Source organism: Candidatus Burkholderia verschuerenii (assembly GCF_001189365.1).
Lineage (GTDB): Bacteria > Pseudomonadota > Gammaproteobacteria > Burkholderiales > Burkholderiaceae > Caballeronia > Caballeronia verschuerenii.
Map to the genome: position 1 here is coordinate 1 of NZ_LFJJ01000005.1, position 56,879 is coordinate 56,879.

Here is a 56,879-nt window from a genome sequence, read left to right on the forward strand (position 1 = left end):
GGCGAAGTTCCAAACTCCCAGGAAACCATTCAGATCAATATTGCTTCTGGGAGTTCTGGGAAACACGATCTTCCGGCGGCCCCTTGCCACCCTTGACTTCGACTAATTCTGAAGGGCCGACTAAGAAGTGAAGAGTGCGGCACGCGTCCACGCATACCCATGCTCATCCGTGCGCCGGCATGAATCAGCGTGGCGACCAAAATAATTTATAGTTTTTGTATTTTGCAAAGACGAGGAATGGCCGGATCCGGGCACGGCGAGAACGCCGGTGAGCGCCGCCCGGCGCGGCTTTGCGGGATTCGTCGATGCGCGCCGAGCCGTTCGAGTCGGGATAACCCGCATTTGACAGTGATCGTTGGCCTCAATAGATTTGAAACGTTCTAACGCGAAGCGGCGTCCAGGCACACGCCTATCAGCCGACGCACGCGTCTGCGTGAATGGCGTTCACGTTAAATCAGATATGTATGAACGCGTCATTCGAGCTTCGATTTTGCTGTCAGAAATGAAACGTTTTAACGACATTGGCACGTCTGACCGCGCCTGACGCATCGCGCGCGTTCAGACCGAAAAAACGCCCAGATACAGGAGACACGCAATGGAAGGCTTGACCCGGCAGATCGGCCGATTCGCGGCCGAATTCGAACTGTCCGCCGTGCCGGATGCATCGCTGGAAGGCGCGCAGACGGGCATCGCGGATTGCATCGGCGTAATGCTCGCGGGCTCGAAGGAACCCGCGCCGAACATCATCCAGCGCACCTGTATCGACGTGGACGCCGAACGCGGCGCGCCGGTCGTGCCGTCGCGCCGCTGGCTCGCGCCGGCCGACGCCGCGCTGGTGAACGGCGTCTCGGCGCACGTGCTCGATTACGACGACGTCGCGCTGGCGGGCCATCCGAGCACCGTGCTCACGCCGGCGATTCTCGCGCAAGGCTGGGCGTCGGGCAGCAGCGGCCGCGACATGCTGGCGGCGTATATCGCCGGATACGAAACCTGGGCGTTGCTCGACGATCTCGAACCGGGCCACTTCCACGATCTCGGTTTTCATCCGACGGCCGTGCTCGGCACCATCGCGACGGCGGTCGCGTGCGCGTACCTTCAGCGGCTCACCGTCGAGCAGGCGACGCACGCGGTCGCGTTGAGCGCATCGCTGGCGGCGGGGCTGGTCGGCAACTTCGGCAGCATGACGAAATCGCTGCACGCGGGCCGCGCGGCGCAATCGGGCGTGCTGGCCGCGACGTTGGCGAAGGCCGGCTACACGGCCTCCGTCGACGCGATGGAGCATCGCACCGGCTTCATGCGCACGCATTCGCCGTCGCGCGAGCCGGATCTCGCCGAGCGCGATCATCGGCTGGGCCGCGAATGGCGCATGCCGGGTTACGGCGTCAACGTGAAGCGCTATCCGATCTGCTATGCGACGCATCGCGCGATCGACGCGGTGCTCGCCCTGCGCGCGGCCGAATCCGTCGCCGCCGATGCCGTCGCCGAAGTGCGCGTGCTGACCGGCGAAACGCAGCGTCTGATGCTGCGCAATCGCGCGCCGCAAACCGGCCTCGAAGCGAAGTTCAGCATGGAATTTCCGATGGCGAGCGCGCTGCTGGCCGGACGCGTCGGCCTGCGCGAACTCACCGACGAATTCGTCACGCGCGCCGACGTGCAGGAACTGATGTCGCGCGTGAACGTGACGACGACCAAGGAACTCGCGAAGGACTGGGATCAACCGTTCGCGCCCGTCGATGAAGTGACCTTCGTGATGAAGGACGGCCGCGAGCTGAAGGCCGATCCGGTCACGCGTCCGAAGGGCAGCTGGCAGCGGCGTCTCACGCAGGACGAGTTGCGCGAGAAGTTCGTCGATTGCGCGCAGGACGTGCTCGGCGACGGCACGGGCGCCTTGTTCGATCAACTGTCGAACCTGAAGACGCTCGGCTCGGTGCGCGAACTCGACCTGTTCAGCACCGCGCTCGCCTGAGCGGACGCTGACTCGATCAACAAGCGGAGGAACGATGGATCTGGGACTCGCGGGAAAGAAGGCCGTCGTGACCGGCGGCAGCAAGGGCATCGGTCTGGAAACGGCGCGCCGGCTGGCGGGCGAAGGCGCGGACGTGCTGATCTGCGCGCGCCGTCACGACGCGTTGCAGGAAGCGGTGGAAGACATCAAGGGCACGACGGGCCGCATGGTCGAGGCGATGTCGCTCGACGTGACCAATGTCGAGCAGATCGCGAGCCTGCCGGACGTGATCCGCACCAAGCTCGGCTGGATCGATCTGCTGGTGAACAACGCGGGCACCGGCACCTATAAGCCGTTTCTCGAGGTCACCGACGAAGAGCTGCAATACGGCACCGCGATCAACTTCTTCGCGCAGTTCCGCATCTGCCAGCGCATCGTGCCGATGATGCTCGAGCGCGGCGGCGCCACATCGTCAACGTGTCGGGCGAGACCGGCATCATGGTGCTGAATCAGCCGTTTCTGTCGTCGTGCACGGGGCCGTCGAAGTCGGCAGAAATCCGGCTGTCGAAGATTCTCGCCAACGAATTCGCGCCGCAGAATATCCGCGTGAATTGCGTCGTGCCGGGCTTCGTGCAGACGCCGGAACGCTTCGGCAAATGGGAGCGCGAACTCGCCAAGCGTCCGCTCGACGACAACTAAGCCGAGGACGCGCGCACCCAATGGGCGAAGAATCAGGCGATGCGCAATACCCGCTGGGGCACGCCCGAGGAACTGGCGAGCCTGATCGTGTTCGCGCTCTCCGATGTCTCCGCGTTCATGAACGGCGCGGTGCTGGTCGCGGACGGAGCGATGGACAAGTTATGACCGACGGGCTTGACGACGCGCTGCACGCTTTTAGGCTCGATGGCCGGGTCGCGGCGATCACGGGCGGCGCGCGCGGCATCGGCCGGGCGGTGGGCGAGTTGTTCACCGCCGTCGGCGCGCGCGTGATCGTGCTCGATCGCGATATCGAAGCGGCGCAGGCGACCGCGCTCGCGCTCGGATCGCAGGCGCGCGCGCATCGGCTCGATGTCCGCGACGAAGCGCAGGTCGATGCCGTGTTCGACGAGATCGCGCGCGCGGAAGGCCAGATCGACGTGCTGGTGAACAACGCGGGCATCGCGATCCGGCGGCCCACGCTCGAACTGAGCGCGCAAGAATGGGAGCAGGTGGTGTCGGTCAATCTCACCGGCACGTTTTTGTGCGCGCGTGCCGCCGGGCGTCATATGGTGGCGCGCGGGCGCGGCGCGATCGTCAATATGGCGTCGATCTTCGGCGTGTCGGGCGGCGGCGTGTATCCGAACATTTCGTACCAGGCGTCGAAGGGCGCGGTGGTCAACTTCACGCGGGTGCTAGCCGTCGAATGGGCGCGGGCGTGCGTGCGCGTCAACGCGCTGGCGCCGACCTGGGTCGATACCGATCTGATCGCGCCGTTGAAGAACAACGCGATGTTCATGGCGAAGAGCCGCGAGATGACGCCGCTCGGACGCTTCGCGAGCACCGCCGATGTCGCCCACGCGTGCCTGTATCTGGCGTCCGATGCCGCCGCGATGGTGACGGGTCACATCCTGCCGGTGGACGGCGGCTTTCTCGCGCAGTAGCCGAAGTAGCCGCTATTGCGTTCACGCGCCACGCAGATCAGTCGCGCGGACCGCGGCAGGAGCGGCGCAGCACGATCTCGGTCGGAATCGTGATGCGGCGCGTCTGCGTCGACTTGACCGCCGATCCCGGCATGCGGCTGAGCATCACCTGTGCGGCGTTGCGGCCCATGCCTTCGAGGTCCCAGCGCACCGTCGTGATGGGCGGCGACGCGAGTTCGGCCAGATCGGTATCGCCGACCGCGATGATCGAGACGTCCTGCGGCACCTGCACGCCCTTGAGCGTGAGTGCGCGCAGCGCGCCCGCGAGCATCATGTTGCCGCCGAGGATAATCGCGGTGGGCGGCGTTTCCATCGACATCAGCGATTGCACTTCCTGATAGCCGTAGGTGGCGTCGAGACTGTCGAGCCGCAGCAGCGACGGGTCGATCGGCAAGCCGGCCGCTTCGTGCGCCTCGACGAAGCCCTTGAAACGTTCGCGTCCGGGCCGGATGCTCGACGCGCCGGTAATCAGCGCGATGCGCCGATGCCCCAGCGACAACAGATATTCGGCCGCCTGATGAATGCCGTTGCACTGATTCGACACGACATGGTCGCACTTCTCCGGAAACTCGCGCTCGATCAGCACGGTCGGCACATGCGTGCTCTCGATCAGCTTGATCATGCGTTCGTCGTATTCGTCGGACGGCGCGAACAGCAGGCCGTCGACGCGGCGTTGCAGCAGCAGCTTGAGCAGTTCGATTTCATGCTCGACCTTGCCGTTGCTGTTGGCGAGGATGAACGCGTAACCGTAACGCCGCAGCACTTCCTCCGCGCCCTTGACGATGGATGCAAACAGCGGATTGCGCGAGTCCGGCAGCAGGCAGCCGATCGCCTTCGTCGATGCGGTGCGCATGCTTTGCGCGACCACGTTCGGCTGCCAGCCGGTCGCCGCGATGGCCGCCTCGACGCGCGCGCGGATCAGCGGCTTCACGCTCGGATGCTTGTTCGCGACGCGCGACACCGTGCCGAGCGAGACGCGCGCGGCGGCCGCGACATCGCGCATCGTGACGGCCGTCTTGGCGGGCGGGATGGTCTTGCGGGATGCGGACTTCATCGGACCATCCGGCGAGGCGTGAACGAGACAGTGGGAACGGCGGAAATTTGTATTCCTTTCAGTTGATTCTGAGTGCTCTGTAAAAACCGGTAGTCGGGGTGGCAAGCCCCATGGATCAGTACTCTACGGCATTTCACAATATGCGGTAACTATCCCCACGCACTAGGAATAACACGTAAAAAATGAAACGTTTCATTGAGGCTCACAGGGCGCTCTCATAGACTGGGTTCTCCGTCGCGCAGGTCGGCTTCAAGTCCGATCAACGAGCTTCGCGCGAACGGTCCGACTCGAAAAAAATCAAGGAGACAAGCCGGATGTTCCGCACGCGCGTTTTTGACCAACCCAAGCCGTCCCTGAAACCTCTGAAGTTCGCGCTGGCCGCGAGCATCCTGTCGATGAGCGTCGCCGCGCACGCGGCTGCATGCGACGTGAAGATCGGCGTCGTCGCCGTGTTGTCGGGCCCCGCCGCGAGCTGGGGCATCGCGCTGCGCGAAGGCGTGGCGTTCGCCGCGCAGGAAGTGAACGCGACCGGTGGCCTGCAGATCGGCCAGGAGAAGTGCACCGTCAGCTTCACCGCGCTCGACAGCAAGTACACGGGCGAAGCATCCGCGTCGGCGGGCAATCAGCTGGCGAGTCAGGGCATCAAGATCATCATCGGGCCGGTGGGATCGCCGGAAGTCACGGGCATCAAGCCGATCGTCGCGCGCAACGGCATCCTCGTGATGGCGAACAGCTACGCGAAGGACGTGATCGGGCCGCGCTGGCCGCTGGTGTTTCACTTCGGGCCGGGACCGAGCGGCTGGGCCGATCCGATCATCAAGGCGGCGAAGGCGCGCTTCAACATGAAGAAGGTCGTCGTGATGGCGCCGAACGATCAGGGCGGCACCGACGTCGCTTCCGTCGATGCCGCGATGTACAAGAAGAACGGCATCGACACGGCCGAGGAGTACTACCAGCGCGGCACCACCAACTTCGCGCCGATCGTGCTGCGCGTGCTGGCCGGCAAGCCCGACGCGGTGGAACTCGCGTCGTCGCCGCCGGGCGATACGGGCACCGTCATCAAGCAGTTGCGCGATGCGGGCTTCAACGGTCCGATCGGGCATCTGGGCGGTCCGGGCACGGAGGAAATCGTGCGCGTGGCGGGCGGCCTCGACGTCGTGAAGAACATGTACTGGTATGAGCCAGTGGTGCGCGATCCCGAACTCGCCAAAGTGGACGAGCAGTACAAGGGCTACTTCAACAAGGATGCGCCGCAGAACACGCTGTTCTATCAATGGCTCACGGCTTCGCGGATGGTGCTCAAGGCGATCTCGAAAGCCGGCACGGCCACCCGACCAAGGTTGCCGAAGCGCTGCGCGGCCTGCCCGTCGACGATCCGAACATGGGCAAGGGTCAATGGATCGGCAAGGAGTTCTTCGGCGTGAATCAGGAACTGTCGTTCCCGTTCGGTATTGGGATGATCGTGGACAGCAAGTATCTGCCGGTGCAGAAGGTGCCCGCCGCGACCGGTAAATAACCGGCCAACGATGATGCCAGTACCGTCCCGCACGCGCGCGCAGCAGAGGAGGAGACCGCAATGACAGCGTTTATCGCGACCGCCATGATCGGCCTGAGCCTGGGCTCGCAATACGCGCTGCTCGCGCTCGGCTTCACGCTGATCTTCGGCATTCTCGGCGTGATGAATTTCGCGCACGGCGCGTTCTATGCGCTCGGCGGCTACGTGGCATATGCCGCGGTCAGCCATCTCGGCATGCCGTATCCGGTCGCCGTGGTGATCGCGGCGCTGGTGACGGGCGCGATCGGCTACGTCTTCGAGCTGCTGCTGATCCAGCGCGTGATCGACGATCACCTGTCCACGCTGATGCTCACGCTCGGCCTGTCGATGCTCATCACGACGGGTCTGGTCGGCGGCTTCGGCGCGGAATCGCCGGAGTTCAAGTTTCCGGTCGAAGGCGTGCTGGAGATGGGACCGGTGCGCGTGCCGCTGTCGAATCTGATCACGGTGGCGGTGAGCGCGTGCATCATCGGCGGGGTGTATCTGCTGATGTTCAAGACCGGCTTCGGCCGCGCGTTGCGGGCGCTGGCGAGCGATCGCGAAACGGCGTCGACGCTCGGCCTGCGCGCGAATCTGATGTTCCCGCTCGCGTTCAGTATCGCGACGGCGCTGGCGGGCGTGACCGGCGCGCTCGTCACGCCGATTCTGTCGCTGTCGCCGCACGTCGGCGAGCCGGTGCTGGCGACCTCGTTCATCGTCGTCATTCTGGGCGGGCTCGGCAGCTTGTGGGGCGAGGTGGCGGCCGCCGTCATCGTGGGTCTCGTCGAAGCGTATTCGAGCGTCTATCTGGGCGGATCGCGCGGCGCGCTGGCGCTGTTCGTGCTCGTCCTGATCCTGCTGATCGTCAAGCCGTCGGGTTTGTTCGGCCGCGAAGTGAGAGGAGCGTAAGTCATGGAAATGTCGCAATCCTGGGCGGTCAGGCGCACGCGGGCGGACGTATCGGGCTATGTGGCGGTCGCACTGGTCGCGTTGGCCGTGCTGATCCCGTTCCTCTCCACCGATCAAAAGGTCTATTCGATCACCAATCAGATTCTGATCGCGGTGCCGGCCGCGCTGAGCGTCTATCTGATGCTGCGGATCAATCTGATCAGCTTCGCGGTGCCGGCGTTCATGTGCATCGGCGGATACGCGTCGGCGTGGTGCGCGTTGAACGCGACGACCAATCTCGTCGTGCTCACCGGCGTCAGCTTCTTCCTGCCGATGCTGATCGCGTTGCCGCTCGGCGTGCTGGTGCTGGTGCTGGTGCTGCGCGGCGTGTACTTCGTGCTGGTGACTTACGTGCTGTCGGAGATCGTGCAGTTGCTGCTGTTCGAATTCTCCGAACTGACCGGCGGCGCGAACGGCCTGACCGGCGTCCCCGCGCCGAGCTTCGGCAGCATCGACTTCATGGATAACCGCTCGGTGCTGCTGATCGCGACCGGTCTCGCGCTGATCGCCGTGCTGATCGTGTGGGCGACACTGCGCGCCTTCCGCGATCCGTTCGACGGCATCCGCGAGAACGAACTGCTGGCGCGCAGTCTCGGGCTGGTCGTGTGGCATTACAAGGCGCTGGCGTTCTGTCTCGCGGCGGGACTCGCGGGGCTGGCCGGATTCTCGCTCGTCAACATGCTGCTGATGGCGCATCCGTCATCGTTCGCGGCCAACAACGGCGTGACTTACATCGCCTACGCGATCATCGGCGGGCAGGGCGGCATGCTCGGCGCGATCGTCGGCGCGGGGCTGCTCGTGTGGGCGACGGCGTTCTTCAGCATCGGCGGCGAATATTCGAACGGGCTGTTCGGCCTGCTGGTGATGATCATCGTGCTGGTCGCGCCGTCGGGCGTGGCGGGCGTGCTCGGCAAGATCGGCGAACGCCTGCTCGCGGCCGTGCGCAGCCGCGGGCACGGCAACCTGTCCGGCGCATCGCCGAGGGAGGCACGGGAATGAGCACGACGGCATCCACCACGGCATCGTCCACGTCGTTCGCGCCTTCGACGGTAACGGAATCGGCCGGCGCGGGACACGGCGCTGCGCTGCGCGTGAACGGCGTCACCAAGCGCTACGGCGGCCTGAAGGTATTCGAGAACCTGAGTTTCGAGCTGGGCGTGGGCGAAGTGCTCGGCGTGATCGGGCCGAATGGCGCGGGCAAGACCACGCTGATCAACGTGCTGTGTGGCTCGACCGGCTGCACGGGCGGCCACATCACGCTACGCGGACGCGAGATCGGCGGTTTGCCGCTGCACGAAGTAAGCTGTCACGGACTGGTGCGCACGTTCCAGCAAACCAACACGTTCCGTTCGAAGTCGGTGCGCGAAAACTTGGGCTACGCGTTGCGCTTCAGCCGCAGCGATGCCGCGCAGCACGCGCATGTCAGCGAGATGTTCGAGCGCTTCGAGCTCGCGCCGCGTCTCGATGAAATGAGCGACAAGCTGCCCTACAGCCTGCAGAAGATGCTCGGGCTGCTGCTCGCGTTCATCGCCAAACCATCGGTATTGCTGATGGACGAACCTGCCGCCGGGCTGGAGCGGCGCGAGCGCGAGTATATCGACTTTTTCATCCACAAGGCGCGCGAGGCGCTGGGTTGCAGCGTGCTGATCGTCGAGCACGACATCGACCTGATCCGGCGGCTGTGCGAGCGCGTGATCGTGCTCGACGGCGGGCGGCTGCTCGCGGCCGGCGAAACGGCGGAAGTGCTCAGCCGCAAGGACGTGCTCGCGGCGTATGTCGGAGAGATCGAGGAGACGGCGGATGCTGACGGTTCGCAACATTGAAGTGAGCTACGGCGGCGTGACGGCGCTGCGGCGCGTCTCGATCGATATCGGGCGCGGCGAGACCGTGCTGCTGGTCGGCGCGAACGGCGCGGGCAAGTCCAGCCTGATCAAGGCGATCATCGGCGCGGTGGCGCCGTTCGCGGGCAGCATCGAACTGGAAGGCCGCGATCTGAGGCGTTTGCGCGCCGATCAGCGCGCGCGGTTGGGCATCGGCTATTCGCCCGAAGGACGGCGCGTGTTCGCGACCATGTCGGTGCGCGACAACGTGCTGTCGGGCGCGTGCGGCAAGCCTGCCCGCGAGCAGCGCGACGCGTACGGCTGGCTATGCGAAATCTTCCCGCTGCTGCGCGAGCGCGAGGCGCAGCCGGCGGGCCAGTTGAGCGGCGGGCAGCAACAGATCGTCGCCTTCGCGCGGGCGATGTGCGCCGCACCGCAAATCCTGCTGCTCGACGAACCGTTCTTCGGCCTCGCGCCGATCTGGATCGCGCGCATCAGCGATGCGATCCGCGAAATCCAGCGGCGCGGCACGACCATCCTGATGAGCGAGCAGATGGCGCGGCCCGCGCTCAAGCTCGCCACGCGCGGCTATGTGATGCGCGGCGGCGAAGTGCGTCACGAAGGCGATGTGCAGACGATCAGCGCGCTGGCGCTGAGCGACGAGTATCTCTGAGCGCGTTGTATCGATCCGCTTGGCCGAAGCAAAAATGAAACGATTCATCGAACCACCGCAACCGAAACTGAGCCGAAGATGGGGAGACATATGCAAGACGAGATGCCGCTTGCCGGCACGGTGATCTACGAACTCGGAACCAGCGTGGCCGCGCCGTACGCGGGGCAGATTCTGGCCGATCTCGGCGCGCGCGTCATCAAGGTGGAGAACCCGGACGGCGGCGATCACGCGCGTCATTGGGGGTCGCCGTTCTGGAACGACGAATCGGTGACGTATCTGGCGCTCAATCGCGGCAAGGAAAGCATCACCGTCGATTTTTCGGATGCGGGCCAGTGCGAGCGCCTGCGTCAATCGATCCTCGATGAAGCCGACGGCGTGATCCAGAACCTGCGCCCCGGTTTGCTGGCGAAGTTCGGTCTCGATCCGGAGCGCTTGCTGGCGCAAAAGCCGTCGCTGATCTGGTGCGACATCGGCGCGTTCGGCCATGTCGGGCCGTTGCAGGGCAAGCCGGGCTACGACCTGCTCGCGCAGGCATCGACGGGCATCATGAGCATTACCGGCGAGTCGGAGCGGCCGCCCGTGCGCGTCGGCGTATCGCTGGTGGATCAGGGCTCGGGCATGTGGGCGGTGATCGGCATGCTCTCGCGGATGCTTTCGCGCGAGCTCGATGGCCGGGGCGGCCGCGTCGCGACCTCGCTGTACGAAACCGGCCTCGCGTGGATGACCGTGCCCGTGGCGACCTACAGCGCGTCGGGCAAGGTGCCGCGCTCGCACGGCTCGGGACTCGCGCAGATCGTGCCGTATCAGGCGTTCCGCGCCGCCGATTCGTGGCTGATGATCGCCGCCGGCAACGACGGCCTGTTCGCGCGGCTGGCCCGCGCGCTCGATCGGCCGGAACTGGCGACGGACCCGCGCTACGCGACCAACGCGCAACGCGTGCACAACCGCGACACGCTGCTGCCGATTCTCGAAGAAGCGATCGCGCGGCACGCCGCCGACGAACTCTCGCAGCGCCTCGACACTGCGGGCGTGCCGAATGCGCCGCTGCTCGAAGTGGATCGCGTCGCCGCGCATCCGCAGACGGTCGCGCTCGGCATGCTCGAACCCTGCGACGGCGACACGCTGCCGCTGATGGGCGTGGCGATCACGCTGGACGGCCGGCGGCCGCGCGCGGGATCGCGCCGGCGCTCGGCGCGCACAACGAGGCGTCCGACGCGCTGGCGGGCGAAACCCTTCATAACTCAGGAGAGCATTGTGGAAACTGAGCTTCAGACGACCTTCGAGACCTTGCGCATCGATCAGCCGCAGGAGCGGGTGCTGCGCGTCACGCTGCATCGGCCGGAATACTCCAACGCCATCAACACGCAGATGGGCCGCGATCTGGTCGCGTTCTTCGAACAGTTCGCCTTGTCGTCGCACGGGCAGCGCGTGATCCTGCTGACGGGCGCGGGCGAGAAGGCGTTCTGCGCGGGCGGCGATCTCAAGGAGCGCAAGGGCATGAGCGATGCCCAATGGCTCGCGCAACACGCGATTTTCGAGCGCATGGTGCGCGCGATGATCGATTGCCCGGTGCCGCTAATCGGCGCGATCAACGGCGCGGCGTACGGCGGCGGCTGCGAACTGGCGGCGACCTGCGACTTCCTGTACGCGGCCGATCACGTGCGCTTCGCGCTCACCGAAGTGACGCTCGGCATCATGCCCGGCGGCGGCGGCACGCAGACCTTGCCGCGCGCGCTCGGCGAACGGCGCGCGAAGGAACTGATTCTGAGCGGACTGCCGTTTTCCGCGCAGCAGGCGCAGAACTGGGGCTTCGTCAACGAAGTCGTGCCCCGGCGCTGAACTGGCGGATCGCGTGATGCAGATCGCGCTGCGCATCGCGGCCAACGCGCCGATCTCCGTGCGTCAGGCCAAGCAGGCGATCCATCGCGGCTTGCAGATGTCGCTGGCGGACGGCCTCGCCTTCGAAATCGAAGCCTACAACCGCATGGTGCCGACGAAAGACCGCCTCGAAGGCGTGCTGGCCTTCAACGAGAAGCGCAAGCCGGATTTCAAGGGCGTTTGAGCAAGGAGCCGAGCGATGAACATGAGAGAGCGAAGCGACAAAGCGACAGTGCGCGAAGTCGGATTGCGCGACGGCCTGCAGATGGTCGGCACGATCCTCACGGCGCAACAGAAGATCGAATGGTGCACGCGCGAGGTCGCGGCGGGCGTGTGGGAAATCGAGGTGACGTCGTTCGTGCCGCCGAAACTGGTGCCGCAATTCGGCGATTCGGTCGAGGTGGCGCGCGCGGCGCTCGGCATCGCCGGGTTGCATGCATCGGCGCTGGTGCCGAACCTGAAAGGCGCGCAGCGCGCCGCCGAAGCGGGTCTGCGCAAGATCGACTTCGTGCTGTCCGCGAGCGACGCGCACAACCAGAAGAACGTGCGGCGCTCGACGGCGGAATCGGTCGAGGACTTCGGCCGCATCATCGAATGGCGCAAGGAGGCGGCGCCCGATCTGGTGGTGGGCGCGGGCATCGCGACGGCGTTCGGCTGCGCGATCAGCAGCGAGGTGCGGGCGGATCGCGTGCTCGGCATTCTCGACGAACTGCTCGCGCACGGCGCGGACGAGATCACCATCGCCGATACGGTCGGCTACGCGAATCCGGCGCAAGTGCGCGCGCTGATGCGCGAGGTGATCGCGCGCGTCGGCGGCCGTCCGCTGACCTGCCATTTTCACGATACGCGCGGCCTCGGCCTCGCCAATGTCGATGCCGCCGCGCAGACCGGCGTGCGGATTTTCGATGCATCGCTCGGCGGGCTCGGCGGCTGTCCGTTCGCGTCGAACGCGACCGGCAACATCAATACGGAAGACTGCGTGTATCTGCTCAAATCGATGGGCCTCGACACCGGCATCGACGTGCGCGCGCTGCTCGAACTGCGCCGCGAGATCGAAACCTGGCTGCCAGGCGAGCCGTTCGTCGGCGCGATCAGCCGGGCCGGCTTGCCGAAGACCTACGACACGCGCGCAGTGCTCGCCTGAACCCCGATTCAACGGACCTTCATCATGAACCAACTAGCCGAAGCAGCAAACCTGACGGACGTTTCCATTTCGACCGAGCGCGAGGATTACGCCGACCTGCGCGACGCGGTGCGCCGAATCTGCGCCGATTATCCCGGCGAATACTGGCGTCGGCTCGACGGCTATCCGAGCGAATTCGTGCAGGCGCTCACCGATGCCGGTTTTCTCGGCGCGCTGATCCCCGAGGAATACGGCGGCGCGGGCCTGCCGTTGCGCGCGGCGGTGGTGATTCTCGAGGAGATCAACGCGAGCGGCTGCGTCGCGAGTCCGGCGCACGCGCAGATGTACATCATGGGCACGCTGCTGCGTCACGGCAGCGAGGAGCAGAAGTAGCGCTATCTGCAAGATCGCGTCGGGCGAATTGCGTCTGCAGGCGTTCGGCGTGACCGAGCCGACCACTGGGTCCGACACCACGCAACTGAAGACGCGCGCCGAGCGTCGCGTCGACAAGTACATCGTCAACGGCCAAAAGCTGTGGACGTCGCGCGCGCTGTATTCGGACCTGATGCTGCTGCTGGTGCGCACGACGCCCGTCGAGCAGTGCAAGAAGAAGACTGACGGACTGTCGACGCTGCTGGTCGATCTGCGCGAGGCGAAGGGTAAGGGCATCGAGATCCGGCCCGTGCAGGCGCTGATCAATCACAACACGACGGAAGTGTTCATCGACAACCTCGAAGTATCGGTCGAGAATTTGATCGGCGAGGAAGGCCGAGGCTTTCGCTACATTCTCGACGGCATGAACGCGGAGCGCATTCTGGTCGCGCAGGAATGTATCGGCGATGGCCGCTGGCTGCTCAGGAAAGGCGTCGACTACGCGAACGAGCGCAAGGTTTTCGGCCGGATGATCGGCCAGAATCAGGGCATCTAGTTTCCGCTCGCGCGCGCGTACATGGAACTCGAAGCCGCCGATCTGATGTCGCGCAAGGCTGCCGCGATGTTCGCCGCCGGTCTGCCGTGCGGCGCGGAAGCCAACATGGCGAAGCTGCTTGCATCGGAGGCGACCTGGCACGCGGCCGATTCGACCTTGCAGACGCACGGCGGCTTCGGCTATGCGCGCGAATACGACATCGAACGCAAATGGCGCGAAGTGCGGTTCTATCAGACCGCGCCGATCTCGACCAACCTGATTCTGGCGTTCATCGCCGAACATGTGCTGGGACTGCCGCGCTCGTATTGATCCGATGCAACGAACATCAAAGAGACAAGGAGACACGCATGGCTTTGTTCATGACGGACGCGCAGAAGAAGCCGGGCATGTTCGGGCGCATCCTGACGCCGGATGCCGGCTGGCTCGCGAAGCAGCCGGTCGAGGCAGCGCTCGAGCCTGACTTGCCGATCGTCGATACGCATCATCACTTGTGGGATTTGCCGGGCAGCCGCTATCTCGTCGGCGAGTTCGCGGACGATACGGGGACCGGTCACAACATCGTGCAGACGGTCTTTCTGGAATGCCACGCGATGTATCGCAAGGACGGGCCGGAGGCGTTTCGTCCGGTCGGCGAAACCACCTTCGCGGCGGGGCTCGCGGCGATGAGCGAAAGCGGCAACTACGGGCCGACGCGCGTCGCGCAGGGCATCGTCGGGCTGGCGGATCTGTCGCTGGGCGAAGCCGTGCGTCCGGTGCTGGAAGCGCATATCCGCGCGGGCGATGGCCGCTTTCGCGGCGTGCGTTACGCGACCGCGTGGGATGCGAGCGAGGTCATCGGCAACAGCTATACGTCGGATGGTCCGCATATGCTGGCGCGGCCCGAGGTGCGCGCGGGCATCGCGTGTCTCGCGTCGCTCGGGCTGTCTTACGATGCGTGGGTGTTTCATCCGCAGCTCGGCGATGTCGTCGATCTCGCGCGCGCGATGCCCGATGTGAACATCATCCTCGGACATTGCGGCGGGCCGCTCGGCTACGGCCCGTACGCGAATCAACGCGACGCGGTGTTCGCCGCGTGGAAGCCGAAGATGGTCGAGCTCGCCGCGCTGCCCAACGTCACCGTCAAACTCGGCGGCATGATGATGCGGCTCGTCGCGTTCGACTACAACGTCGTCGCGACGTCGCCTTCGTCGGCCGAACTGGCGGAGATGTGGAAGCCGTATATCGAAACGTGCATCGAATTGTTCGGACCCGATCGCTGCATGTTCGAGAGCAATTTCCCGGTCGAGAAGATGGGCAGCGGCTATGTGACGCTGTGGAACTGCTTCAAGCGAATCACGGCGGGCGCGTCGTCGAGCGAGAAGACCGCGCTGTATTCGGGGACGGCGAAGCGGGTGTATCGGTTGGGGTGAGGGCGCGATGGGGCAGTGCAGGCAGGCTCAAATCTGCCCCATCGCCATCTGCACGACGAGACTGCTCGCCGACACCGCCACCCATACACCGAGCCCGAGCAGAATCGGCCGCACGCCCGTCGCCGCCATGCGTCGCAGATTCGACGACAGCCCGATCGCGGTGAGCGCGACGATGATCATGAATTCGGCGGCATCGTGAATGGCGGGTTGCACGGCCGACGGAATCGCGCCCGACGTGCGCAGCGCCGATGCAACCAGAAACCACAGAATGAACCACGGAAAGATGCGTGCGAGATTCACGCGTCCCGCGCCGTTGCGCTTTTCCCGATACGCGACGATCAGCGACAGCGCGATGCAGATTGGGATGATCAGCGTCGCGCGCGTCAGCTTGACGACGGTCGCGTAATCGCCCGCCGCCTTGCTGTAGCTGTAGCCCGCCGCCACGACCGACGAGGTGTCGTTGATCGCGGTGCCCGCCCACATGCCGAAGCCCGTATCGGACAGATGCAGCAGATGCCCGAGCGCCGGGAACAGCAGCACCGCGACCAGATTGAACAGGAAGATGGTCGAGATGGCGAACGCGGTTTCGTGATCGTCGGGCTTGACGATCGGCGTCACCGCCGCGATGGCCGAGCCGCCGCAGATCGCCGTGCCCACGCCGATCAACAGCTTGAGCCGTCCGCCGACGCCCAGCATCCGTCCCAGCGCCCACGCCGACACGCCGGCGACCGTGATCGTCACGCTCGTCACGGCAAGCGAATCGAGCCCCGTATGCGCGACTTGCGAAAGCGACAGACCCGCGCCCAACGCGATGATCGACCATTGCAGCACGTACTTGGACGCGAAGCGGATGCCCGCGTCGAACTGGCCGCCGGGCGAGAACGTGTTACGCACCAGAATGCCCAGAACGATGCCGAAAACCGGCCCGCCGATCACCGGCAGCAGCCGCCCGAGCCACAACGCGACACAGCCGATACCGGCGGCGAGCAGCAATCCCGCCCACGTGCGCGGATGACGCGAGCCGACCGGCAAGGAAGACGCGGCGAGGGAATCGGTGGGCATGGTTCACGTCCTGTTTTGTGTGGGCGAGTGCCGTCCTCGGGCCTCGGCCCGAATCGGGGACTACGACAGAAAAAAGCGCGTTATCCCGCGTGCGGCGCGGTCTTCGGTTGATACGGCTTGAAACCGTATCGCTCGAAAATGCTCATGCCTTCAGGAGAACGGATGAAATCGAGCCATCGCCGCGCGGCCTGCGGATGCGGCGCTTGAGCCGTCACCGCGCCCGCATAGATCGCGGTGGTGTTGTCGGCGTCGGGAATATCGACGTGACTGATCGGATGCCCGGCCTGCTCCTGAAACATGGCTTCGGATTGCCACGTCACGCCGGCTTGCGCTTTTCCCTGCATGATCCACAGCGGCGTCTGCCGATGATGAATATGCGTGAGATGCGTCGAGCCATCCTTCACCTTGTCGGTGTAGACGGTCTGCACGAGCGCGTCGCCGCCCGCCTGCGCGAGCGATGCCTTGATTTGCCGCGCGATGCCTTCGAACTCGGGATTCGGCATGGCGAGACGCGCATCGGGCTTGCCGAGGTCCGCGAGTCCGGCGATATGCGTCGGGTTGTCCTTCGCGACCATGATGGTCAGCGTGTTGGTTGCATACGGCACGGCGGGCGCTTTCAGCAGCTTGCGCTCGATCTGCTTGTCGACGGCCTTGAGGCCCGCGAGATACACATCGGGCTTCACGGTCCACGTCATATTGCTAACCGTGATGGTGCCGCCGTTCTCCATCTGCTTGACGAGCATGCCGGGCGGAATCGTCTCCCAGTACACGTGACCGCGATATTCCGGATAGCGCTTCTCGAACGCGCTGACGAGCGGCGCCATCGCGAAGAAGTAATTGCCGCCGACATACAACGCGAGCGCGGGATGCTGCGGATCGCCGTGAAAATCGGCCAGATTATCGGCGTCGGGCTCGGTGAAATCGAAGCCGCGCTTCACGGCGTCGTTGTTGTCGCCGTGCTGCCACGGCGGCGCGATCGAAGCGGTCGGGTCCGCGAATGCCGGCTGCATCGCGAATGCGGTGGCGAGGCTCGCGCTCAGCATCGCGCGAGCGAGTGTCTTGCGTGATGGCGTCATGATCGTCTCTCGTGCGCGCGGTTCAGAGCGACATCAGCACATAGCCTTCGGATTCGAGCGTCGTGACCGTGGTCAGACCTGAGAGCGCCAGCGTGACGTCGTTGGACAGCCAGTCGTACTTCAACTGATGCTCGGCCACCGCCTGCGCGCAAACCGACACCGTAATGCCCGCATCCTTCAGCTCCGCGATCAGCGGCAGATTCGGATTCGGCGTGCCGAATTTCAGGCGATAGTGCGCGTCGTCGAGCGCGAGCGGCGTCGCCGCGCCATACGCGACCGCGACAATCTTCAGATGCGAGAGCGGCACGCCCGCCGCCACGTACAGGTTGACGGTGCGCGCCACGCGATCCAGCGCGGGATTCACTTCGTCCGGCGTCTTCGAGGCTTGCGTCAGCGAAAAGACAATCTTGTAGGAATGCTTGGGATTCGGTTTGAAGGCCGAGTCGCGCATGTAATGGATCTTGCCGTAGTTGTGGATCGTCGGCGTGGACCAGAAGCCCGGCGTGTCGAAATCCGCTGCCTGCGCGACGACCGATGCCGACATGAACAGCAGCGCCGCGAGGGTTCTTTTGCTTAAACGCATGATCACGACCTCCAGGTTCGATTCGATGCGAACGGAGTCTATCGGTCGCGCGGCGATCCAGAAAATACATTCGTGATATGCGATCCATGCCTCGAAGGCATGGATCGCCGATCGAGCCCTATCGTCGCATGCGCCGCGCGCGTGGCATAACAAAAAAGCATGCGAGGCATTTCTTATGGGTATTAGTGCCGCGTCCCGAAGTCTGCGAAGCTTGCAGCGCATTGTTTTGGAACTGCCGGAACAAGACGACGATGAAAGACGAGACACTCACAATCAGAACGATCACGCGTGCCATGATCGCCGGCATGTCGATGCTGACATGCATCGCGGCGAGCGCGCAAACGCCGGATAGCGCCGTAGGCGATGCCATCGCGCATCAGGGCGTGCCGCCAGCGGTGCCCGCGTGTATCGCGTGTCATGGCGCGCACGGCGAGGGCAACGCGCAAGCGGGCTTTCCACGGCTCGCGGGCCTGTCCGCCGGATACCTCGCCGCGCAATTGAACGACTTCGCGAGCGGCGCGCGTCAGCAGCCGGTGATGATGCCCATCGCAAAAGGGATGACGCCGGAGGCGCGTGCGAATGTGGCCGCGTATTTTGCGTCGCTGGATGCGCCATCGTCGGCTTCGTCGACGTCGACACAGAAGCCCGATGCGCTCGGCGAGCAACTCGCGCTGCATGGCAACTGGAAGAGCGGCGTGCCTGCGTGCGTATCGTGTTACGGCGATCAGGGCAGCGGCGTCGGCGATGCCTTTCCCGCGCTCGCCAGTCAGCCCGCCGCGTACATCAAGACGCAGCTCGCGGCATGGAAGGCGGGTACGCGCGCGCCGGGACCGCTCGGCCTGATGAGCGCAGTGGCCAAACGTCTGTCCGATCAGGAAGCGGATGCCGCCGCGACATACTTCGCGTCGTTACCGGCTGCGGCTCACAATGCGCAAGAAAGCGCCAAACAAGGGGTCGCACGATGAAATACGCATCTATCGCATGGACGTCGGTCTTCGTGGCGGGCGCGGCGGGCGCGGTCGCATTCGGCGCGATTGCGCATTCGCTCAAGCCCGATGTCGAGATCACCGCGCATCCCAAAGCGCAGGTCGAGAAGGTCGCCGCATCTGCAACGCCCGCGCCCGCGCCTGCGCGCAAGATCGATTTCACGCCGAGCGATCGTCCCATTCCCGACGACGACTTCGGCAAGGTCGTGGCCGAAGGTCAGCGCATCTTCAACGATCCGGCCAAGTATGCGAAGGCGTATGTCGGCAACGAACTGCGCTGCGCGAGCTGCCATCTCGATCAAGGACGCAAGCCCGGTTCCGCGCCGATGTGGGCCGCGTATCTGTCGTATCCGGCGTACCGGTCGAAGAATCATCACGTCAATACGTTCGCCGAACGCCTGCAGGGATGCTTTCGCTTCAGCATGAACGGCAAGGCGCCGCCGCTCGGCGATCCGGTGCTCGTCGCGCTCGAATCGTATTCGTACTGGCTCGCGCAAGGCGCGCCGCTCGATCCGAAGATCGCGGGGCGCGGCTATACGAAGATCGCCAAGCCCGCGCAGACGCCCGACTATCATCGCGGCGAAGCGGTCTATCAGGCGCGTTGTGCGCTGTGTCATGCGGCCGATGGCAGCGGCCAGCGCGCCCGCAACGGGGCGAGCGCGTTCCCGGCGCTGTGGGGCGATGCGTCGTTCAACTGGGGCGCCGGAATGGGCAGCATCAAGAATGCGGCGGCGTTCATCAAGGGCAATATGCCGCTCGGGCAGGGCTGCACGCTGAGCGATCAGGAAGCGTGGGACGTGGCGATGTTCATCGACAGTCACGACCGGCCGCAAGACCCGCGCTACACGCAATCGGTCGAGGAAACGCGCAAGCAGTTCCACGATTCGCCGCAGTCGATGTACGGGCAAAGCGTGAACGGCGGCGCGCCGCTCGGCAGCCGATCGACGCCCAATGGCGGCACCTTGCGCGCGGGCGGAAAACTGTGACGGACAGCCTGCCGAAAGCAAATCAGCGCAGAATCGAGCCTTTCGACGCACATACGACCGACCGATGAACTTCACGCATCTGTACGCGTTCTACGAAGTCGCGAGAGCGGGCGGCATCAGCGCGGGCGCCGAACGGCTGCGCGTGAGTCAGCCCGCCGTCACGCGTGAGATTCGCGAACTCGAGGACCGTCTCGGCCTCGCGCTGTTCGATCGCCTGCCGCGCGGCGTCGCGCTCACCGAAGCGGGGCGCATGCTGTTCGATTACGCCGAAAAGATCTTCGCCCTCGCCGATGCCGCGCAGAGTCAGCTCAAGGAACTCGCGGGACTCGACGCGGGGCATATGCGTATCGGCGCGAGCGCGACGGTGGGCGTCTATCTCGTGCCCGATCTGCTGGCGCGATTTTCGGCGCAGCATCCGCGCGTATCGGTCGATCTCACGGTGACCAACACGGAGAGCGTCGAAGCCGGATTGCGCGAGCTGAAATTCACGCTCGGCTTCGTCGAAGGCCCGTTCGACGATTCCATTTTGCATGCGTGCCCGATCGGCCGCGACGAGATCGCGGTGACGGCGGCGGCGGATCATCCGATGTGCGGCGAGAAGGTCGATCCGTCCGATCTTGCCGACCGCGCGGTGATCATGCGCGAGCCGGGCTCGGGCACACGCGCGATCGTCGAGGATGCGTATGCGCAGCGCAATCTGCGTATCGAGCCGCTCATGTCGGTGAGCGATACCGAAGCGATCAAGCGGCTGCTGCGCGCCAATCGCTCGCTCGCGTATCTGTCGGTGCTCAGCGTGAAGGACGAGTTGCAGCGCGGCCTGCTCAGGACGATCGATGTTGCGATGCATATCGAACGGCAACTGCATATGGTGTGGCTCAAGGAGCGCACGCTGTCGCCGAGCGGACGCGCGCTGGTCGATCTCGTGTGTCAGCGCGACGACGTGCCGCCCGTCAAACGCGAAAAGGCCGCGCGCACGCGGCCTGATGCCGAACGAGCGGCGCTTACGTCAACTGCGACGCGAACTTCGTGACGAGATACGCTTCCATCGCTTCGGTGCCGCCTTCGGAACCGTAACCGGATTCCTTCACGCCGCCGAACGGCGCTTCCGGCAAGCCCAGACCGTGATGGTTCAGCGAGATCATGCCGCTTTCGATATCGCGCGACAGCGCGCCGAGTGTGGCGGCATCGCGCGTGTAGGCGTAGGCCGCGAGTCCGACCGGCAGACGGTTCGCTTCGGCGATGACTTTATCGTAGGAACGGAAGGTCGCGATCGGCGCGATGGGGCCGAACGGTTCCTCGTTCATGATGCGCGCATCGACGGACACGTTGGTCAGCACGGTCGGCTCGAAGAAGAAGCCGCGCCGGTTCGGACGCTTGCCGCCGAGCGCGATGCTCGCGCCGTGGCCGAGCGCATCTGCGACGAGCCGCTCCATCGCGTCCACGCGGCGCGCGTTGGCGAGCGGTCCCATCGTCACGCCCCGATGTAGACCGTCGCCTGTTTCCAGGGCGCGCGCCGCATCGACGAAATGACGCGTGAATTCCTCGCATGCTTTTTCTTCGACGAGAAAGCGCGTCGGCGATATGCACACTTGCCCCGCGTTGCGGAACTTGGCGGCGACGAGCAGCTTGGCCGCGCGCGGGATGTCGTTATCCGCGAAGACGATGGCGGGCGCGTGGCCGCCAAGTTCCATCGTCGCGCGCTTCATATGCTGGCCCGCCATCGACGCGAGCAACTTGCCGACTTGCGTCGATCCCGTGAACGAAATCTTGGCGACCGAAGGATGCGCGATCAGATAACTCGATACATCGCCGGGTACGCCGAACACGAGATTGAGCACGCCTTCGGGCAGACCGACATCGACAAAAGCCTGCACTAATGCCGCGCAACTCGCGGGCGTTTCTTCAGGATCCTTAAGGATAATCGAACAGCCCGCCGCCAGCGCCGCCGATACCTTGCGCACCGCCTGATTCAGCGGAAAATTCCACGGCGTGAACGCGGCGACGATACCCACCGGCTCACGCGTGACGATCTGCGTGACGCCATCGGCGCGCGCGGGAATCACGCGGCCGTAGGTGCGCCGCGCTTCTTCCGCGAACCATTCGATGGTGTCGGCGGCGGCCAGCGTTTCCAGTCGCGATTCCGCGAGCGGCTTGCCTTGCTCCATCGTCATCATGACGGCGATGGCTTCCGCACGCGTGCGCACATGATGCGCTGCGCTGCGCATCATGTGCGCACGAACGCGGACGTCTTGCGCCATGCCGCGAAACCGCGCCTGGCCGCTTGCACGGCCTCTTCCAGATCGCGTTCATCCGCGAGCGCGACTTGGCCGATGGTCTCTTCCGTCGCCGGATTGACGACGGTTTGCGCGCGGCCGGTCGTGCACCATGCGCCGCCGATATGCAGCAGCGTATCGGGATATGCGTGATTCGAATGTTCTGCAGCCATTGCCTGCAACGCTCCTGAGAGTTAAGTACGCGATGTCGAGATGACCTTCGGCATCGCCTCGTTGTCTTCGTAGATGGGATCCCAGTTGATCATCAGCGCGATCACGAGGCCGACGACCGGCACCACCGCGATATACAGCAGCGTCGTCGCCATGCCGGCGGACGCCATGATGATCGGGAACAGGAAGAAGCCGAAGATGCTGCCGCCGCGCGCCATGCCTTGTCCCCAGCCGGAGCCGAGTCCGCGCAGTTCGGTCGGGTACGAAAGCGTCGCGAGCGTCATGCCCTGACCTGGACCGATGGAGTGGCCGAAGATCATCGCGGCGAGCAGAATCGCCATGACGTAGGGGCTCAGATGCGCGTGCATCGTGCCGAACAGCAGCAGGCTGACCGCGACGATGCAGTAGCCGAACATCGACATGCGGCGCACGCCGACCTTGCCCGAATACTTCGCGCCAAGAGCCGCGCCGATGATGCCGAACACGTTGAAGCACACCGCGCCAAGAATCGCGTTCTCCATCGAATTGCCGAAGATGGCTTGCGACATCGACGGAATATTGAAGCCGACCGAGAAGTATTCGATTGCCTGCGTGATACACACGGCCGACGCGAGAATCGTGCGCGGCAAATACTTGCCCTTGAAGAGCGCGGACAGCGTCTGCCGTTCTTCGCGCTTTTCCGCGAAGCCCGTAGGCTGCAAATCGACCTTGATGCTGTACGTCTTTTCCAGAATTTTCGCGGCCTGATCGAGCGGCAGATTGTGCGGGGCCCAGCGCGGGCTTTCATCGGCGAAGAAGTAGCGGGCCATCAGAATGATCAGCGCCGGAATCGCGCCGAAGCCGATGGCGAAGCGCCACAGATGATCGCCGAACACGTCGGTATTGAACGGCAGAATGACGAGACCGCTGCACGATGCCGCGACGTACCACATCACTTGCCACGCGCCGACGCTCGCCGTCTTCGACTTTTTGTTGACGATCTCCGCCACATACGAAAGCGCGACCGGAAAGTCGAGACCGACGCCGATGCCCATCAGCAAGCGGAAGCCGAGCAGCATTTCGAAGCTCGTCGACAGCGCCGCGCCGATGGCCGCGACCACCAGCAGCGCCACGTTGATGATCAGAATCTTGAAGCGCCCGAGCCGGTCGATATACCGTCCGCCGACGATGCCGCCCAGACACGCGCCCAGCGCCATGATCGCGGTGATCAGCCCGACTTCCGTCGGCGTGAGATGAAACGCCTGCCGCAACTGCACGATGCCGACGCCCAGGCTCGCGAAATCGTAGGCATCGACGAAGATGCCGCCGAGCGCGACGAGCGTCAGCAACAGCGTGCGCTTGTCCGAAGGGTGCGCATCGACGAACCGCTCGATGTCCTGCGCCGATTTGACGACTAACCGATCCATGTGTGTGTCTCCTGTGCTTTATCTGTTGGTGACGCTTATCCGATGCGTTCTTCCAGTTCGTTCAGCGCCGGCACGATGCCGATGCCCGGCGCTTCCCCGAGCGACACGCGCCCGTCCTTCGGTGTCGCGATCGGCCCGCACAGCAGCGTGCGCAGCTGATTCGGATTGGCGTCGACTTCGAGCATGCCGTCGCCGCCCGCCGCCGCGAGCAAATGGCCCGACGCGAGCAAGCCGAGCCCGCCGCCGAGGTAATGCGGGCAGTAGCGCAAACCGGCCGCGCGCGTCGCCTGAATCACTGGCCAGCAGCCGGAGATGCCGCCCCATTTCGCGGCATCGGGCTGTACGACGTCGTAGCCGCGTTGTTCGATAAAGGTCGCGAAGCTCTCCGCGTCCGCCAGATTTTCGCCGCCCGCGATCGGCACCGGCGATTGCTCGATCAGCGCGCGCCATTCCGCGACTGGACGATTGCAGCGCAGCGGTTCTTCGAGCCAGCCGAGATCGAACGATGCAAATTCGCGCGACATCTCCATGGCGGCAGGCAAATCCCATGCTTGGTTCGCATCGGCCTGCAAAGTGCATGCGTCGCCGATGATCTCGCGCAGGCTCGCCAGATTGCCGAGATCGCGCTCGCGCCCGAAGCCCACTTTCAGCTTGAACGAGCGATAGCCTTCGGCGGCTTTTTCGCGCACCAATTCTTCCGCGCCGACCGGATTAAGGCCGCTCGCATAGACTTCGATCTCGCCCGATGCGCCGCCGAGCAAACGCCACAGCGGCAGCTTCGCCTTGCGCGCCCACAAATCCCACAGCGCCAGATCGATGCCTGCAATCGCCTGCGCGAACGGTCCCGGCTCGCCGGATTGCAGCGCCAGCACTTCGGTGCGCTGCGTGAGCATGTGGAAGGTATCAGCGGGATGCACGACGGGATGCTCGATCAGCATCGGCCGGAACACGGACTCGACCAGCCGCGCCCGATGCTCCGCGCCCACCGACGGGAAATTGCACCAGACTTCGCCGTAGCCTTGCACGCCGTCCGAATCGGTGATGCGCACGAATACAGCGGGGCGGTCGGTCATCGTGCCGAACGATGTGCGTACCGGCGTCGCAATCGGCGCGCGGAACACGAACGCCTCGACGCGCTCGATGGCAACCGGCTCGATGCCGTGCGTGTCCAGCCGGGGAAACGCTCCGCGTCGCGTTTCGGTCATTGCCTGCCTCCTCGGTTTATTCTAAAGTTATAAAGTATGGTTTATAGTACTACCATGTTTTAGAACTTGGCAATCGGGATTGGTGCGGGCTTTCCCTGACGGCGCATCGGTTCACAATCAGGTCAAAGGAGACACGCCATGCAGAATAAACAGAACGGTTACGACTACATCATCGTCGGCGCGGGGTCGGCGGGATGCGTGCTGGCGAACCGGCTGTCCGCCGATCCCGCCTGCCGCGTGCTGCTGCTGGAGGCGGGCGGCAATGATCGCCATTTCTGGCTGAAGCTGCCGGTCGGCTATTTCCGCAGCATCTACGACACGCGTTTTTCCTGGCAATTCAAGCTGGAAAAGGAAGCGACCACCGGCATGCGCGATATCGTCTGGCCGCGCGGGCGCGTGCTCGGCGGATCGAGTTCGATCAACGGGCTGCTCTATATTCGCGGCCAGCGCGCCGATTACGACGATTGGGAAGCCTTCGGCGCGCGCGGCTGGTCCTTCAAGGACGTGCTGCCGTTCTTCAAGCGCTCGGAGAAATACGCGGGCGGCGAGACGGCGTATCACGGCGCGTCGGGCGAACTCGGTGTCTCCGACCTGCGCAACGATCATCCCTATTGCGAGGCGTGGCTGCGCGCGGGACAGGAAGCGGGCTTCTCGCGCACCAAGGACTTCAACGGCGAAAAGGACGACGGCCTCGGTCCGTATCAACTGACCATCGCAGGACACTGGCGATGCAGCGCGGCGACCGCGTTTCTGCATCCGGTGATGCATCGCCCGAATCTGACGGTGACGACCGGCGTTCACGTGACGCGCGTGCTGTTCGACGGCGACGATGCGACCGGCGTCGAATACGTGCTCGACGGCGCGACGCACACGGCGCGCGCCGAACGCGAAACGCTGCTCGCGGCGGGCGCGCTGCAATCGCCGCAACTGCTGCAACTATCCGGTATCGGCGATGCCGCGCTGCTGAAGCAACATGGCATCGGCGCGCGTGTGCATGCGCCGGAAGTCGGGCGCAATCTGCGCGATCACTATCAGGCGCGCGTCATCGTCAAGCTGAAGCATCGCATGTCGCTCAACGACGACGTGCGCAATCCGCTCAAGCTCGCCAGCATGGGCGCGCAATGGCTGTTCGGCAAACGCGGGCCGCTGACGGTCGGCGCGGGGCAGGTCGGCGGACTCGTCGCGACGGAGCACGCGCAGGGCGGCCGTCCGGACGTTCTCTTCAACGTGATGCCGCTTTCCGTCGATAAACCCGGCGACCCGCTGCACGGCTTCTCGGGCTTTTCCGCATCCGCGACGCAATGCCGGCCGGAATCGGCGGGCACGGTCGGTTTGCGCAGCGGCGATCCGTTTGCGCCGCCGCTGATCCACGCGAACTATCTGCGCGAAACGAAGGACGTGAAGACACTCGTCGCCGGTCTCAAACTGCTGCGCGAGATTTACGATCAACCGACTTTCCGCTCGCTCGTGACGGGCGAAGAACATTTGCCGGGCACGGGTTTGCGCAGCGACGCCGAACTCGAAGCGTTCGCGCGGCAGAAGGGCGGCACGGTGTTCCATCCGGTTGGCACCTGCCGCATGGGTTCGGACGATGCATCGGTCGTGGATTCGGAACTGCGCGTGTGCGGCGTCAACAAGTTGCGCGTGATCGATGCATCGGTGATGCCGAACATGATTTCGACCAACACCAACGCCGCCGCGATCATGATCGGCGAAAAGGGCGCGGTGCTGGTTCAGGGACGCATCTCCGCGCCGGCGCTGGCCGAGGCACTATAGTAGAGGTTCTATAGTCCAGACATGCTGACAATGACACGTGCCTCGCTGGCGAGTCCCATCCCGCTTTATCTTCAGATCGCCGATGCGCTGCGCGACCGTATTGCGCGCGGCGTGTGGCAGCAAGGCCAGCTGATTCCGACGCTCGAACAGATCGCCGGAGAATTCGATGTCGCGCGCGTCACGGCGCGGCAAGCGGTGCAATTGCTGATGACCGAAGGCGCGCTCACGCCGCAGCGCGGGCGCGGCACGTTCGTGTCGGCGGCGGCGCCGTCGATCAAACCGGTGCAGGTGGTGACCAATCTGCAGGAACTGGCGGAGATGTATCGCTCGACCACGCCCGAACTGCTCACCGTCGATGAAAACAGCCGCGTGCCCGCGGTCGGCGCGTCGCTCGGCACGCTCGCGCCCGCTTATACGCACATGAAGCGCGTGCATTCCACCGATGGCGCGCTGTATTGCGTGATCTCGCTCTATCTCGACGAGCGGATTTTCTCGACATCGCCGGAGCGCTTTCGCACGCAGACGGTCATTCCGCTGCTGATGGACCTGAAGCCGTGTCCGATCGCGAAGGCGCATCAGACGCTGACCATCGGCAGCGCCGATGCCGAAACCGCGCGGCTGTTGCGCGTGCCCGCGGATTCGCCGATCGCGCGCGTCGAACGCGTGTTCAACGATCGCGACGGGCTGGTGATCTATTACGCCGACGTGGTGTATCGCGGCGACGTGGTGCGCGTCGAAATGGATCTCGGCGGCACGTCGCTGCGCAAGAAATAAGCTCAGACGTCGCCGCTTTTGAAGGTCCCCGCGACGTACTCGTATTCTTCCGTGTTGATGTGCGTCAGACGATATTCGACCGGCTTCTGATTGATCGAATACGCGACCCGTTCCACTTCCAGCACCGGCGCACCCGTCTCCAGTTCCAGCAGCCTGCCTTCCAGTTCGCTCGCGCGCGCGATGCGCAGGCGTTCGTCCGTCCCCGTCACGTTGATGCCGAATGCATCCTGATAGAAGTTGTAAAGCGTATTTGGGCGGCTGCGCAGCATGCTTTCGGTGAGTCCGGGAAACTTCGTCTCGGGCAGCATCACCGTATCGACCACGACGACCTTGTCGTGCAACGCGAGCGCATTGGTGAAGACGAACAGACGCGTGCCATCGTTGATCCCCAAGCGCGCGGCGACGGCCGGCGGACACTTCGCGCGCTTGAAGTTGACCAGCGTGACGACCGGATAAGCGCGGTCGCCGTCACGCCGCGCCACGCGGAAAAAGCGGAAGAAATGCCGGTCGCGCCGATGCTGCGCGACGAAGGTGCCCAGCCCCTGATGCCGGATCAGGATGTTCTCCGCGCATAACTCGTCGATGGCCTTTCGCAGCGTGCCGATCGACACGCCGAAGCGTTCTGCGAGCTTCTTCTCGGACGGAATCACCTCGCCGCCTTTCCATTCCTGCGCTGTGAGCGCGGCCAGCATCGCCTCCTTGACTTCCTTGTATCGCGTACCGCCGGGACCGACCGGCATGGCCGTGACTGTGCTCATCGCGCCTCCCTCGACTTCTCTCTGAACGTGCCTCGATTGTACCCGTGCGGCGCAAACATGTAACACATATAGATGAGTTAGTTGGCATGGATGATATCGACGCCTACTATGCATTTCAACGGACAGGCGCAGGCCGTGTCGGCCGGCCTTTCGGACCATCACCAAAAGGAGGAGCACATGAGTTACGCAGCAGCGGGAGCAAGCGGTGCAGCCAAGGCGGAAGCGGGCGAACGCAGGACGATCCATATCGTGCTGCACGAAGCCAAGGACACGGTCGGCGTCGCGGTAGTCGAGGGCATCAAGGCGGGATCGCAGTTGAACGCGTGGATCATGGACGAGGACGAAATCGTCACGGTGCCCGCGAAGCAGGACATTCCCATCGGTCACAAGGTCGCGCTCAAGGACATGAAGGTCGGCGACACGGTGTTCAAGTACGGCGTGGATATCGGCAAGGTCGTTGCGCCCATCACGGCGGGCGAGCACGCGCACGTGCACAACATCAAGACGAAGCGCTGGTAAGCCGCGCCGTCAGATCAGTCGGATCGGAGCACCTTCACCCCACATCGAGAGAGACATCATGAGCGTGATTCAACTGGACACTACTTTCCGCGGTTATCGCCGGGAAAACGGCCGCGTCGGCGTGCGTAACCACGTCATCATTCTTCCCGTGGACGATCTGTCCAATGCCGCCGCGATGGCCGTCGAAGCCGCGATCAAAGGCACGATGGCGATTCCGCATCCCTACGGCCGTCTGCAATTCGGCGCGGACCTCGACCTGCATTTCCGCACGCTGATCGGCGCGGGCTCGAACCCGAACGTCGCGGCGGTGATCGTGATCGGCATCGAGGAAGGCTGGACGAAACGCGTGGTCGACGGCATCGCGAAGTCGGGCAAGCCGGTGATGGGCTTCGGCATCGAACTGCACGGCGATCACGATACGATCATGCGCGCATCGAAGGCCGCGAAGGAAATGGTCCAGTACGCGACCACGCTCGAACGCGAGGAATGTCCGATCAGCGAACTGTAGGTATCGACCAAGTGCGGCGAGTCGGACACGACCTCGGGCTGCGGCGCGAATCCGACCGTCGGCAACGCGTTCGACAAGCTTTACGGACTCGGCAACACGCTCGTGTTCGGCGAAACGTCGGAGCTGACCGGCGGCGAGCAGATAGTCGCGGCGCGCTGCGCGAACGACAGCGTGCGCGAGCGCTTCCAGTTCATGTTCGATCGCTATCAGGACATGATCAATCGCTGGAAGACCGACGATATTTCGGAATCTTAACCAACAAAGGGCAATATCGCGGGCGGCCTCACGACCATCGAGGAAAAGGCGCTCGGCAATATTCAGAAGATCGGCAAGAAGTGCATGGTCGACGTCGTGCTCGACAAGGCCGAAGAGCCGACGCACGCGGGGCTGTGGTTCATGGACTCGTCGTCCGCCGCCGCCGAAATGGTGACGCTGTGCGCGGCATCGGGCTTCGCGGTGCATTTCTTCCCCACCGGCCAAGGCAATGTGATCGGCAATGCGATCGTGCCCGTCATCAAGATCTGCGCGAATCCGCGCACCGTTCGCACGATGGGCGAGCATATCGACGTCGATGTATCGGGTCTGCTGCAACGCGAGCAGAACCTCGACGAAACCGGCGACAAGCTGCTCGAATGCATGCTCGCGACCGCCAACGGCCGCTGGACGTCGGCCGAAACGCTCGGCCATCGCGAGTTCGTGCTGACGCGTCTGTTCGAAAGCGCGTAAGCACGCGAGCACACAAGGCATCAGAGGCAAACCAGACACCGGTGCGCGCGCCGGTTCGACAGCCGTCACAGAAACGGCGCGAACCGGGTTGCGCGCCCGTCGACATCCGGCAGCAGCGAGTGGAGGAGACACCATCTTGCGCGTGCTCAAGCATCTATACGTCCAGGTCCTGATCGGCCTGACAGCCGGCATTCTTGTCGGCTATTTCGCGCCCAAACTCGGCGTGCAATTCAAGCCGCTCGGCGATACCTTCATCCGTCTGATCAAGATGCTCATCACGCTTCTGATCTTCTGCACGGTGTCCGTGGGCATCGCGCGCATGGAGAGTCTGAAGCAGGTCGGACGCGTCGGCTTCAAGACGATTCTCTACTTCGAAGTGGTTACGACCATTGCGCTGGTCATCGGCATGATCGTCGCGAATGTCGTGCATCCGGGCGCGGGTCTCGATATCGATCCGAAGACGCTCGATCCCGGCGCGGTTTCGCATTTCGTTACCGAAGTGCATTCGGCGGAAAACAAGAGCCTGCTGGAAGAACTGGTGCCGAACTCCGTCGTCGGCGCGTTCGCGCGCGGCGATCTGTTGCAGGTGCTGCTGTTTTCAGTGCTGTTCGGCGTGGCCTTGTCGCTGATGTCCGAGCGCAGCAAGTTCCTGGCGCAAGGCATCGAACAACTCGGCGACGCGTTGATGCGTATCGTCGAGATGATCATGCGGCTCGCGCCGCTCGGCGCATTCGGCGCGATTGCCTTCACCGTCGGCAAATACGGTATCGGCGCGTTGCAGCAACTGGGGCTGTTGATCCTGTGCTTCTACGTGACGAGCATTGTGTTCGTCGTGCTCGTGCTCGGCACCGCCTGCCGCTGGGCGGGCGTGAGTCTATGGTCGCTGCTGCGCTATTTGCGCGAGGAATTGCTGATCGTGCTCGGCACGTCGACGACGGAATCCGTGTTGCCGCGTCTGATGGAAAAGCTCGAACGGCTCGGTTGCCCGAAGTCGGTCGTCGGCCTCGTGCTGCCGACCGGCTATTCGTTCAACCTCGACGGCGCGGCCATTTATCTGACGATGACCTCGCTGTTCATCGCGCAGGCGACCAACACGCATCTCACGCTGATGCAGCAACTCGTCTTGCTCGCGATCTTGCTGCTGACGTCGAAGGGCGGCGTGGGCGTCGCGGGCACGGCGCTGGTGGCGCTCACGGCCACGCTGTCGTCGCATAACATCATTCCGGTGGCGGGCATCACGCTGATCATCGGCATCGATCGCGTGCTCAACGAGATTCGCGCGCTCGTCAACATGATCGGCAATGCGGTGGCGACGCTGGTGGTCGCGCGCTGGGAAGGCGTGTTCGATGTCGAGACGGCGCGTGCCATACTCGCGGACCCGCGCGCTGCCCTGAAAGAGGAAAGCCGCATGTTGATCGAATCCGCGCAGGATATGCAGAAATGACCGTAACCGACGATATCGTTCTTTCGCCCGCCACACTGCACTCGCTCGCGCGCCGCGCCTTGCTCGAAGCGGGCGCGACCGCCGCCACTGCCGACGCCACCGCGCACGCGCTGGTCTACGCCGATGCACGCGGCCTCTCGTCGCACGGCGTCGCGCGCTTGCCTATGTATCTCGCGCAATTGCGCAACGGCCGCGTCGATGCCGCCGCGGTGCCCGCCATCGTGCGCGACAAGGGCGCGGCGTTTCTCGTCGATGCCGCCGATGGCCTCGCGTTCGATGCCTGCGCGCTGGCGATCTCGACCGGCATCGAACGCGCGCGCACCTTCGGCACGGCGGCGGCGAGCGTCACGCGCAGTCATCACTTCGGCGCGGGCGCGTATCACCTCGAAGCGGTCGGCAAGGCAGGGCTCGTCGGTCTCGCGTTCAGCAACGCGCCGGGCTCGATGCCCGTGTGGGGCGGCAAGCATCCCTTGCTCGGCACCAATCCGATCGCTGCCGTGTTTCCGCGCGCGAAGGCGGAACCGTTGATGATCGATCTGTCGCTCTCGCACGTGGTGCGCGACGGCAAGCCGATTCCCGAAGGGTGGGCTACGACCATCGACGGCGAGCCGACCACCGACGCGCGCGCCGCGCTCGACGGCATGATGCTGCCGTTCGGCGGCGCGAAAGGCGCGGTGCTCGCGCTGATGGTGGAACTGCTGGCGGCGGCGCTATCGGGCGCGCAATTCGGTTCAGAAGCGGGCTCGTTTCTCACCGAAGACGGACCGCGTTCGCGCGTCGGGCATCTGTTCTGGCTGCTCGATCCGGATGCGCTGGCGGGCTCGCGCGTCTATCAGCAGCGCATCGAAACGCTCATCGAACTGATGCTCGTCGATGACGACGTGCGCCTGCCCGGCTATCGGCGGCACGAGATCGCGGCGGCCAGCGCAAGCGCGGGCATCGCGTTGAATCGTAAATTATTCGAACAATTGAAGACGCTCGCCAACGACCGGGCCGACGCGCTCTGAAGCAGAGCCGATCACGATCACACGAACGAACAGGATAAGCAACAACCGGCAAGCTCCTTCCCCAGCGATACAAAAACAGGCCTCCTTCGAGACGCCCGGAGACAAGCATGCGCAAGATCTTTCGTCAGATTTACGTGCAGGTTCTCATCGCAATCGTCGCCGGCGCGCTGCTCGGCCATTACTTTCCGCATGTCGGGCAAAGCGTCGCGCCGTTGAGCACGGCATTCATCAAGCTCGTTAAGATGGTGACCGCGCCGCTGATCTTCGTGACGATCGTGCTCGGCGCGAAGGAGATGGGCGGCGCGGGCGCGATGGGGCGCATCGGCGGCAAATCGATCATCCTGTTCGAGCTGACGACGACCATCGTGCTGCTGATCGGCTTGTGGGCCGTCAACACCATTCAGCCTGGCGCGGGCATGAATCTCACGCCGAGTTCCATCGATGCCAGCGTGCTGAACGGCTATGAACGTTCGATGCACGCATCCGGCGGCGTGATGGGTTTTCTGCTCGGCATCATTCCCGATAGCGCGGTGTCGGCGTTCGCGAACGCGGACATGCTTCAGTTCGTGCTGTTTTCCGTGCTGTTCGCGATCGGGCTGTCGCATGCGGGCAAGACGGGCGAGACGGCGTACAAGTTCTTCGAAGGCGTCGGCAGCGCGCTGTTCGGCGTCGTGCGTATCGTGATGCGGCTCGCGCCCATCGGCGCATTCGGCGCGATGGCGTATGCGGTCGGCAAGTTCGGCTTCGGCACGATGAACTCGCTGTTCATGCTGTTGGTCACGGTCTATGCTGCGACGCTCGCGTATATCGTGCTGATTCTCGGCGGCATCTGCCTGATGTGCGATGTGAGTCTGTGGCGTCTGCTCAAGTACATTCGCGGCGAGATTCTGCTGGTGATCGCGACCGTATCGTCCGAAGCCGCGTTTCCGCAACTCGTGAAGAAACTCGAAGCGCTCGACTGTCCGACCGGCGTCGTCGGCATCGTCATGCCGATGGGCTACACGTTCAATCTGGCGGGAACCTGCGTCACGCAGGTGATTTGCGCGGTGTTTATCGCGCAGGCGTTCGGCATTCAGTTGTCAGTGGCGGAACAGGCGGTGCTGGTCGGCATCTCGATGCTGACCTCGCGCGGCATGGCGGGCGTGGCGGGCGCGAGCTTCATCTGCCTGCTCGCGACGCTGGCCGCGTTCAAGCATATTCCGATCGAAGGCGCGGCGATTGTGCTGGGCGTCGATCGCTTTATCGCCGAGATTCGCGCGACAACGAATATGATCGGCAATGTGGTGGCCACCGTCGCTGTCGCGCACTGGGAGCGTCAGCGCGACGACGTCTGCATGCGCGAAACGCTCGGCATGCCGCCCAAAGTCGTGACGCGATGAATACTTAAGCGGGCGCGGGGCCGCTGGTGCCGCGCACGACGAGTTCGATCGGCAAACAGACATCGGCGGGCGGGCGTTGCGTGTCGAGCCAGTCGAGCAGCGCGAGCGCCGCGCGTTGGCCGAGTTCGTAGGTCGGCAGCAACACAGTGGACAGTCCCGGCGTGATCTGCGATGAAATCGGCAGGTTATCGCAGCCGACAATCGACAATTGTTCCGGAATCCTTATATTTAGCGATTGTGCTTCGAACAACGCGCCGAGCGCGAGCACGTCGTTGCCGCAGAACACGGCAGTTGGACGCGGACGCAGTTGCATCAGATGCTTGAGTCCGGCGCGGCCGCCGTCGAAGTCGAACGGCTGCTCGATCACGTTCGCGTCGGGCAGACGCACGCCGGCATCCGCGAGCGCCGTGCGAAAGCCGTTGAGCCGGTGACGCGCGCGATCGTTATAGCGCGTCATGCCGGAAATCATGCCGAAGGTCGTGTGTCCCAGCGACAGCAGATGTTCCGCCGCCAGCGTGCCGATCAGGCGATTGTCGAAGCCGATCAGCGGCGCGGTCGTGGTCAGAATTTCGCTGGCGGCAGCGGCATTGGTCCATGTGATGAGCACGGGAATGCGGCTCGCGCGCACCATGTCCCACGTTTCATGCGCGTGTTCGGCGCCGACGAGCACCAGCGCGTCGACGGCACGCTCGAGCAGCGCGCGCGTCGCTTCGGTTTCGGATGCGAGGCTGTATTCGTGCGCGGAGATCAGCAGCTGATATCCCGCGCCGGACAGCGTGCTTTGCAGTCCCTGAACCGCGCGCGCGAAGATCGCGTTGTCGAGCGTCGGTACGATCGCGCCGACCATGCGCGCGCGTCCCAGCGCAAGCGCGCGGGCCGCGCCATCCGGTACGTAGCCGAGCTGGGCGATCGCCTGCATGATGCGATCGCGCGTATCGCCTTTGACCTTGTCTGGATTCGACAAGGTGCGCGAGACCGTCGCGGTGGACACGCCGGCCAGTGCGGCGACATCGGAAAGCCGGGGACGACCTTCAGTGCTGTCGTTCATTCAGGATGCCTTGCATCGTCGGATTACCGCGCCAAGCATCACATCGGCGCGGCTGGAAAGCTTCTAGGTATGAATACCGATTCATCGTCGGCGAGGTTTCACTATTATAAATGCAAGCGCTTGCATCGAAGGGGCGCAGCGATTCAGACCAGCCGGACGCTATCCGGCTTATTTTTGAACATGAAATGCAAGCGCTTGCATTTCGGGTGGATCGAGACAGTTTTCCATTCAGGAGCGGAGCCATGACGGTGTTTTATCTGAAGAAAGCCACCAAAACCCCGGAGACCGAAACCGCCACGACGCAGCGGGTCGTCACGGACATGCTGGCCGAAATCGAAGCGAACGGCGAAGCGGCGGTGCGCGAGTACGCGAAGAAGCTGGACCGCTGGGACGGCGAGATTATCGTGCCGCGCGAGGAGATCGAGCGTCGCGCGCGCGAGGTGCCGAAGCATATTCGCGACGACATCGACTTCGCCGTGAAGCAGGTGCACGACTTCGCCGTCGCGCAGCGCCGCTCGATCGAGGATTTTTCGGTGGAACTGCATCCCGGCGTGACGGCGGGGCAGCGCGTGATTCCGGTCAATGTCGTCGGCTGCTACGCGCCCGCCGGCCGTTACGCGCATATCGCGTCGGCATATATGGGCGTGGCGACCGCGAAGGCCGCGGGCGTCAAGACGGTGATCGCGTGTTCGAGCCCGTTTCGCGGCGGCGGCATCCATCCGTATGTGTTGTACGGCTTCAAGGCAGCAGGCGCGGATGTCGTGATGACGCTCGGCGGCGTGCAGGCGATTGCCTCGATGGCGTACGGGCTGTTCACGGGCAAGCCGGCCGATGTCGTCGTCGGTCCGGGCAACAAGTTCGTCGCGGAAGCGAAGCGCACCTTGTTCGGCAAGGTCGGCATCGACGTGTTCGCGGGTCCGTCGGAAGTCGCGGTGATCGCCGACGAAACCGCCGATCCGGCCATCGTCGCGAGCGATCTGGTCGGGCAGGCCGAGCACGGCCATGAATCGCCAGCCTGGCTCTTCACGACGTCGAAGGCCCTTGCTGCCGAAGTGATGGCGCTGGTGCCGCGCCTGATCGACGATCTGCCGCCGACCGCGCGCGATGCCGCCGCCGCCGCGTGGCGCGATTACGGCGAAGTGATCGTCTGCGATACGCGCGAGGAAGTCGTCGAGGTGTCGGATCGCTATGCGTCGGAGCATCTCGAAGTGCATGCCGCCGAGCTCGACTGGTGGCTCGACAAGCTGACCTGCTACGGCTCGCTGTTCCTCGGCGAGGAAACGACCGTTGCGTTCGGCGACAAGACGAGCGGCCCGAACCACGTCCTGCCGACCAAGGGCGCGGCGCGCTATTCGGGCGGCCTCTCCGTTCACAAGTTCGTCAAGACGCTGACGTGGCAGCGCATAACGCGCGATGCGGCGCGACGCATCGGCGAAGTGACCGCGCGCATCTCGCGGCTCGAAGGCATGGAAGCGCACGCGCGCACGGCCGACGATCGCCTGAAGAAGTATTTCCCGAACGAGCAGTTCGAAAAGGGCGACGCGGTGCAGGTCTGAACGCCGCGCATTCGAGAAGGAGCGAACGATGGAACTCGCAAGCATGTTCAGTCTGGAAGGACGCGTCGCGCTCGTGACCGGCGGTAACGCCGGCATCGGTCTTGCAATCTCGAGCGCGCTGGGACGCGCCGGTGCGCGCGTCGTGCTGGCCGCGCGCCGCGAAGGCGCATTGCGCGATGCCGCCGCGACGCTCGCGGCGCAGGGCATCGCGGCGGATTGCATCGTGGCCGACGTCGGCACGCCCGAAGCTGCGATGCAGTGCGGCCAAGACGCGCTCGCGCTGAACGGACGCATCGACATTCTGGTGAACGCGGCGGGCGTGAATCTGCGGTAGCAGTTCGCCGAAGTCACGCCCGAATCGTGGCACACGCAACTCGCGCTGCATCTGGGCGCGCCGTTCTTTCTCACGCAGACGCTCGCGCCGCAGATGAAGGCGCGCGGGTGGGGACGCATCGTGAATATCGCGTCGCTGCAGTCGTATCGCGCGTTCGCGAATAGCGCGCCGTATGGCGCGGGCAAGGGCGGCGTGGTGCAGCTCACGCGCGCGATCGCGCAGGAATGGGGCCGTCACGGCATTACGTGCAACGCCATCGGACCGGGCTTTTTTCCGACGGCGCTCACCGCATCCGTATTCGCCGATGAAGCGCTCGCCGGCCGTCACGCCGAACAGACCTGTCTCGGCCGCAACGGCAGGCTCGAGGACATCGACGGCCTCGCCGTGTTCCTCGCCAGCGACGCATCGGGCTATATCAGTGGTCAAACCATCATGATCGATGGCGGATACACCGCACGTTGATCGACATCGGCGGAGACAAGCATGTTGATACAGGACAGTCACGCGCAGGGCGCGAGCGATGCCTTGCATGGCCGCACCGCGTTGGGTTCCGACAACCTCAGGGCCGTGACGCTTTCCAGCGTGCTCGGCGCCGTCATCGAGTGGTACGACTTTTTTCTCTACGGCGTGGTCGCGGGCGTCGTGCTGAACCGGCTGTATTTTCCGCAGACCGATGCCGTCGTCTCGACGATGCTCGCGTACTCGACCTTCGCGCTCGGCTTTGTCGCGCGGCCGGTGGGCGGCGTGATCTTCGGCCACTTCGGCGATCGCCTCGGCCGCAAGAAGATGCTCATGCTCACGCTGCTGCTGATGGGCGGCGCGACCGTGACGATCGGACTCGTGCCGACGTATGCGTCGATCGGCATTGCCGCGCCCTTGCTGTTGCTGGTCTGCCGGATTGTGCAGGGAATCGGGTTGGGCGGCGAATGGGGCGGCGCGGTGCTGATGACGTACGAATCGGCGCCGGCGGACAAGCGCGGCTTTTACGCGAGCCTGTCGCAGATCGGCATGTCGCTCGGGCTGGTGCTGGCATCGGGCGTGGTCGCCGTGTTGTCCTTCACGCTCGACGATGCCCAGTTTCTCGCGTGGGGCTGGCGGGCGGCGTTTATCGCGAGCGGCGTGCTGGTGATCGTCACGTTCTACATGCGCAAGCACGTCGCCGAAACCGACGACTTCAACAAGGCGAAGAAGACGAAGCGCGATACGCTGCCCATTGCCGACGTGTTCCGCAAGTATCCGCGCACGGTGCTGGCCTGCATGGGCGCGCGCGTGATCGACGGCGTGTTCTTCAACGTGTTCGGCGTCTTCTCGATTCACTATTTCACCGAGACGTTGCATTTTCCGCGCACGACGGCGCTGCTCGGCGTCGTGTTCGGCGCGGCGGTGATGACGTTCTTCATTCCGTTCTGGGGCCGCGTGTCGGACAAGATCGGCCAGCCGCTCGTCTACGGCATGGGCGCGTTGCTCGCGGGACTGTCAGCGTATCCGGCTTTCATGCTGATGCACGGCTCGAACGGTTCCGCGTGGCCGGTGTGGATCGCGATCATCATTCCGTTCGGCGTGTTTCACGCGGCCGTGTTCGGCACGATGTCGTCGCTGTTCTCCGAAGCGTTCGAACCCGATGTGCGCTACAGCGGCATTTCCTTTGTCTATCAGTTCGCGGGCGTGTTCGCGGGCGGTCTGACGCCCGTGGCCGCGACCTGGCTCACCGGCATTCAGGGCGGCAAGCCCTGGTTCCTGTGCGCCTACGTGCTGGCGGCGGGAACCATCAGCGCGCTGAGCTGCGTCTGGCTTGCGCGGCATCGCAAATCGCCGCGTTGCGAGCGCCTTCGCGCGCGCGAAACGAACACGGTTCGATGAACCATCCGGAGACCCTCACATGAAAGCGCTCGTCTACACGCAACCCAACGAAATGCAATTGCTAGACCGGCCGGAACCCGTCGCCGGGGAAGGCGAAGTCGTGCTGAAGATCGAAGCCGTCGGCATTTGCGGCTCCGATATGCACGCGTATCACGGCCACGATCCGCGTCGCCAGCCGGGACTGGTGCTCGGGCACGAGTTCGCGGGCATCATCGCGCAAAGCCGCGACGCGCGATGGCGCGAAGGCACGCGCGTCACCGGCAATCCGCTGATCACCTGCGGCACGTGCGAATACTGCGTGCAGGGCCGCGACAACCTCTGCGCGCATCGGACGATGGTCGGCATGACGCGTCCCGGCGCGTTCGCCGATTACATGTCGATTCCGGCGTCGAGCCTGGTCGCGATTCCGGCGGATATGCCCGCGCACGTGGCCGCCGCCACCGAGCCCGCGGCGACGGCGCTGCACGCGGTGAATCTGATGATGCGCGCGTTGAGCCGCCCGCTGCCGGAATGCCGGACGCTGATCGTCGGCGGCGGCGCGATCGGGCTGTTTTGCGCGCTGCTGCTGAAGTCCTACGGATGCCGCGACGTGACCATTGCCGAAACGCACGCCGCCCGCCGCGCGCTCGCCGAGCACGAAGCGAAGTGCAAGACCTATAGCCCGCTGGAGCACGACGCGGAACCGAACCGCTTCGATTGCGTGATCGATGCCGTCGGCGCGAAAGTCACGCGCAACAGCGCGCTCGCGGCGATCAAGCCGGGCGGCGTGGTGATGCATATCGGCCTGCAGGACTGGTCGAGCGAAATCGACATGCGCAAACTGACGCTCGCCGAAATCACGCTGCTCGGCACCTACACCTACACGATGGCCGATCTGCGCGCGACCGTCGGCGCCTTGCACGAGGGCGCGTTCGGTGCGCTGACGCGGCTCGAATATCGGCCGCTCGCGGAGGGCGCGCAAGCCTTCGCGGATCTGCATGCGGGCCGCGCGAAGTCGAGCAAGATCCTGCTGATTCCCGAAACCGTCTGAGCAAATCACACGCCGGGCGCCGCTCATTCTTTTCTAACTGTCGATCCCTACACTCCGTTTCCGCGTCAACGAGAAATAAAAAGCGAGAGAGGTAGGGAAATGAACACGAACATGGTTTTTCGTCGGCTGTCGATGCCGGCACTGGCCGCAGCGTGCGCCACGGCGATGTTTTCCGTGCACGCACGCCCTGCAGCGGCCGAAGAAGGATTCGAGGACAAAACGGCGGGCTATCATCAATGCGTGATTGCCGCGATGCGCGGCACGCGCCGCGTCGCCGCCGTCCAGATGATGGAGAACGGCTGCCAGAAGGTCTGGTATGAAGGAAGCATGATGCGCGAGGCAGACAAGCAGGCCTACGTCTGCCTGCTTCGCTCGCTTCCCGGCGTCGATAACGACTATGCCGCCCAGCTGGTCTATTCGTCCTGCGCGAATCAACGATAACCGAGGAGCCGCCAGCATGCGACGAGAAGGCGTGAGCTACACCCTGCATCACATCGGCATTCCCACCGACGCGGCGCGGCCCGGCGAACGTTATGCCGCGAGCGTCGACATGTACACGTCCGACGATCTCACCGGGCCGCTGCCGATTCAATGGCATCGCTTCGGGCCGGACTGCACGCTGGCCGAGCCGATGCGCAGCCAGCCGCATATCGCCTACAAGGTCGACAACCTCGCGGCGGCGATCGAAGGTCATCGCGTGATTCTCGGTCCCTACGAGCCGCTCGACGATTTTCGCGTCGCGGTCATCGATAACGCCGGCATGCCGATCGAGTTCATCGAAACGACGCTGACCGATGCGGAAATCTGGAACCGCGCGGGAAATGCCGCGAAGGCGCAGCTTTATCGCTGATCCTCCCGCGACGCCGGCAGAAAGAACGTCCTATCCTTACCGCGCAAAAGGTGCGACATTTGCCGCAACAGCGTCGGCTATGGCCGGCGATATTCGATCGACATCCACTCCGGGCGATGCGGCGACATTGTCCGCGTCGGCGTGCCGGGAATCACACGGTCAGCACACCATGCTCAGGCTAGATGAGGTCACCAATAGCGAAGGTTTCCCCGAACGATGCGACGTCGCGGTGATCGGCGGCGGCATTGTCGGCGTCAGCACCGCGTATGAACTGGCGGGGCGCGGAGTGTCGGTGGTGCTGCTGGAGAAGGGCGTCATCGGCGGCGAGCAGTCGGGTCGCAACTGGGGCTGGGTGCGCCAGCAGAACCGCGATCTCTACGAATTGCCGCTCGCGATGCAGAGCCTCAGGCGCTGGGGCGAACTCAGCGAGGAACTCGGCGAGGACATTGGTTTTCGCAAGTCCGGCATTCTGTACGGCACGGAAAATCAGGCCGATGTCGCGCAGTGGGAATCGTGGCTCGCCCGCGCGCGCGAAGTCGGTTTCAACAGCGAGATTCTGAGCGCGCGCGAACTGGCGTCGCGCATTCCGTCGGGGCGCGCGAAATGGGCGGGCGGCCTGTGGTCGGTCACCGATGGCCGCGCGGAACCGTCGAAGGCGGCGCCCGCCATCGCGCGCGGCGCGCAACGGCTCGGCGCGAAGGTGTATCAGAACTGCGCGGTGCGCGGCCTCGATATAGGCGCGGGCCGCGTCTCCGGCATCTGGACCGAGCGCGGCAGGCTCGCGGCCGATACCGTCGTGCTCGCGGGCGGCGCGTGGAGCGCGCTGTTCTGCCAGCGTCACGGCATCGATCTGCCCGCCATCAACGTGATGGGCACGGCCTTGCGCACGGCGGAAGCGCCGGGTGTCATCGAAGGCTGTTTTTCAGGGCCGAATTTCGCGCTGCGGCGCAGGCTCGACGGCGGCTATACGATCGCCGTGCCGGGTTACGGACGCGTCGAACTCGCGCCGCAAAACCTGCGGCATTCGGTGAAGTTCCGCACCATGTTCCGCAGCAAGCTCAAGAAGAAACTGAAGATCCGCGTCGGCGCGAGCTTTTTTCAGGGGCCGGAAGCGAGCGCGAGCTGGAACGACGGTGATATCACGCCGTTCGAAAAGACTCGCGTGCTCGATCCGCGTCCCGATGTGGAATGGCTCGAACGATCGCTGCACAACGTCGCGAGCGTATTTCCCGAACTGTCGGGCTTGCGGATCGCGCACGCGTGGGCCGGCGCGATCGATACGATGCCCGATCTCGTCCCCGTCATCTCGAAGGTCGATGCGAAGCCGGGCCTCGTGATCGCATCCGGTTTCAGCGGACACGGCTTCGGTCTGGGCCCGGGCGCGGGCATGCTGGTGAGCCGTCTGGTGATGGAAGAAGTGCCGCAATTCGATACCGGTCCGTATCGGCTGAACCGGTTCAGCGATGGCACGCGGTTGCATAGTCCGGAGATGATGTGAGGCGGCGAGCGATGCGCCGCGTCAGAAGATCACATAAATCTTGCGCATCGTCTCAACCACTTCCCAAAGCCCTTCCGTCTGCGCTTCAAAAAACAGCGTATCGCCGCTGCGAAAGTGGATGGTGTCTTCGCCGTCAGGCGTGAAAATCCCCGCGCCCGCGATGAAATGCATCACTTCGGCCTGCTTCACCGAGCGCCGATACGCGCCGGGCGAGCATTCGAACACGCCGGTATCGATCGCCTCGAGGCCGGGAATCACCATCTGGCGGCCGCTCACGCGCACGGGGTCCGTGCCGGGCAGGGCGGCCGTGCCCCAGTCTTCGAGTCCTTCGAGTTCGACGGCCTGTTTGATCTGCTGAACTTTCACGTCGTGGCTTCCTGTTAGCGTGATTTGCGTGGAGTGAGATCGATGCGTCGTTCGATGCGGCCGAGCCGCACCACGGTCACGCCGGGGCGCAACTGGCGCAGCGACGGCATCACGAGCATGCAGTCGTCGTAGGTCGTGGTGACCGCGACGCCATCGTTCCATCCGATCACCGCGCCCGCGCGATCGAACACTTCGAGCCCCGTATAAGCGCCCGCGAAACGAAAGTCCATGCTCTTCGCGACGACCGGTTGCGTCACGCTGACCACGCGCATTTCATCGGGCAGCGGCCGGAGCCAATCGGCGGGCAGATCGCTTGCGTCGACGATACCCGCGAGCAGCAGAAAGCGCGCCGTGCTGTCGCGCGCGACGTCGACCGCGCGCGCTTCCCAGTGTTGCCCGCATTCGATCAGCAACGCGTTCTTCGGGCTGGCCGCATCGCCGAAACCCTCGTAGTCGCGCATGCGGCGGCCTTCGGGATGGCCTTCGTCGCGAATCACCGTCGCGGGCGTGCCGAGTTGCACGGCGAGTTCCGCGCCTTTGTCGAGCGGACCGGCGACGATCAGCGGCAGGCTCTTTTCATGCATCGAATGCAGATCGAGGAGCAGACCGACCGTGTCGATGACCGGGCGCATCGCGCGGGCGCGATCGAGTTCCGACGAACGCGTGGCGGTGTCGTACGCGTGGCGGTGTCGTCGAGCTTCGCGGCGGTCCACACGCGGTTGAAGTCCTGATCGACGAAACGCGCGCGATCCGGCATCGCCGCATCGAAGCGTGCGTAGGCATCGACATTGGCGAACGACAGCGTCAGCGTGCTGCGTTTCGGGCGCAGCTTCGCGCGCAGCAAGGCATCGACGACGATCGCGCCGCACACTTCGTTGCCGTGCGTGAGCGCGTTGATCATGACGTGCGGCCCGGCCACGCCGGAATCGAACGTATGCACATACGCGATGCCCGTATTGTCCTGCGCGTGCGCGCCGATATCGGGAAACTCGACTTCGATGGGATAGTTATCCATAAGGTTTCCTTAATAACAACGCGCCCGATCGATCTCGCCGATCATCCGTTCGCCCGCGCGATGACGGCGCAAGTTGTCGAGCAGTGCATCGACGGCCGTTTCGGGACGCGTCGCGCTCGCGATATGCGGCGTGATGCGTACACGCGGCTGTGTCCACAAAGGATGATCGGCGGGCAGCGGTTCGGGATCGGTGACATCGAGCACGGCGCTGTGGATATGGCCGCGTTCGAGCGCGTCGAGCAGATCGGCACTGACAAGTTGCGGCCCGCGTCCGACATGCACGAGCGATGCGCCCGCCGGGAGCTTCGCGAATACGCGCTTATCGAGCATCCCGCGCGTGGCGTCGGTGAGCGGCAGCAGGCACACGAGCACATCGGTGCGCGCGAGAAAGGCATCGAACGATGCTTCGCCCGCAAAGCACGCGACGCCTTCTATCTCGCGCGTCGAACGGCTCCATCCCGCGCAATCGAAACAGAATAGCCGCAGTCGTTCGAGCACCGCCGTGCCGAGCATGCCCAGCCCGAGCACGCCGATGCGGCGCGACACGGCCGGACGCAACGGCATCGCGCGCCAGGTGCGCGTCCGCTGCTGCAACGCGTAGTCGAACAGATCGCGATGAATGGCGAGCACGGCTTCGGTCATATATTCGACCATGCCATCGACGATGCCCGGTTCGATCATCCGCACCACCGGCAAATGCGCGGGAATGCGCGCGAGATCGAGTTGATCGACGCCCGCGCCGACGGAAAACATCACTTCGAGATTCGGCAGCGTGGCGGCGAGATCGCCGGGTTGCCACGCGACGAGATAGCGGATCGCGTCCGCGTCGCCGATATCCGGCCAGATGCGAAAGGGCAGCTCCGGCGCGAGCGCGGCGAAGCGTTCGGCCCACACGGCGCCGCGCACCGGATCGGCTTTATAAAGAACCGTCATGATGTCAGGCCATCGCCTGATTGATGATGCCGAACGCGCGATATGTCGCATCTGGCGGGCCGCCGTGTTCGCTCGCGGGCGCGTTGCGCACCATCTTCACGACCGAACTGACATGCTTCAGGCCGACGCTCGCGAGCCAGTCGTTGATGCCGGTGCCCGCGGGCACATCCATGCGCACGAATGCGCCCGCGTGCTGCGCCAGCCAATGCGTGATCAGCGATTTCGCGCGAATCGCATCGGTGGCGACGACCGGGCCGATCACCTGTCCGCGTCCGAAGCGCCGCAGCAGCGAGAAGCCGACGATGGCGCCATCGCGTTCGAGCACGATGCCTTGCGCGTGCGCCGATTCGAGCAGCGCGGGAATCGTCGCGCTGCGATCGAAGCCGCTCGCCCGCGATGCGAGTTCGACGACCGTCGCGAGATCGTCGCGCGTCATCGCGCGCAGGCGTTCACCTTCGGGCGGCGCGATCGCCGCGACATCGCCGATCGGTCCCTGATGTTGATCGATCGATCCGCATTCCGCGAAGCCGAGCTTCTCGTAGAGCGGCTTGCCCGCTTCGGTCGCGTGCAGAAAGGTGATGCGTCCGCCGAGTTCCTCGAGCACGAGTTCCATCAGCTTGCGTCCGATGCCGCGGCCCTGTTGTTCCGACGACACGATCACGAGTCCGAGCGTGCCGCGATCCGCGCCGAACTTCCAGCACAGCGCGGTGCCGATCACGACGCCCGCGTCTTCCGCGACGAAGCCGGTCCCGGCGTCGAACATCTCACGCCAGTCTTCCGCGCGATGCGGCCACTGCACGGCCACGGACAAGCCGTGCGCGGCGGGAATATCGTCGGCGGTAAAGGCGCGATAGCGCGGCGCGGCGCTGACACGCGAGTCTGACACTGCGTTCTCCTGCGGGCGGCATAGTGAGATTCGACTCTCCCACGCGGCCCCGTTCGGTTGATAGGACGATCTTCCTGCGTTGGCCACACGCAAACCTTCGACACGCTCGCTAACCCGAGTTTTCAAAATCGAAGTTCAGCGAAAGCGATTTTATTCAATATAATGAGCAAACTCGCGCGATTCTTCAATGCCGCTCTCGCGTGCGGCGGTCGCGCCCGCATCGTCATCGGCGTCATCGGATAGAAACCACATGCAGCGCACAACACTCAACAAGCGGGGCACGCCCGAACTCAGTCATGCCGATGTCGGCGCGCGGCTGAAGGCGCTGCGCATCGCGCACGGCCTGTCGGTCAACGAACTGGCGATGCGCGCCGGCGTGTCCGTCGGCACCGTCAGCCAGGTGGAGCGCAACAAGGCGAATCCTTCGGTGCGTATCCTCGAAAAGTTGCGGCAGGCGCTCGAAGTGCCGCTGAGCGCGCTGCTCGAAGACGACGACGCGGTGTCCGATCCCGTCGCAGGCGATTTCGTGCGCCGCGCCGCCGAACGTCCGCTGTTCGAAGTCGGCAAGAACGGCATGCAGAAGGAACTGCTGTCGCCGCACGGCGATCACGATCTGCAGATGATGGTCATCATGCTGCCCGCCGGTTCCGGTTCCGAAGAAGTGCTGGTCGGCATCGGCGAAAAAGCGGGGCTCGTGCTGGAAGGATTGGTCGTGCTGAATGTCGGCGACCGGCGCTGTGAACTGCGCGCGGGCGACAGCTTCCAGTTCAAGAGCACCGTGCCGCATAGCGTGCGCAATGAAAGCCGAAAAGCCGCGCGTCTGCTGTGGATCATGAACACGCAGCCGCCCGTCATTCACCTCTGACTGTTCTTCCGCCGTATCCGGTCCGTTCATTGTGACGGGCCGCCGTTCATTTTCAGTTCGATTCGGGTCACGTCCCGCCTGCTCGTTTTCCCCAACATCCTCGTTTGCCCGTTGCGGCGCACATCCCCGTGCCGCAAGGCCTGACGCGCCTTCGCGCCGGTCTCGTCGCGCATCGCCACATCGACTTTTCGCCGGATTATTTTTTATCACTAGGAATTCATTTTGTGTTCACTATAATGAATTTCATTCAATGTTCGTTCATTTCGGCGCACGCTGAAGAACGGGCGGCAGCATCCCCTGAACGCGCTGCGAGGCGCTTACCGAACAGGCCGGGCATGTCAACTCCGTCACTCGATTTCGATCCGTCCGCCGTGCCATTGCCGCAAGGGCATTTCATCGGCGGCGCGTATCACCGGACCGATGAAGCGCAGATCGCCGTGCTTCGTCCGTCCGATGGCAAGCTGCTCGGCCACGTGCCCGATGCATCGGCGGATACGGTCGATTTTGCGGTGAACAACGCGCTCGACGCGTTGAAAAGCAGCGGCTGGGCCACGCGCCCGCCGCGCGAGCGAGCGAAAGTGATGACGCGCTGGGCCGATCTGGTCGACCGCCACGCGCTGAGCCTCGCGCAACTCGAAACCGTCAGCTCGACGCGGCCGATCGCGGAATCGTATGCATCGGATGTGCCGTTCACCGCCGAAGCGATCCGCTTTTTTGCGGAACTGGCCGACAAGCTCGGCGGCGATATCGCGGCGACGCGGCGCGACAGTCTCGGCTTCGTTGCATCCGAACCGTATGGCGTGATCGGCGCGATCACGCCGTGGAATTTTCCGCTGTCGATGTGCTCGTGGAAGTGCGGCCCCGCGCTCGCGGCCGGCAACGCGGTTGTGCTGAAACCTTCCGAAATGACGCCGTTCTCCACGCTGCATCTCGCCGAGCTGGCGATCGAAGCTGGCATGCCGCCGGGTATCTTCAACATCGTGAACGGACGCGGCGCGAGCACGGGCGCGGCGCTGACGCGACATCTCGATATCGCGAAGATCAGCTTCACCGGTTCGACGCGCACCGGCGCTGCCATCATGAGCGATGCCGCCATGCACGGCACCAAGCCCGTCACGCTGGAACTCGGCGGCAAGAGCCCGCAACTCGTGTTCGAACGCGTGACGAATCTGGAGCACACGGCGCGCTGCATCGCGCGCGGCTTTATCGCCAACGGCGGTCAGGCGTGCGTGGCGGGTACGCGTTTGATCGTGCACAAAGGCATTGCCGATGCGCTGATCGAAGCGATAAAAGTACAACTAACTAATGTCGCACCCGGTCCGCTCTGGAGCGGCGCAACCGCTTATTCGCCGATCATCAGCCGCACGCAGGCCGAACGTATCGATCGTCTGCTCGACGACAGCCGCGCGTCCGGCGCGGAGGTGATCTTCGGTGGCGGCTATTTCGAAGGCACGGGCGAAGGCTATTTTCATCGGCCGACGCTGCTTGCCAACGTGACCGCCACGACGCCCGCCGTGCGCGAGGAACTGTTCGGCCCGGTGCTTACCGTGCAAACCTTCGAGGATGAAGACGAGGGCATCGCGCTCGCGGGACATCCCACATATGGCCTGGCGGCTGGCGTGCATTCGCGCGACATCGGCCAGGCGCTGCGCGCGATGCGTCGTATCGCGGCGGGCACGATCTGGATCAACCGGTACGGCCGCAGCAGCGGCGACATGATGATCCCGACCGGCGGCTTCAAGCAATCGGGCATCGGCAAGGATCTCGGACGTCAGGCGCTGGAGGCGAGCATGCGTCACAAAAGCGTGCTGATCGATTTCGACCAGATGTAGGCATCACCGCTTCACGCAAAGATCGCGCAAAGATTCGACGACACTGAACCTGAATCCGCATCGGATTCGCCACGACGACAGGATGCACACCATGATCGATTTCGAGCCGAAGTACATCACCTTCGACTGTTACAGCACGCTCACCAACTTCCAGATGGGACAAACCGCGCGTCAGCTTTATGCCGACAAGCTAAGCCCGGAGAAGATGGAAGAGTTCATCGAATTTTTTCGCGGCTACCGGCTCGACGAAGTGCTCGGCGCATGGAAGCCATATCGCGACGTGGTGGTGAATTCGGTGCGCCGCACCTGCGAGCGCACGGGCGTGCCGTTCGATCTCGCCATCGCTGAAAAGATCTACGAAGCCGTGCCGACGTGGGGCCCGCATGCGGACGTGCCGGAAGGGCTGTCGCGCCTTGCGAGCAAATATAAATTAGTGATCCTGTCGAATGCATCGAACGATCAGATTCACAGCAATGTCGACAAGCTCGGCGCGCCGTTCCACAAGGTCTTTACCGCGCAGCAGGCGCAGGCGTACAAGCCGCTGCAAAAGGCCTTCGAATATATGTTTTCGCAACTCGACTGCAATCCCGAAGACGTATTGCATGTGTCGTCGAGCTTCCGCTACGACCTGATGACCGCGTACGACATGGGCATCAAGCACAAGGCTTTCGTGAATCGCCGTCACGAGTCGCTCAACACGTATTACGGCGTGAACGAAGTGTCGGGCATTCCGCAACTCGCATCGCTGCTCGGCCTGTAAGGCACCCGCATGAAGCTCGATTCCTACTGGCTCGATACCGCGCCGCGCTTCTCGCAACTCGCGCAGGGCGACCTGCCCGCGCGCGCGGATGTGGTCGTGGTCGGCGGCGGCTTCACGGGTTTGTCGGCGGCGCTCGAACTTGCGAAGCGCGGCGTGTCGGTGATCGTGCTCGAAGCGGGGCGGCTCGCCGCGCAGGCGTCGGGACGCAACGGCGGGCATTGCAATACGGGCGTCGCGCAGGACTATGCGTCGCTGTCGGCGCGGATCGGCGGCGAGCGCGCGGCGGAGTTTTATCGCGCGTATGCGGGCGCGGTGGAAACGGTGCGCGCGATCATCGGCGAGGAAGGCATCGACTGCGATTTGCGCGATAGCGGCAAGATCAAGCTCGCCGCGAAGCCGCAGCATTTCGCGTCGCTGGCGAAGTCGTATGACGTGATCCGGCGCGAAGTCGATGCCGATGTGGAACTCGTGCCGCGCGAACGTATTCGCGACGAGATCGCCTCCGATGGTTTCTTCGGCGGCCTCGTGCAGCGCAACGGCATGCAGATGCATATGGGCAAGTTCGGCGTTGGACTCGCGGAAGCAGCAGCGCGGCGCGGTGCGCGAATTTTCGAGGACTCGCCGGTGACCGGCCTGAAGCCGCTCGGTGGCAACGTGTTCGAAGTGCAGAGCGCGCGCGGCGCGATGCGCGCGGATCGCGTGTTGATTGCGACGGGCGCATCGCTGACGGGACCGCTGCAATGGTTTCGCCGACGCATCGCGCCGGTGGGCAGTTTCATCGTCGCGACGGAGCCGCTCGGTAAAGCCAAGCTCGACGCATTGCTGCCCACGCGCCGTTCGTATGTGACGACGCGTCATATCGGCAACTACTTTCGCGCGACGCCCGACGAGCGTTTGCTGTTCGGCGGCCGTGCGCGCTTCGCGATGTCGAATCCGCGTTCGGACGAAAAGAGCGGGCGCATTCTGCAAGCGGGCATCGCGCAGTATTTTCCGCAACTTGCCGATGTACGCATCGACTATTGCTGGGGCGGACTCGTCGATATGACGGCGGATCGGCTGCCGCGCGCGGGTCAGCATGAAGGCCTGTTTTATTCGATGGGCTACAGCGGCCACGGCGTGCAGATGTCGGTGCACATGGGCCGCGTGATGGCCGACGTGATGTTCGGCGCGGCCGCGCGCAATCCGTGGCGAACGCTCGAATGGCCCGCGATTCCAGGGCATTTCGGACGCGCGTGGTTTCTGCCGCTGGTCGGCGCGTATTACCGCTTGCAGGACGTTTTGCATTGAACGGATGCCGCGCGTCATGTCGATAAACGGCATGACCGCATACCTGAGGACCATCCATGTCGCGTGCCACTTTCTCGCCTGCTTCCGCTCTCGGCCTGCGCGCCACGCAGGCCGTGCAGCGCGCGCTGGATTTTATCGAAGCGTGTTTTGCCGAGCCGATCAGCTTGTCGGAGTTGGCGGGTATCGCGGGCCTGAGCATCTCGCGTTTCGCGGTGCGCTTCAATGCCGAAGTCGGCATTTCGCCGCACCAGTATGTGCGACTGGTGCGCGTGCGGCATGCGCAACGTTTGTTGAGCGGCGGCTTGCCGCCGTCGGTGGTGGCGGCCGAAGTCGGCTTCTTCGATCAGAGCCATCTGTGCCGGCACTTCAAGCGCGTGATGGGCGCAACGCCGCGCGAATGGCTGAGCGGCGACGCCGCGCGCGTCGCTAATCTGAAGAGTGCGACGACGGAAACAGCGAGTCGAGCGGATAGCCGCTCCTCTCGAAGGCCGTCTTGACGATCACATAACTGAAGTACTGATCGATGCCGATATCGCGCGCCAGCAGCGCTTCGATCACGCGCTGATAGTGGCTGACGCTTCGTGTGACGAATTTGAGGAGATAGTCGTATTCGCCGCTTGCCAGATGACATTCGACGATTTCATCGACGGCGCGAATGGCCGTTTCGAACTTCGCGAAGTCTTCGCGGCGGCGGTCGGCAAGCGTGATTTCGGCGAACACGATCTGCACGTCGTCGAGCTTGCGCAGATCGAGTTGCGCGCCGTATCCCGCGATGTAACCCGCCTGTTCGAGCCGCTTCACGCGCGCAAGACACGGGCTTGGCGACAGGCCGACGGCGCCGGCGAGTTTGACGTTGGTGATGCGGCCTTGCTCCTGCAACTGCGCCAGGATGTGCAGATCGATGTGGTCGAGTTTCGCGTTGCCGTTCATCGTCGAATGTGTTCCGTGTTCCGCGCGAAGGGTTGGGGTAGTACCGATGTTAGCGATGCATGCCCGTGCGGCGTTTCGCCAAAAGTGCCCTGAAAAAGGGCGTGCGCCGCGTTTTGCACCCGTCGCGCAGCATTTTGTGCTGCACGCGCTTAAAAGCTGGACGAAGGCTTTCGTGTGCACGCTGAAAACACGTGAAGCCTTGATCTAAGGGTCTTTCCCGACGACGGCAGACCATGCTGTTCGAGCCACGCAAAACCGTGATTTCGAATGGTCGAACCTGCCGATATGCGATGAACGGCATTTTTTGCGGTGATTAAATCAGTATCGCGCAGCCGGATTCGTCAGTAAGGCATTTCCAACGTTCCACCCGTCAATGAGGAGCAGGTGTCATGTACGACGACGTAATCAGAAAAGGCGGCATGAGCCGCCGCGACGTGCTGCGCGTGTTGGCAGCCGGGGGCATGGCAGCGGCTGGCGCAGGCGGGTTGCTCGTGGGCGCGACGCCCGCGATCGCCGCGCCCGCGCCCGCGCCCAAGAAGGGCGGCAAGATCCGCGTTGCGTATGACGCGGCATCGACGGCGGATACGCTCGATCCCGCGAAAGGATCGTCCGGCTCGGACTACATCCGGTTCTTCATGTTCTACAGCAGTCTGACGCAGCTCGATGCGTCGCTCACGCCGCGCATGGATCTCGCCGAAGCGGTCGACAGCAGCGACGGCAAGGTCTGGGTCATCAAGCTGCGTAAAGGCGTGAACTTCCACGACGGCAAGCCGCTCGGCCCAGCCGATGTCGTCTACTCGCTGATGCGTCACAAGAACGCGGCGACCGCATCGAAGGTGAAGACGCTCGCCGACCAGTTCACCGACGCGAAGCAGACCGGCCCGAACGAAATCACGCTCACGCTCGCCTCCGCGAATACCGACTTGCCGGTGATTCTCGCGACGCCGCAGTTCGTGATCGTCAAGGACGGCACGACGGATTTCGCCACGGCGGTCGGCACGGGGCCGTACAAGCTCAAGTCGTTCAAGCCGGGCGTCTCGACTGTCGGCGTGCGCAACGACAACGTCTGGAAGACCGGCGGCGGACCGTATCTCGATCAGATCGAACTGATCGGTATCGGCGACGATGCGGCGCGCATCAACGCGCTGCTGTCCGGCGACGTGCATCTGATCAACTCGGTCGATCCGCGTTCGACGCAGCGCATCGCATCGACGGATGGCTATGAAGTGCGCGAAACCAAGTCGGGTCTCTATACCGACCTCATCATGCGGCGCGACAACACGATGTCGGGCAATCCCGATTTCGTGCAGGGCATGAAGTATCTGTTCGATCGCGAGCAGGTCAAGAGCGCAGTATTTCGCGGCTATGCCGTGGTCGGCAACGATCAGCCGATTCCGCCGGAACATCGCTACTTCAATGCTTCGCTGCCGCAGCGTCCGCACGATCCCGACAAGGCGAAGTTCCACTTCCAGAAAGCGGGCGCAGTCGGCACGACCTTGCCGCCGATCTACGCCACCACCGACGCGAACGGTTCCATCGAAATGGGCGTGCTGCTGCAGCAGTCGGCCGCGAAGATCGGCGTGAATCTCACCATCAATCGCGTGCCTGCCGATGGTTACTGGTCGCAGCACTGGATGAAGCATCCGCTCGGCTTCGGCAGCATCAATCCGCGTTCGAGCGCGGACGTGCTGTTCACGCAGTTCTTCAAATCCGATGCGCCGTGGAACGAGTCGGGCTGGAACAGTCCGAAGTTCGATCAGCTGCTCGCGGCCGCGCGCTCCGAAACCGACGACGCCAAGCGCAAGCAGATGTACGGCGACATGCAGGTGATCGTGTCGGAGCAATGCGGCATCGGCATTCCGACCTTCCTGAGCCTGCTCGATGCGAACGACAAGCGCGTGCAAGGTCTCACCGCGATTCCGACCGGCGCGATGATGGGCTTCACCTTCGCCGAGCATGTCTGGTGGAACGCGTGACCCGCTGATCGAGCCGAAGCGGCGGCCGCACGCCGCCGCCTTGCCCACTCACTGGATGGAGGGCTGACAGATGAACCGGAACATCGTCGGGCTGATCGGCCGGCGCGTTGCAGTCACCGCGCTGACGCTGCTGATCGTCTCGATCATCATCTTCGTGATCACGAACCTGCTGCCGGGCGATGCCGCGCAGGCCGCGCTCGGTCAGGAAGCCACCGCCGAAACCGTCGCCGCGCTGCGCCAGCAGTTCGGACTGGATCAGGCGCCGTGGCTGCGTTATCTGCACTGGCTGATGGGCCTCGCGCACGGCGACTTCGGCTTGTCGCTGTCGAGCAGCATGCCGGTCTCGGAGATGATCGCGGGACGCCTGCCCAAGTCGCTCACGCTCGCCGCGATCACGACGCTCGTGTCGGTGCCGGTGGCGGTGTCCGCGGGCATCCTCGCGGCGGTGAATCGCGAATCGGTGATCGATCGCATCGTGAGTCTGGGCACGCTCTCGCTGGTCGCGACGCCGGAGTTTCTGATCGCGACGGTCGCGGTGCTGGTGCTGGCGGTGAAGTTGCACTGGCTGTCGGCGCTGTCGTACGACGGCGAAATCGAGAGCGTGCACGACTTCCTGCGCGCCTACGCGATGCCCGTCGTTACGCTCTGCGCGGTCGTCATCGCGCAGATGGCGCGCATGACGCGCGCGGCCGTGATCGAGCAACTGAGTTCGTCGTATGTCGAGATGGCGATGCTCAAGGGCGCGAGCCCGTCGCGCGTGGTGCTGCGTCACGCGTTGCCGAACGCGATCGGCCCGATCGCCAACGCGATTGCGCTGAGCTTGTCGTATCTGCTGGGCGGCGTGATCGTCGTGGAGACCATCTTCAATTATCCCGGTCTCGCCAAGCTGATGGTCGATGCCGTCAGCAATCGCGACTTCCCGCTCGTGCAGGCGTGCACGCTGCTGTTCTGCCTGGGTTATCTGGTGCTCGTGCTGCTGGCCGACCTGTGCGCCATCCTCTCCAATCCGAGGTTGCGGACATGAATCATCATCGATCCGTTTCGATTCACACCGATCACGCCGATCCGTTCAAGCGCAGCAGCATGCTGCCCGGCAACGCGGAGCCGATGCGTCCGAACGGCAGCGGCATGCCGACGCCGCCCGCGCGTCCGCCGCGCCGCCGCAGTCTGACGCAGCGCATGGGTCTGTCGACGGGCGGCTGGATCGGCCTCGCGATGGTGTCGTGCGCGCTGTTCGTCGCGGCCTTCGCGCCGTGGCTCGCACCGCATCAGGTCGGCTCCATCGTGACGAACGACGTGTTCGCCGGCATGAGCGCGAAGCTGCCGCTCGGCTCCGATTATCTCGGCCGCGACATGCTCACGCGCATCATCTACGGCACGCGACTAACGGTCGTGCTCGCGCTCGCCACCGCGCTGCTCGCGGCGCTGGTCGGCACCACGCTCGGGCTGCTCGCCGCCGTCGCGGGACGCGGCATCGACGAGACCATGAGCCGTCTGCTCGACGCCATCACGTCGATTCCGTCGAAGATGTTCGCGCTGATGATCGTGGCCGCGTTCGGTTCGTCGCTGACGCTGCTGATCCTTACGGCCGCGTTCAGCTATATGCCGGGCTCGTATCGCATCGCGCGTTCGCTGGCGGTGAATATCGGCACGCTCGAGTATGTGCAGGTGGCGCGGGCGCGCGGCGAGAGCGCGCTGTATATCGCGTGCTTCGAGATGTTGCCCAACATGGTTCATCCGATGTTGGCCGATACCGGCTTGCGCTTCACCTTCGTCGTGCTGCTGCTGAGCAGCCTGAGCTTTCTCGGGCTGGGCGTGCAGCCGCCGTATGCCGATCTCGGCTCGCTGGTGCGCGAGAACATCGCGGGTCTCGGCGAAGGGACGGCGGTCGTGATTCTGCCCGCGATCGCCATTGCCGTGCTGACGGTCGGCGTCAATCTGCTGATCGACGGCGTGCCGCATCGCGGACGCCGCCGCAAGCAAGCCGCCGCAAGCAACGCCGATGCCGATGGAGGACATTGAATGAGTGCCGAACTCCTGCATCGCGGCACGCTTGCCGCGAACGACGCCACCCATAATCTCGTCGACGTGCGCGGCCTGCGCGTGGTCGGCAGCCGCCCCGGCGAAGCGGACACGACCATTGTTCACGATATCGACTTCGAGATCGCGCGCGGCGAAGTGCTCGCGCTGATCGGCGAATCGGGCTCGGGCAAGACGACCATCGCGCTATCGTTGATGGGGCACGCGCGCAGCGGTTGCCGCATCACGGGCGGCTCGATCCGCATCGGTGATACCGACGTGCGCTCGCTCTCCGCGAAAGGGCTGGAAGGCTTGCGCGGACGACGCGTCGCGTATATCGCGCAGAGCGCGGCGGCGGCCTTCAATCAGTCGCGCGCGATCATGGATCAGGTGATCGAAAGCGCGATGATCCACGGCACGCTGTCGAAGCGCGATGCGCAGGCGAAGGCCGTCGAACTGTTTCGCGCGCTGGCGTTGCCGGAGCCGGAAACGATCGGGCGGCGCTATCCGCATCAGGTGTCGGGCGGGCAGTTGCAGCGGCTGATGGCGGCGATGGCGCTGATCACCGATCCCGAGCTCGTGATTCTAGACGAACCGACCACCGCGCTCGACGTCACCACGCAGATCGACGTGTTGCAGGCGTTTCGCCGCGTGATTCGCCAGTACGGCATGACGGCGGTCTACGTATCGCACGATCTGGCCGTGGTCGCGCAGATGGCGGATCGAATCGTAGTCCTGAGCGATGGACAGATTCGCGAAGTCGGCGCGACCGAACAGATTCTGCACGCGCCGAGGCATCCTTATACGCAGAGCCTTGTTGCGGCGGTGCAGCCGGTGGTGTCGGCGTGCGCATCCGCGGCGCAGGCGGACGGGCCCGCGCCCTTGCTCGAAGTGCGTCGCATGACGGCGGGCTATGGCCGCAAGAGCGCGAAGGGCTGGCCCGAAAAGATCATCCTCAACGATGTCGATCTGACGATACGCCGTGGTCAGACGGTCGGCGTGATCGGCGAATCCGGCTCGGGCAAGACGACGCTCGCGAAGGTCATCGCTGGTCTGATGCCGATGGCGGGCGGCCAGTTACTGCTCGACGGCGAACCGCTGTCGGGCAATCTCAGCCGCCGCACGCGCGAACAGTTCCGGCGCATCCAGATCGTGTTTCAGAACGCGGATACGGCGTTGAATCCCGTGCATAGCGTCGAGCGCACGCTGGCTCGGCCGCTCAAGTTTTATCACGGTTTGAAGGGCGAAAAGGCGCGGCGGCGCGTGGCCGAATTGCTGGAACTGGTGCGTCTGCCCGCGTCGTGCGCGCAACGCAGTACGGGCGAATTGTCGGGCGGACAGAAGCAGCGCGTGAATCTGGCGCGCGCGCTCGCCGCCGAACCCGATCTCATTCTCTGCGACGAAGTGATGTCCGCGCTCGATACGGTCGTCGGCGCGGCAATCCTCGATCTGCTGCGCGAGTTGCAGCAGAAGCTCGGCGTGTCGTATCTCTTCATCACGCACGATATTGCCAAGGTTCGTGCGATCAGCGACGACATCGTCGTGATGTATGCGGGGCATCGCGTGGAAACGGGCGATCGCGCGGCTCTGTCTGCGCCGCCGTTTCATCCGTATTCGCATCTGCTGGTGTCGTCCGCGCCGGAACTGCGCGCGGGTTGGCTCGATGAAGCGAGCGAGCGTTGTCATCAGACGCTGACGCCGATCGGCGCATCCGACGACAACCCGGAACTGTGCACCTTCCTGCCGCGCTGCCCGATGCGTATCGACGGCGTATGCAATCGCACCGCGCCCGCGAAGCGCACGCTTGCGAACGGCGCGCAGGTGCTGTGTCATCGCAGCGAGGAAGAACTGGAGCGCTTCCAGACCACGCCGCGCGACGAAGATGCGGCGGCGCGCGCGCCCGTGTTCTGACGAACCACAGGACAACGATGCAATCACTCGAACAAGCGGACAGGTGTCACTTCTTTCATCCGGGCACACATGCCTACGATCACGCGACCGGCGCGCTGGAAGGTTTCATCGTCACGGAAGGTCACGGTATTCATCTGACCGATGCAGCGGGCCGCGAGTATATCGACGGCTTTTCCGGGCTGTATTGCGTGAACGTAGGCTATGGCCGCGACGAGATCGCGGATCGCATGGCCGAGCAATGCAAGCGGCTTTCGTACTATCACACGTATGTCGGCAGCAGCAACGAACCGGTG

Annotated in this window: 49 protein-coding genes and 7 pseudogenes (1 of these 56 running past the window's edge); 42 read left to right on the top strand and 14 right to left on the bottom strand. The window is 64.3% G+C overall.

All coding sequences use genetic code 11. The features are described from left to right. The first annotated feature begins 595 nt into the window (after positions 1–595). The 3 genes and pseudogenes from BVER_RS02225 to BVER_RS02235 all read left to right on the top strand — a co-directional run bounded on the left by BVER_RS02225 (position 596) and on the right by BVER_RS02235 (position 3,585). On the top strand, positions 596–1,966 hold the full coding sequence (locus BVER_RS02225) for an MmgE/PrpD family protein (protein ID WP_050451911.1): 1,371 nt from the start codon (positions 596–598) through the stop codon (positions 1,964–1,966). 34 nt (positions 1,967–2,000) lie between these two features. Further along, positions 2,001–2,809 (top strand): annotated as a pseudogene (locus BVER_RS32220) (SDR family NAD(P)-dependent oxidoreductase); the annotation flags it as partial. After that, positions 2,806–3,585 (top strand): SDR family NAD(P)-dependent oxidoreductase, encoded by a 780-nt coding sequence (locus BVER_RS02235; protein WP_050451912.1) that lies wholly within the window; start codon positions 2,806–2,808, stop codon positions 3,583–3,585. The pseudogene BVER_RS32220 and the gene BVER_RS02235, both read left to right, overlap by 4 nt. A 37-nt stretch (positions 3,586–3,622) precedes the next feature. Here BVER_RS02235 and BVER_RS02240 read toward each other — a convergent pair whose 3' ends face one another. Then, on the bottom strand, positions 3,623–4,678 hold the full coding sequence (locus BVER_RS02240; protein WP_050451913.1) for a LacI family DNA-binding transcriptional regulator: 1,056 nt from the start codon (positions 4,676–4,678) through the stop codon (positions 3,623–3,625). 314 nt (positions 4,679–4,992) lie between these two features. On the opposite strand from BVER_RS02240, the gene BVER_RS02245 reads away from it, so the two are divergent. The 11 genes and pseudogenes from BVER_RS02245 to BVER_RS02290 all read left to right on the top strand — a co-directional run bounded on the left by BVER_RS02245 (position 4,993) and on the right by BVER_RS02290 (position 14,991). Further along, positions 4,993–6,102: an ABC transporter substrate-binding protein gene (locus BVER_RS02245; protein WP_198155123.1), complete on the top strand. Its 1,110-nt coding sequence runs from the start codon at positions 4,993–4,995 to the stop codon at positions 6,100–6,102. After that, entirely contained in the window at positions 6,060–6,194 is a 135-nt protein-coding gene (locus tag BVER_RS35040) for a hypothetical protein (protein WP_269750727.1), read from the top strand. The genes BVER_RS02245 and BVER_RS35040 overlap by 43 nt, the downstream gene beginning before the upstream one ends. A gap of 60 nt (positions 6,195–6,254) precedes the next feature. Continuing rightward, the gene (locus BVER_RS02250) at positions 6,255–7,121 is read left to right on the top strand and encodes a branched-chain amino acid ABC transporter permease (RefSeq protein ID WP_050451914.1); all 867 of its coding nucleotides are present in this window, start codon (positions 6,255–6,257) and stop codon (positions 7,119–7,121) included. Positions 7,122–7,124: 3 nt separating this feature from the next. Next, positions 7,125–8,159, top strand: a complete 1,035-nt coding sequence (locus tag BVER_RS02255; RefSeq protein ID WP_050451915.1) for a branched-chain amino acid ABC transporter permease — start codon at positions 7,125–7,127, stop codon at positions 8,157–8,159. After that, entirely contained in the window at positions 8,156–8,983 is an 828-nt protein-coding gene (locus tag BVER_RS02260) for an ABC transporter ATP-binding protein (RefSeq protein WP_083452008.1), read from the top strand. Before BVER_RS02255 ends, BVER_RS02260 begins: the two co-directional genes overlap by 4 nt. Then, positions 8,961–9,653 (top strand): ABC transporter ATP-binding protein, encoded by a 693-nt coding sequence (locus BVER_RS02265; RefSeq protein WP_050451954.1) that lies wholly within the window; start codon positions 8,961–8,963, stop codon positions 9,651–9,653. Before BVER_RS02260 ends, BVER_RS02265 begins: the two co-directional genes overlap by 23 nt. 90 nt (positions 9,654–9,743) lie before the next feature. After that, positions 9,744–11,492, top strand: coding sequence for a CoA transferase (locus BVER_RS33235; protein ID WP_269750728.1), 1,749 nt, complete (start codon positions 9,744–9,746; stop codon positions 11,490–11,492). 16 nt (positions 11,493–11,508) lie between these two features. Beyond that, positions 11,509–11,715: an enoyl-CoA hydratase-related protein gene (locus BVER_RS35045; RefSeq protein WP_269750729.1), complete on the top strand. Its 207-nt coding sequence runs from the start codon at positions 11,509–11,511 to the stop codon at positions 11,713–11,715. A gap of 21 nt (positions 11,716–11,736) precedes the next feature. Continuing rightward, positions 11,737–12,675 (top strand): hydroxymethylglutaryl-CoA lyase, encoded by a 939-nt coding sequence (locus BVER_RS02280; RefSeq protein WP_050451955.1) that lies wholly within the window; start codon positions 11,737–11,739, stop codon positions 12,673–12,675. A gap of 24 nt (positions 12,676–12,699) precedes the next feature. Beyond that, a pseudogene (locus tag BVER_RS02285) lies at positions 12,700–13,891 on the top strand (acyl-CoA dehydrogenase family protein). A 38-nt stretch (positions 13,892–13,929) separates the two neighbouring features. Beyond that, positions 13,930–14,991 carry an amidohydrolase family protein gene (locus BVER_RS02290; protein ID WP_232316338.1) on the top strand — a complete coding sequence of 354 codons (1,062 nt, stop codon included), beginning with the start codon at positions 13,930–13,932 and terminating at the stop codon, positions 14,989–14,991. Between the two features lie 27 nt (positions 14,992–15,018). On the opposite strand, the gene BVER_RS02295 is transcribed toward BVER_RS02290, so the two are convergent. From BVER_RS02295 to BVER_RS02305, 3 genes are all read right to left on the bottom strand, one after another. Then, entirely contained in the window at positions 15,019–16,053 is a 1,035-nt protein-coding gene (locus BVER_RS02295; RefSeq protein WP_050451916.1) for a YeiH family protein, read from the bottom strand. Positions 16,054–16,133: 80 nt separating this feature from the next. After that, positions 16,134–17,129, bottom strand: coding sequence for a molybdate ABC transporter substrate-binding protein (locus BVER_RS02300; RefSeq protein WP_050451917.1), 996 nt, complete (start codon positions 17,127–17,129; stop codon positions 16,134–16,136). Between the two features lie 22 nt (positions 17,130–17,151). Next, the gene (locus tag BVER_RS02305) at positions 17,152–17,712 is read right to left on the bottom strand and encodes a DsrE family protein (RefSeq protein WP_050451957.1); all 561 of its coding nucleotides are present in this window, start codon (positions 17,710–17,712) and stop codon (positions 17,152–17,154) included. Positions 17,713–18,005: 293 nt separating this feature from the next. On the opposite strand from BVER_RS02305, the gene BVER_RS02310 reads away from it, so the two are divergent. The 3 genes from BVER_RS02310 (at position 18,006) to BVER_RS02320 (ending at position 20,714) form a co-directional block, all read left to right on the top strand. Then, complete coding sequence (locus BVER_RS02310) at positions 18,006–18,677, top strand: c-type cytochrome (protein WP_232316339.1); 672 nt, start codon at positions 18,006–18,008, stop codon at positions 18,675–18,677. Next, the gene (locus BVER_RS02315; protein WP_083452009.1) at positions 18,674–19,684 is read left to right on the top strand and encodes a c-type cytochrome; all 1,011 of its coding nucleotides are present in this window, start codon (positions 18,674–18,676) and stop codon (positions 19,682–19,684) included. Before BVER_RS02310 ends, BVER_RS02315 begins: the two co-directional genes overlap by 4 nt. Positions 19,685–19,748: 64 nt before the next feature. Next, positions 19,749–20,714 (top strand): LysR family transcriptional regulator, encoded by a 966-nt coding sequence (locus BVER_RS02320; protein WP_083452010.1) that lies wholly within the window; start codon positions 19,749–19,751, stop codon positions 20,712–20,714. Here BVER_RS02320 and BVER_RS02325 read toward each other — a convergent pair. The 3 genes and pseudogenes from BVER_RS02325 to BVER_RS02335 form a co-directional block, all read right to left on the bottom strand. Continuing rightward, a pseudogene (locus BVER_RS02325) lies at positions 20,686–22,130 on the bottom strand (NAD-dependent succinate-semialdehyde dehydrogenase). The gene BVER_RS02320 and the pseudogene BVER_RS02325 overlap by 29 nt on opposite strands. A gap of 21 nt (positions 22,131–22,151) precedes the next feature. Beyond that, the gene (locus BVER_RS02330; protein WP_050451918.1) at positions 22,152–23,534 is read right to left on the bottom strand and encodes an MFS transporter; all 1,383 of its coding nucleotides are present in this window, start codon (positions 23,532–23,534) and stop codon (positions 22,152–22,154) included. A 35-nt stretch (positions 23,535–23,569) separates the two neighbouring features. Further along, complete coding sequence (locus BVER_RS02335) at positions 23,570–24,739, bottom strand: mandelate racemase/muconate lactonizing enzyme family protein (protein ID WP_050451919.1); 1,170 nt, start codon at positions 24,737–24,739, stop codon at positions 23,570–23,572. A gap of 138 nt (positions 24,740–24,877) precedes the next feature. Here BVER_RS02335 and BVER_RS02340 point away from each other — a divergent pair, with 138 nt between their 5' ends. Beyond that, positions 24,878–26,515, top strand: coding sequence for a GMC family oxidoreductase (locus tag BVER_RS02340; protein ID WP_050451920.1), 1,638 nt, complete (start codon positions 24,878–24,880; stop codon positions 26,513–26,515). Positions 26,516–26,545: 30 nt separating this feature from the next. Next, positions 26,546–27,289, top strand: a complete 744-nt coding sequence (locus tag BVER_RS02345; protein ID WP_050451960.1) for a GntR family transcriptional regulator — start codon at positions 26,546–26,548, stop codon at positions 27,287–27,289. 2 nt (positions 27,290–27,291) lie between these two features. Here BVER_RS02345 and BVER_RS02350 read toward each other — a convergent pair whose 3' ends face one another. Then, positions 27,292–28,047, bottom strand: coding sequence for a GntR family transcriptional regulator (locus BVER_RS02350; RefSeq protein WP_050451921.1), 756 nt, complete (start codon positions 28,045–28,047; stop codon positions 27,292–27,294). Positions 28,048–28,296: 249 nt separating this feature from the next. Here BVER_RS02350 and BVER_RS02355 point away from each other — a divergent pair, with 249 nt between their 5' ends. From BVER_RS02355 to BVER_RS02375, 5 genes and pseudogenes are all read left to right on the top strand, one after another. After that, positions 28,297–28,566, top strand: coding sequence for a UxaA family hydrolase (locus tag BVER_RS02355; RefSeq protein WP_050451961.1), 270 nt, complete (start codon positions 28,297–28,299; stop codon positions 28,564–28,566). Between the two features lie 58 nt (positions 28,567–28,624). Next, positions 28,625–29,800, top strand: a pseudogene (locus tag BVER_RS02360) (UxaA family hydrolase). 136 nt (positions 29,801–29,936) lie between these two features. After that, entirely contained in the window at positions 29,937–31,244 is a 1,308-nt protein-coding gene (gene dctA / locus BVER_RS02365) for a C4-dicarboxylate transporter DctA (protein ID WP_050451922.1), read from the top strand. After that, positions 31,241–32,251 (top strand): Ldh family oxidoreductase, encoded by a 1,011-nt coding sequence (locus tag BVER_RS02370; protein ID WP_050451923.1) that lies wholly within the window; start codon positions 31,241–31,243, stop codon positions 32,249–32,251. The genes dctA and BVER_RS02370 overlap by 4 nt, the downstream gene beginning before the upstream one ends. A 107-nt stretch (positions 32,252–32,358) precedes the next feature. Next, positions 32,359–33,630, top strand: coding sequence for a cation:dicarboxylate symporter family transporter (locus tag BVER_RS02375; protein ID WP_050451924.1), 1,272 nt, complete (start codon positions 32,359–32,361; stop codon positions 33,628–33,630). 4 nt (positions 33,631–33,634) lie between these two features. Here the strand turns inward: BVER_RS02375 and BVER_RS02380 are convergent, their stop codons facing one another. Next, a complete protein-coding gene (locus BVER_RS02380; protein ID WP_050451925.1) occupies positions 33,635–34,678 on the bottom strand; it encodes a LacI family DNA-binding transcriptional regulator in 1,044 nt (347 codons plus the stop codon). Between the two features lie 242 nt (positions 34,679–34,920). On the opposite strand from BVER_RS02380, the gene hpsN reads away from it, so the two are divergent. The 7 genes and pseudogenes from hpsN (at position 34,921) to BVER_RS02415 (ending at position 41,806) form a co-directional block, all read left to right on the top strand. Then, complete coding sequence (gene hpsN, locus BVER_RS02385; protein WP_050451926.1) at positions 34,921–36,234, top strand: sulfopropanediol 3-dehydrogenase; 1,314 nt, start codon at positions 34,921–34,923, stop codon at positions 36,232–36,234. A 43-nt stretch (positions 36,235–36,277) separates the two neighbouring features. Then, positions 36,278–37,030 (top strand): annotated as a pseudogene (locus BVER_RS02390) (SDR family NAD(P)-dependent oxidoreductase). 21 nt (positions 37,031–37,051) lie between these two features. Next, the gene (locus BVER_RS02395) at positions 37,052–38,428 is read left to right on the top strand and encodes an MFS transporter (protein WP_083452011.1); all 1,377 of its coding nucleotides are present in this window, start codon (positions 37,052–37,054) and stop codon (positions 38,426–38,428) included. Between the two features lie 19 nt (positions 38,429–38,447). Further along, positions 38,448–39,458 carry an alcohol dehydrogenase catalytic domain-containing protein gene (locus tag BVER_RS02400; RefSeq protein ID WP_050451927.1) on the top strand — a complete coding sequence of 337 codons (1,011 nt, stop codon included), beginning with the start codon at positions 38,448–38,450 and terminating at the stop codon, positions 39,456–39,458. Between the two features lie 99 nt (positions 39,459–39,557). Next, on the top strand, positions 39,558–39,899 hold the full coding sequence (locus BVER_RS02405) for a VF_A0006 family four-cysteine protein (RefSeq protein WP_050451928.1): 342 nt from the start codon (positions 39,558–39,560) through the stop codon (positions 39,897–39,899). Between the two features lie 16 nt (positions 39,900–39,915). Next, complete coding sequence (locus BVER_RS02410) at positions 39,916–40,308, top strand: VOC family protein (RefSeq protein WP_050451929.1); 393 nt, start codon at positions 39,916–39,918, stop codon at positions 40,306–40,308. A gap of 169 nt (positions 40,309–40,477) precedes the next feature. Then, complete coding sequence (locus tag BVER_RS02415) at positions 40,478–41,806, top strand: NAD(P)/FAD-dependent oxidoreductase (RefSeq protein WP_050451963.1); 1,329 nt, start codon at positions 40,478–40,480, stop codon at positions 41,804–41,806. A gap of 21 nt (positions 41,807–41,827) precedes the next feature. Here the strand turns inward: BVER_RS02415 and BVER_RS02420 are convergent, their stop codons facing one another. From BVER_RS02420 to BVER_RS02435, 4 genes and pseudogenes are all read right to left on the bottom strand, one after another. Then, entirely contained in the window at positions 41,828–42,172 is a 345-nt protein-coding gene (locus BVER_RS02420) for a cupin domain-containing protein (protein ID WP_050451930.1), read from the bottom strand. A gap of 14 nt (positions 42,173–42,186) precedes the next feature. Beyond that, positions 42,187–43,187: pseudogene (locus BVER_RS02425) on the bottom strand (M14 family metallopeptidase). 9 nt (positions 43,188–43,196) lie between these two features. Beyond that, entirely contained in the window at positions 43,197–44,120 is a 924-nt protein-coding gene (locus BVER_RS02430) for a 2-hydroxyacid dehydrogenase (RefSeq protein WP_050451931.1), read from the bottom strand. A gap of 4 nt (positions 44,121–44,124) precedes the next feature. Beyond that, positions 44,125–45,006, bottom strand: coding sequence for a GNAT family N-acetyltransferase (locus tag BVER_RS02435; protein ID WP_050451932.1), 882 nt, complete (start codon positions 45,004–45,006; stop codon positions 44,125–44,127). 250 nt (positions 45,007–45,256) lie between these two features. On the opposite strand from BVER_RS02435, the gene BVER_RS02440 reads away from it, so the two are divergent. The 5 genes from BVER_RS02440 to BVER_RS02460 all read left to right on the top strand — a co-directional run bounded on the left by BVER_RS02440 (position 45,257) and on the right by BVER_RS02460 (position 50,247). Continuing rightward, entirely contained in the window at positions 45,257–45,871 is a 615-nt protein-coding gene (locus tag BVER_RS02440; RefSeq protein ID WP_050451933.1) for a helix-turn-helix domain-containing protein, read from the top strand. A gap of 335 nt (positions 45,872–46,206) precedes the next feature. After that, positions 46,207–47,703: an aldehyde dehydrogenase family protein gene (locus BVER_RS02445; RefSeq protein WP_050451934.1), complete on the top strand. Its 1,497-nt coding sequence runs from the start codon at positions 46,207–46,209 to the stop codon at positions 47,701–47,703. Positions 47,704–47,794: 91 nt separating this feature from the next. Beyond that, entirely contained in the window at positions 47,795–48,463 is a 669-nt protein-coding gene (locus BVER_RS02450; RefSeq protein ID WP_050451964.1) for a haloacid dehalogenase type II, read from the top strand. A gap of 9 nt (positions 48,464–48,472) precedes the next feature. Further along, positions 48,473–49,750: an NAD(P)/FAD-dependent oxidoreductase gene (locus BVER_RS02455; protein ID WP_050451935.1), complete on the top strand. Its 1,278-nt coding sequence runs from the start codon at positions 48,473–48,475 to the stop codon at positions 49,748–49,750. Positions 49,751–49,806: 56 nt separating this feature from the next. Next, complete coding sequence (locus BVER_RS02460) at positions 49,807–50,247, top strand: helix-turn-helix domain-containing protein (protein WP_050451936.1); 441 nt, start codon at positions 49,807–49,809, stop codon at positions 50,245–50,247. On the opposite strand, the gene BVER_RS02465 is transcribed toward BVER_RS02460, so the two are convergent. Beyond that, a complete protein-coding gene (locus BVER_RS02465; RefSeq protein WP_050451937.1) occupies positions 50,177–50,680 on the bottom strand; it encodes an Lrp/AsnC family transcriptional regulator in 504 nt (167 codons plus the stop codon). The two genes, BVER_RS02460 and BVER_RS02465, sit on opposite strands and share 71 nt — an antisense overlap. Before the next feature lie 55 nt (positions 50,681–50,735). Here BVER_RS02465 and BVER_RS32235 point away from each other — a divergent pair, with 55 nt between their 5' ends. The 6 genes and pseudogenes from BVER_RS32235 to BVER_RS35050 all read left to right on the top strand — a co-directional run. Beyond that, positions 50,736–50,888, top strand: coding sequence for a hypothetical protein (locus tag BVER_RS32235; protein ID WP_198155125.1), 153 nt, complete (start codon positions 50,736–50,738; stop codon positions 50,886–50,888). Positions 50,889–51,069: 181 nt separating this feature from the next. After that, positions 51,070–52,656, top strand: a complete 1,587-nt coding sequence (locus BVER_RS02470) for an ABC transporter substrate-binding protein (protein WP_050451938.1) — start codon at positions 51,070–51,072, stop codon at positions 52,654–52,656. A 70-nt stretch (positions 52,657–52,726) separates the two neighbouring features. Continuing rightward, on the top strand, positions 52,727–53,680 hold the full coding sequence (locus BVER_RS02475) for an ABC transporter permease (protein WP_050451939.1): 954 nt from the start codon (positions 52,727–52,729) through the stop codon (positions 53,678–53,680). Continuing rightward, complete coding sequence (locus tag BVER_RS02480) at positions 53,677–54,678, top strand: ABC transporter permease (protein ID WP_050451940.1); 1,002 nt, start codon at positions 53,677–53,679, stop codon at positions 54,676–54,678. The genes BVER_RS02475 and BVER_RS02480 overlap by 4 nt, the downstream gene beginning before the upstream one ends. Beyond that, positions 54,679–56,586 carry an ABC transporter ATP-binding protein gene (locus tag BVER_RS02485; RefSeq protein WP_050451941.1) on the top strand — a complete coding sequence of 636 codons (1,908 nt, stop codon included), beginning with the start codon at positions 54,679–54,681 and terminating at the stop codon, positions 56,584–56,586. It begins immediately after the preceding gene. Between the two features lie 17 nt (positions 56,587–56,603). Next, positions 56,604–56,879 (top strand): annotated as a pseudogene (locus BVER_RS35050) (aminotransferase class III-fold pyridoxal phosphate-dependent enzyme); its annotated part runs 84 nt beyond the window's last position; the annotation flags it as partial.

What these genes read in the sequence shown, in the direction of transcription:
- BVER_RS02295 (WP_050451916.1), bottom strand. Translation starts at nt 16,053, where the DNA reads ATGCCCACCGATTCCCTCGCCGCGTCTTCCTTGCCGGTCGGCTCGCGT.
- BVER_RS02410 (WP_050451929.1), top strand. Translation starts at nt 39,916, where the DNA reads ATGCGACGAGAAGGCGTGAGCTACACCCTGCATCACATCGGCATTCCC.
- BVER_RS02445 (WP_050451934.1), top strand. Translation starts at nt 46,207, where the DNA reads ATGTCAACTCCGTCACTCGATTTCGATCCGTCCGCCGTGCCATTGCCG.
- BVER_RS02235 (WP_050451912.1), top strand. Translation starts at nt 2,806, where the DNA reads ATGACCGACGGGCTTGACGACGCGCTGCACGCTTTTAGGCTCGATGGC.
- BVER_RS02305 (WP_050451957.1), bottom strand. Translation starts at nt 17,712, where the DNA reads ATGCGTTTAAGCAAAAGAACCCTCGCGGCGCTGCTGTTCATGTCGGCA.
- BVER_RS02330 (WP_050451918.1), bottom strand. Translation starts at nt 23,534, where the DNA reads ATGGATCGGTTAGTCGTCAAATCGGCGCAGGACATCGAGCGGTTCGTC.
- BVER_RS02455 (WP_050451935.1), top strand. Translation starts at nt 48,473, where the DNA reads ATGAAGCTCGATTCCTACTGGCTCGATACCGCGCCGCGCTTCTCGCAA.
- BVER_RS02465 (WP_050451937.1), bottom strand. Translation starts at nt 50,680, where the DNA reads ATGAACGGCAACGCGAAACTCGACCACATCGATCTGCACATCCTGGCG.
- BVER_RS02415 (WP_050451963.1), top strand. Translation starts at nt 40,478, where the DNA reads ATGCTCAGGCTAGATGAGGTCACCAATAGCGAAGGTTTCCCCGAACGA.
- BVER_RS02250 (WP_050451914.1), top strand. Translation starts at nt 6,255, where the DNA reads ATGACAGCGTTTATCGCGACCGCCATGATCGGCCTGAGCCTGGGCTCG.
- BVER_RS33235 (WP_269750728.1), top strand. Translation starts at nt 9,744, where the DNA reads ATGCAAGACGAGATGCCGCTTGCCGGCACGGTGATCTACGAACTCGGA.
- BVER_RS02485 (WP_050451941.1), top strand. Translation starts at nt 54,679, where the DNA reads ATGAGTGCCGAACTCCTGCATCGCGGCACGCTTGCCGCGAACGACGCC.
- BVER_RS02470 (WP_050451938.1), top strand. Translation starts at nt 51,070, where the DNA reads ATGTACGACGACGTAATCAGAAAAGGCGGCATGAGCCGCCGCGACGTG.
- BVER_RS02475 (WP_050451939.1), top strand. Translation starts at nt 52,727, where the DNA reads ATGAACCGGAACATCGTCGGGCTGATCGGCCGGCGCGTTGCAGTCACC.
- BVER_RS02245 (WP_198155123.1), top strand. Translation starts at nt 4,993, where the DNA reads ATGTTCCGCACGCGCGTTTTTGACCAACCCAAGCCGTCCCTGAAACCT.
- BVER_RS02340 (WP_050451920.1), top strand. Translation starts at nt 24,878, where the DNA reads ATGCAGAATAAACAGAACGGTTACGACTACATCATCGTCGGCGCGGGG.
- BVER_RS02400 (WP_050451927.1), top strand. Translation starts at nt 38,448, where the DNA reads ATGAAAGCGCTCGTCTACACGCAACCCAACGAAATGCAATTGCTAGAC.
- BVER_RS02480 (WP_050451940.1), top strand. Translation starts at nt 53,677, where the DNA reads ATGAATCATCATCGATCCGTTTCGATTCACACCGATCACGCCGATCCG.
- BVER_RS02300 (WP_050451917.1), bottom strand. Translation starts at nt 17,129, where the DNA reads ATGACGCCATCACGCAAGACACTCGCTCGCGCGATGCTGAGCGCGAGC.
- BVER_RS02320 (WP_083452010.1), top strand. Translation starts at nt 19,749, where the DNA reads ATGAACTTCACGCATCTGTACGCGTTCTACGAAGTCGCGAGAGCGGGC.
- BVER_RS02335 (WP_050451919.1), bottom strand. Translation starts at nt 24,739, where the DNA reads ATGACCGAAACGCGACGCGGAGCGTTTCCCCGGCTGGACACGCACGGC.
- BVER_RS02370 (WP_050451923.1), top strand. Translation starts at nt 31,241, where the DNA reads ATGACCGTAACCGACGATATCGTTCTTTCGCCCGCCACACTGCACTCG.
- BVER_RS02310 (WP_232316339.1), top strand. Translation starts at nt 18,006, where the DNA reads ATGATCGCCGGCATGTCGATGCTGACATGCATCGCGGCGAGCGCGCAA.
- BVER_RS35045 (WP_269750729.1), top strand. Translation starts at nt 11,509, where the DNA reads ATGCAGATCGCGCTGCGCATCGCGGCCAACGCGCCGATCTCCGTGCGT.
- BVER_RS02395 (WP_083452011.1), top strand. Translation starts at nt 37,052, where the DNA reads ATGTTGATACAGGACAGTCACGCGCAGGGCGCGAGCGATGCCTTGCAT.
- BVER_RS02380 (WP_050451925.1), bottom strand. Translation starts at nt 34,678, where the DNA reads ATGAACGACAGCACTGAAGGTCGTCCCCGGCTTTCCGATGTCGCCGCA.
- BVER_RS02345 (WP_050451960.1), top strand. Translation starts at nt 26,546, where the DNA reads ATGACACGTGCCTCGCTGGCGAGTCCCATCCCGCTTTATCTTCAGATC.
- hpsN (WP_050451926.1), top strand. Translation starts at nt 34,921, where the DNA reads ATGACGGTGTTTTATCTGAAGAAAGCCACCAAAACCCCGGAGACCGAA.
- BVER_RS02265 (WP_050451954.1), top strand. Translation starts at nt 8,961, where the DNA reads ATGCTGACGGTTCGCAACATTGAAGTGAGCTACGGCGGCGTGACGGCG.
- BVER_RS02240 (WP_050451913.1), bottom strand. Translation starts at nt 4,678, where the DNA reads ATGAAGTCCGCATCCCGCAAGACCATCCCGCCCGCCAAGACGGCCGTC.
- BVER_RS02440 (WP_050451933.1), top strand. Translation starts at nt 45,257, where the DNA reads ATGCAGCGCACAACACTCAACAAGCGGGGCACGCCCGAACTCAGTCAT.
- BVER_RS02430 (WP_050451931.1), bottom strand. Translation starts at nt 44,120, where the DNA reads ATGACGGTTCTTTATAAAGCCGATCCGGTGCGCGGCGCCGTGTGGGCC.
- BVER_RS02315 (WP_083452009.1), top strand. Translation starts at nt 18,674, where the DNA reads ATGAAATACGCATCTATCGCATGGACGTCGGTCTTCGTGGCGGGCGCG.
- BVER_RS02225 (WP_050451911.1), top strand. Translation starts at nt 596, where the DNA reads ATGGAAGGCTTGACCCGGCAGATCGGCCGATTCGCGGCCGAATTCGAA.
- BVER_RS32235 (WP_198155125.1), top strand. Translation starts at nt 50,736, where the DNA reads ATGCATGCCCGTGCGGCGTTTCGCCAAAAGTGCCCTGAAAAAGGGCGT.
- BVER_RS02260 (WP_083452008.1), top strand. Translation starts at nt 8,156, where the DNA reads ATGAGCACGACGGCATCCACCACGGCATCGTCCACGTCGTTCGCGCCT.
- BVER_RS02255 (WP_050451915.1), top strand. Translation starts at nt 7,125, where the DNA reads ATGGAAATGTCGCAATCCTGGGCGGTCAGGCGCACGCGGGCGGACGTA.
- BVER_RS02405 (WP_050451928.1), top strand. Translation starts at nt 39,558, where the DNA reads ATGAACACGAACATGGTTTTTCGTCGGCTGTCGATGCCGGCACTGGCC.
- BVER_RS02460 (WP_050451936.1), top strand. Translation starts at nt 49,807, where the DNA reads ATGTCGCGTGCCACTTTCTCGCCTGCTTCCGCTCTCGGCCTGCGCGCC.
- BVER_RS02290 (WP_232316338.1), top strand. Translation starts at nt 13,930, where the DNA reads ATGGCTTTGTTCATGACGGACGCGCAGAAGAAGCCGGGCATGTTCGGG.
- BVER_RS02450 (WP_050451964.1), top strand. Translation starts at nt 47,795, where the DNA reads ATGATCGATTTCGAGCCGAAGTACATCACCTTCGACTGTTACAGCACG.
- BVER_RS02375 (WP_050451924.1), top strand. Translation starts at nt 32,359, where the DNA reads ATGCGCAAGATCTTTCGTCAGATTTACGTGCAGGTTCTCATCGCAATC.
- BVER_RS02350 (WP_050451921.1), bottom strand. Translation starts at nt 28,047, where the DNA reads ATGAGCACAGTCACGGCCATGCCGGTCGGTCCCGGCGGTACGCGATAC.
- BVER_RS02280 (WP_050451955.1), top strand. Translation starts at nt 11,737, where the DNA reads ATGAGAGAGCGAAGCGACAAAGCGACAGTGCGCGAAGTCGGATTGCGC.
- BVER_RS35040 (WP_269750727.1), top strand. Translation starts at nt 6,060, where the DNA reads ATGGGCAAGGGTCAATGGATCGGCAAGGAGTTCTTCGGCGTGAATCAG.